At 64.7% G+C, this 56,988-nt stretch carries 53 protein-coding genes and 1 tRNA gene (1 of these 54 only partly in view); 23 read left to right on the forward strand and 31 right to left on the reverse strand.

Going from position 1 to position 56,988, the window contains the following annotated elements:
* Nucleotides 1-436 precede the first annotated feature (436 nt).
* The gene (locus ACO41U_RS01675; protein ID WP_485941223.1) at nt 437-706 is read left to right on the forward strand and encodes a helix-turn-helix domain-containing protein; all 270 of its coding nucleotides are present in this window, start codon (nt 437-439) and stop codon (nt 704-706) included.
* A gap of 3 nt (nt 707-709) precedes the next feature.
* On the forward strand, nt 710-907 hold the full coding sequence (locus ACO41U_RS01680; RefSeq protein ID WP_485941224.1) for a type II toxin-antitoxin system HicB family antitoxin: 198 nt from the start codon (nt 710-712) through the stop codon (nt 905-907).
* Between the two features lie 190 nt (nt 908-1,097).
* On the opposite strand, the gene ACO41U_RS01685 is transcribed toward ACO41U_RS01680, so the two are convergent.
* The 8 genes from ACO41U_RS01685 to ACO41U_RS01720 all read right to left on the reverse strand — a co-directional run bounded on the left by ACO41U_RS01685 (nt 1,098) and on the right by ACO41U_RS01720 (nt 7,074).
* Nucleotides 1,098-1,544 (reverse strand): hypothetical protein, encoded by a 447-nt coding sequence (locus tag ACO41U_RS01685; RefSeq protein ID WP_485941225.1) that lies wholly within the window; start codon nt 1,542-1,544, stop codon nt 1,098-1,100.
* 417 nt (nt 1,545-1,961) lie between these two features.
* Complete coding sequence (locus tag ACO41U_RS01690; RefSeq protein ID WP_485941226.1) at nt 1,962-2,240, reverse strand: helix-turn-helix domain-containing protein; 279 nt, start codon at nt 2,238-2,240, stop codon at nt 1,962-1,964.
* Complete coding sequence (locus tag ACO41U_RS01695; protein ID WP_485941227.1) at nt 2,237-2,587, reverse strand: hypothetical protein; 351 nt, start codon at nt 2,585-2,587, stop codon at nt 2,237-2,239. The genes ACO41U_RS01690 and ACO41U_RS01695 overlap by 4 nt, the downstream gene beginning before the upstream one ends.
* Before the next feature lie 5 nt (nt 2,588-2,592).
* Nucleotides 2,593-4,584, reverse strand: a complete 1,992-nt coding sequence (locus ACO41U_RS01700) for a hypothetical protein (RefSeq protein ID WP_485941228.1) — start codon at nt 4,582-4,584, stop codon at nt 2,593-2,595.
* Nucleotides 4,581-5,666, reverse strand: coding sequence for a phage NrS-1 polymerase family protein (locus ACO41U_RS01705; protein ID WP_485941229.1), 1,086 nt, complete (start codon nt 5,664-5,666; stop codon nt 4,581-4,583). Before ACO41U_RS01705 ends, ACO41U_RS01700 begins: the two co-directional genes overlap by 4 nt.
* Entirely contained in the window at nt 5,663-6,526 is an 864-nt protein-coding gene (locus ACO41U_RS01710; RefSeq protein ID WP_485941230.1) for a hypothetical protein, read from the reverse strand. The genes ACO41U_RS01705 and ACO41U_RS01710 overlap by 4 nt, the downstream gene beginning before the upstream one ends.
* Before the next feature lie 50 nt (nt 6,527-6,576).
* Nucleotides 6,577-6,777: a helix-turn-helix domain-containing protein gene (locus tag ACO41U_RS01715; protein ID WP_347713246.1), complete on the reverse strand. Its 201-nt coding sequence runs from the start codon at nt 6,775-6,777 to the stop codon at nt 6,577-6,579.
* A gap of 221 nt (nt 6,778-6,998) precedes the next feature.
* Nucleotides 6,999-7,074, reverse strand: a tRNA-Arg gene (locus ACO41U_RS01720).
* A gap of 74 nt (nt 7,075-7,148) precedes the next feature.
* Between ACO41U_RS01720 and ACO41U_RS01725 the strand changes: the two genes are divergently transcribed.
* From ACO41U_RS01725 to ACO41U_RS01735, 3 genes are all read left to right on the forward strand, one after another.
* A complete protein-coding gene (locus tag ACO41U_RS01725; protein ID WP_485941231.1) occupies nt 7,149-7,973 on the forward strand; it encodes an alpha/beta fold hydrolase in 825 nt (274 codons plus the stop codon).
* 187 nt (nt 7,974-8,160) lie between these two features.
* A complete protein-coding gene (gene glmS, locus ACO41U_RS01730) occupies nt 8,161-9,999 on the forward strand; it encodes a glutamine--fructose-6-phosphate transaminase (isomerizing) (RefSeq protein ID WP_485941232.1) in 1,839 nt (612 codons plus the stop codon).
* A gap of 1 nt (nt 10,000) precedes the next feature.
* On the forward strand, nt 10,001-10,906 hold the full coding sequence (locus tag ACO41U_RS01735; RefSeq protein WP_485941271.1) for a Cof-type HAD-IIB family hydrolase: 906 nt from the start codon (nt 10,001-10,003) through the stop codon (nt 10,904-10,906).
* 92 nt (nt 10,907-10,998) lie between these two features.
* Here the strand turns inward: ACO41U_RS01735 and ACO41U_RS01740 are convergent, their stop codons facing one another.
* A complete protein-coding gene (locus tag ACO41U_RS01740) occupies nt 10,999-14,202 on the reverse strand; it encodes an AAA family ATPase (RefSeq protein ID WP_485941233.1) in 3,204 nt (1,067 codons plus the stop codon).
* A gap of 1 nt (nt 14,203) precedes the next feature.
* Nucleotides 14,204-15,403, reverse strand: coding sequence for an exonuclease SbcCD subunit D (locus ACO41U_RS01745; protein ID WP_485941234.1), 1,200 nt, complete (start codon nt 15,401-15,403; stop codon nt 14,204-14,206).
* 316 nt (nt 15,404-15,719) lie between these two features.
* On the opposite strand from ACO41U_RS01745, the gene ACO41U_RS01750 reads away from it, so the two are divergent.
* The 4 genes from ACO41U_RS01750 (at nt 15,720) to ACO41U_RS01765 (ending at nt 18,827) form a co-directional block, all read left to right on the forward strand.
* Nucleotides 15,720-16,313 carry a hypothetical protein gene (locus ACO41U_RS01750; protein WP_485941235.1) on the forward strand — a complete coding sequence of 198 codons (594 nt, stop codon included), beginning with the start codon at nt 15,720-15,722 and terminating at the stop codon, nt 16,311-16,313.
* 179 nt (nt 16,314-16,492) lie between these two features.
* Nucleotides 16,493-17,122, forward strand: a complete 630-nt coding sequence (locus tag ACO41U_RS01755; RefSeq protein WP_298779896.1) for a cupin domain-containing protein — start codon at nt 16,493-16,495, stop codon at nt 17,120-17,122.
* 41 nt (nt 17,123-17,163) lie between these two features.
* Complete coding sequence (locus tag ACO41U_RS01760) at nt 17,164-17,901, forward strand: ATP-binding cassette domain-containing protein (protein ID WP_485941236.1); 738 nt, start codon at nt 17,164-17,166, stop codon at nt 17,899-17,901.
* The gene (locus tag ACO41U_RS01765) at nt 17,901-18,827 is read left to right on the forward strand and encodes a SufB/SufD family protein (protein ID WP_485941237.1); all 927 of its coding nucleotides are present in this window, start codon (nt 17,901-17,903) and stop codon (nt 18,825-18,827) included. Before ACO41U_RS01760 ends, ACO41U_RS01765 begins: the two co-directional genes overlap by 1 nt.
* Before the next feature lie 96 nt (nt 18,828-18,923).
* On the opposite strand, the gene ACO41U_RS01770 is transcribed toward ACO41U_RS01765, so the two are convergent.
* From ACO41U_RS01770 to ACO41U_RS01850, 17 genes are all read right to left on the reverse strand, one after another.
* Nucleotides 18,924-19,880 carry a 2-hydroxyacid dehydrogenase gene (locus ACO41U_RS01770; protein ID WP_485941238.1) on the reverse strand — a complete coding sequence of 319 codons (957 nt, stop codon included), beginning with the start codon at nt 19,878-19,880 and terminating at the stop codon, nt 18,924-18,926.
* A 30-nt stretch (nt 19,881-19,910) separates the two neighbouring features.
* A complete protein-coding gene (locus tag ACO41U_RS01775; protein WP_485941239.1) occupies nt 19,911-20,489 on the reverse strand; it encodes a peptidylprolyl isomerase in 579 nt (192 codons plus the stop codon).
* A 70-nt stretch (nt 20,490-20,559) separates the two neighbouring features.
* Nucleotides 20,560-21,426, reverse strand: a complete 867-nt coding sequence (secF, locus tag ACO41U_RS01780; RefSeq protein ID WP_298779548.1) for a protein translocase subunit SecF — start codon at nt 21,424-21,426, stop codon at nt 20,560-20,562.
* Between the two features lie 13 nt (nt 21,427-21,439).
* Nucleotides 21,440-22,843, reverse strand: a complete 1,404-nt coding sequence (secD, locus tag ACO41U_RS01785) for a protein translocase subunit SecD (protein WP_485941240.1) — start codon at nt 22,841-22,843, stop codon at nt 21,440-21,442.
* Between the two features lie 100 nt (nt 22,844-22,943).
* A complete protein-coding gene (gene yajC, locus ACO41U_RS01790; RefSeq protein WP_298779541.1) occupies nt 22,944-23,366 on the reverse strand; it encodes a preprotein translocase subunit YajC in 423 nt (140 codons plus the stop codon).
* 140 nt (nt 23,367-23,506) lie between these two features.
* The gene (locus tag ACO41U_RS01795) at nt 23,507-23,884 is read right to left on the reverse strand and encodes a RidA family protein (RefSeq protein ID WP_485941241.1); all 378 of its coding nucleotides are present in this window, start codon (nt 23,882-23,884) and stop codon (nt 23,507-23,509) included.
* Nucleotides 23,885-24,004: 120 nt separating this feature from the next.
* Nucleotides 24,005-24,286 carry a S4 domain-containing protein gene (locus ACO41U_RS01800; protein ID WP_015556365.1) on the reverse strand — a complete coding sequence of 94 codons (282 nt, stop codon included), beginning with the start codon at nt 24,284-24,286 and terminating at the stop codon, nt 24,005-24,007.
* Nucleotides 24,287-24,299: 13 nt separating this feature from the next.
* Nucleotides 24,300-25,922, reverse strand: coding sequence for a phosphoglucomutase (alpha-D-glucose-1,6-bisphosphate-dependent) (pgm, locus tag ACO41U_RS01805; RefSeq protein WP_485941242.1), 1,623 nt, complete (start codon nt 25,920-25,922; stop codon nt 24,300-24,302).
* Between the two features lie 94 nt (nt 25,923-26,016).
* On the reverse strand, nt 26,017-26,820 hold the full coding sequence (lpxA, locus tag ACO41U_RS01810) for an acyl-ACP--UDP-N-acetylglucosamine O-acyltransferase (protein WP_485941243.1): 804 nt from the start codon (nt 26,818-26,820) through the stop codon (nt 26,017-26,019).
* Nucleotides 26,817-27,272 (reverse strand): 3-hydroxyacyl-ACP dehydratase FabZ, encoded by a 456-nt coding sequence (fabZ, locus tag ACO41U_RS01815; protein ID WP_485941244.1) that lies wholly within the window; start codon nt 27,270-27,272, stop codon nt 26,817-26,819. The genes lpxA and fabZ overlap by 4 nt, the downstream gene beginning before the upstream one ends.
* A 38-nt stretch (nt 27,273-27,310) precedes the next feature.
* Nucleotides 27,311-28,159, reverse strand: a complete 849-nt coding sequence (locus ACO41U_RS01820) for a UDP-3-O-acyl-N-acetylglucosamine deacetylase (RefSeq protein ID WP_485941245.1) — start codon at nt 28,157-28,159, stop codon at nt 27,311-27,313.
* Complete coding sequence (lpxD, locus tag ACO41U_RS01825) at nt 28,156-29,202, reverse strand: UDP-3-O-(3-hydroxymyristoyl)glucosamine N-acyltransferase (RefSeq protein WP_485941246.1); 1,047 nt, start codon at nt 29,200-29,202, stop codon at nt 28,156-28,158. The genes ACO41U_RS01820 and lpxD overlap by 4 nt, the downstream gene beginning before the upstream one ends.
* Nucleotides 29,203-29,225: 23 nt before the next feature.
* The gene (locus ACO41U_RS01830) at nt 29,226-30,461 is read right to left on the reverse strand and encodes a hypothetical protein (RefSeq protein WP_298779523.1); all 1,236 of its coding nucleotides are present in this window, start codon (nt 30,459-30,461) and stop codon (nt 29,226-29,228) included.
* Nucleotides 30,462-30,501: 40 nt separating this feature from the next.
* Nucleotides 30,502-32,283: a BamA/OMP85 family outer membrane protein gene (locus tag ACO41U_RS01835; RefSeq protein ID WP_298779521.1), complete on the reverse strand. Its 1,782-nt coding sequence runs from the start codon at nt 32,281-32,283 to the stop codon at nt 30,502-30,504.
* Nucleotides 32,284-32,390: 107 nt separating this feature from the next.
* A complete protein-coding gene (locus ACO41U_RS01840) occupies nt 32,391-32,981 on the reverse strand; it encodes a hypothetical protein (protein WP_298779519.1) in 591 nt (196 codons plus the stop codon).
* 37 nt (nt 32,982-33,018) lie between these two features.
* Nucleotides 33,019-33,633 (reverse strand): sigma-70 family RNA polymerase sigma factor, encoded by a 615-nt coding sequence (locus ACO41U_RS01845; RefSeq protein WP_485941247.1) that lies wholly within the window; start codon nt 33,631-33,633, stop codon nt 33,019-33,021.
* A 14-nt stretch (nt 33,634-33,647) separates the two neighbouring features.
* Nucleotides 33,648-34,322: a histidine phosphatase family protein gene (locus tag ACO41U_RS01850; RefSeq protein ID WP_485941248.1), complete on the reverse strand. Its 675-nt coding sequence runs from the start codon at nt 34,320-34,322 to the stop codon at nt 33,648-33,650.
* Nucleotides 34,323-34,585: 263 nt separating this feature from the next.
* Here ACO41U_RS01850 and ACO41U_RS01855 point away from each other — a divergent pair, with 263 nt between their 5' ends.
* From ACO41U_RS01855 to der, 4 genes are read left to right on the forward strand one after another with little or no spacing between them, the layout of a single operon-like run.
* Nucleotides 34,586-36,259, forward strand: a complete 1,674-nt coding sequence (locus tag ACO41U_RS01855) for a tetratricopeptide repeat protein (protein WP_485941249.1) — start codon at nt 34,586-34,588, stop codon at nt 36,257-36,259.
* Between the two features lie 30 nt (nt 36,260-36,289).
* Nucleotides 36,290-36,937 carry a lactate utilization protein gene (locus ACO41U_RS01860; RefSeq protein ID WP_485941250.1) on the forward strand — a complete coding sequence of 216 codons (648 nt, stop codon included), beginning with the start codon at nt 36,290-36,292 and terminating at the stop codon, nt 36,935-36,937.
* Nucleotides 36,938-36,975: 38 nt separating this feature from the next.
* Nucleotides 36,976-37,995: an asparaginase domain-containing protein gene (locus ACO41U_RS01865; RefSeq protein WP_485941251.1), complete on the forward strand. Its 1,020-nt coding sequence runs from the start codon at nt 36,976-36,978 to the stop codon at nt 37,993-37,995.
* Nucleotide 37,996: 1 nt separating this feature from the next.
* Nucleotides 37,997-39,307 carry a ribosome biogenesis GTPase Der gene (der, locus tag ACO41U_RS01870; RefSeq protein ID WP_485941252.1) on the forward strand — a complete coding sequence of 437 codons (1,311 nt, stop codon included), beginning with the start codon at nt 37,997-37,999 and terminating at the stop codon, nt 39,305-39,307.
* A 19-nt stretch (nt 39,308-39,326) separates the two neighbouring features.
* On the opposite strand, the gene ACO41U_RS01875 is transcribed toward der, so the two are convergent.
* Nucleotides 39,327-40,787, reverse strand: coding sequence for an MATE family efflux transporter (locus ACO41U_RS01875; protein ID WP_485941253.1), 1,461 nt, complete (start codon nt 40,785-40,787; stop codon nt 39,327-39,329).
* Nucleotides 40,788-40,932: 145 nt separating this feature from the next.
* On the opposite strand from ACO41U_RS01875, the gene ACO41U_RS01880 reads away from it, so the two are divergent.
* On the forward strand, nt 40,933-41,712 hold the full coding sequence (locus ACO41U_RS01880) for a sulfite exporter TauE/SafE family protein (RefSeq protein WP_485941254.1): 780 nt from the start codon (nt 40,933-40,935) through the stop codon (nt 41,710-41,712).
* Between the two features lie 189 nt (nt 41,713-41,901).
* The gene (locus ACO41U_RS01885; RefSeq protein WP_485941255.1) at nt 41,902-43,161 is read left to right on the forward strand and encodes a dicarboxylate/amino acid:cation symporter; all 1,260 of its coding nucleotides are present in this window, start codon (nt 41,902-41,904) and stop codon (nt 43,159-43,161) included.
* A gap of 61 nt (nt 43,162-43,222) precedes the next feature.
* Here the strand turns inward: ACO41U_RS01885 and ACO41U_RS01890 are convergent, their stop codons facing one another.
* Nucleotides 43,223-43,453: a DUF1858 domain-containing protein gene (locus ACO41U_RS01890; RefSeq protein ID WP_298782025.1), complete on the reverse strand. Its 231-nt coding sequence runs from the start codon at nt 43,451-43,453 to the stop codon at nt 43,223-43,225.
* Between the two features lie 253 nt (nt 43,454-43,706).
* On the opposite strand from ACO41U_RS01890, the gene ACO41U_RS01895 reads away from it, so the two are divergent.
* The 8 genes from ACO41U_RS01895 to ACO41U_RS01930 all read left to right on the forward strand — a co-directional run bounded on the left by ACO41U_RS01895 (nt 43,707) and on the right by ACO41U_RS01930 (nt 54,685).
* The gene (locus tag ACO41U_RS01895) at nt 43,707-45,089 is read left to right on the forward strand and encodes a sodium-dependent transporter (protein ID WP_485941256.1); all 1,383 of its coding nucleotides are present in this window, start codon (nt 43,707-43,709) and stop codon (nt 45,087-45,089) included.
* Nucleotides 45,090-45,126: 37 nt separating this feature from the next.
* Entirely contained in the window at nt 45,127-46,503 is a 1,377-nt protein-coding gene (locus ACO41U_RS01900; protein WP_485941257.1) for a sodium-dependent transporter, read from the forward strand.
* 128 nt (nt 46,504-46,631) lie between these two features.
* Nucleotides 46,632-48,050 (forward strand): 23S rRNA (uracil(1939)-C(5))-methyltransferase RlmD, encoded by a 1,419-nt coding sequence (gene rlmD, locus ACO41U_RS01905; protein ID WP_485941258.1) that lies wholly within the window; start codon nt 46,632-46,634, stop codon nt 48,048-48,050.
* 230 nt (nt 48,051-48,280) lie between these two features.
* On the forward strand, nt 48,281-48,814 hold the full coding sequence (locus ACO41U_RS01910) for a lecithin retinol acyltransferase family protein (RefSeq protein ID WP_485941259.1): 534 nt from the start codon (nt 48,281-48,283) through the stop codon (nt 48,812-48,814).
* A gap of 296 nt (nt 48,815-49,110) precedes the next feature.
* Nucleotides 49,111-50,736 carry a Na+/H+ antiporter NhaC family protein gene (locus tag ACO41U_RS01915; protein WP_485941260.1) on the forward strand — a complete coding sequence of 542 codons (1,626 nt, stop codon included), beginning with the start codon at nt 49,111-49,113 and terminating at the stop codon, nt 50,734-50,736.
* Between the two features lie 14 nt (nt 50,737-50,750).
* Nucleotides 50,751-51,746, forward strand: coding sequence for a dimethylarginine dimethylaminohydrolase family protein (locus ACO41U_RS01920; RefSeq protein ID WP_485941261.1), 996 nt, complete (start codon nt 50,751-50,753; stop codon nt 51,744-51,746).
* A gap of 71 nt (nt 51,747-51,817) precedes the next feature.
* Nucleotides 51,818-53,203: an argininosuccinate lyase gene (gene argH / locus ACO41U_RS01925; protein ID WP_485941262.1), complete on the forward strand. Its 1,386-nt coding sequence runs from the start codon at nt 51,818-51,820 to the stop codon at nt 53,201-53,203.
* A 129-nt stretch (nt 53,204-53,332) separates the two neighbouring features.
* Nucleotides 53,333-54,685 (forward strand): sodium-dependent transporter, encoded by a 1,353-nt coding sequence (locus tag ACO41U_RS01930; protein WP_485941263.1) that lies wholly within the window; start codon nt 53,333-53,335, stop codon nt 54,683-54,685.
* An 88-nt stretch (nt 54,686-54,773) separates the two neighbouring features.
* Here ACO41U_RS01930 and ACO41U_RS01935 read toward each other — a convergent pair whose 3' ends face one another.
* Nucleotides 54,774-55,940 (reverse strand): iron-containing alcohol dehydrogenase, encoded by a 1,167-nt coding sequence (locus ACO41U_RS01935; protein ID WP_485941264.1) that lies wholly within the window; start codon nt 55,938-55,940, stop codon nt 54,774-54,776.
* Nucleotides 55,941-56,038: 98 nt separating this feature from the next.
* Nucleotides 56,039-56,988 carry the 3' portion of an MATE family efflux transporter gene (locus ACO41U_RS01940; protein ID WP_298780483.1) on the reverse strand. The gene runs 445 nt beyond the window's last position, so only the last 950 of its 1,395 coding nucleotides appear in the window; its start codon lies beyond the right edge, outside the window; the stop codon is at nt 56,039-56,041.

A 56,988-nucleotide genomic window follows, 5' to 3' on the forward strand; every position in this document is an offset into this window, starting at 1 on the left:
CGGCGTAGAGCCAATATGGCCCTTCGTCCTCCTGGATACGGAACCCGTACCCCATCACCTCAAAGTACCTCTTAAGGCACTCCGCCGCCGTCCCCCGAATAACCCCGTCGAAATCTCCCGTCCTTGACACCAGCACAAATCGCTTTTCCATCTTGCTCATCTCCTTTGATTTTGTCCCGCTCGGCCTTGGTCTCGCCTCTGCCTTGCCTCCCCCGGCTCCCCGCGTTCTCCGCCCCTCGTCGCGCCTGACGCTCCTGGCTCCCGCTCCCCGGTAGGGGCGACCTCCCTGCCCGTCGCCTGGGCCTCGCCTTGTCAATGTGCCGTTCCCCTTGCTTGATGGGTATATATTACAGCTATCTGTAATCAAATCTATCGGTAGTATTACTTAATAATTACAGACGCCTGTATTTTATAATGTTGCTGAGAGGTGATTACCATGTTGCGCGAGGAGTATCTAACAACAGCGGAAGCTGCAACATTGACAGGGAAAGGGGCAAACATGATTGCAAAACTCTGTCAAGCTGGCCGTCTGCCTGGGGCTGAGAAGATGGGGAATAGCTGGGTCATCCCCAGGGAATCGGTCCTGAATTATCAGCCCGCCAAGCGTGGCGTGAAGTCCCGATCGGAGCGGGTGAAGGCGGAGCAAACCGCCTTGCGTGAGGAAATCGCGGCGGCGATCTCTGCGGCCAAGGGGGAGGAGGGGTAAGGAATGGCGACCTATACGGCTTGCTACACGAAGATAGAGGCGGGCTATATGGGGCAGCTCCTCGAATGGCCGGAGGTCATCACGGAGGGAGGCACCTTGGAGGAGTGCCGGGCCATGCTGATAGACGCCGCCCAGGAGATGACGAGGGCCTACTTGGAGACAGGGCAGACTCCCTCCCCTGTGGCTGCGCGCGTGGTATAATATCCGTGCATTCACATGTTCTCCCTTTCTCGTAGGGCTGCAGCGCCTCTACCGGGAAAGGGAACATTTTTTATCTGCGCCCCTCTCCTTCCGTAACCACAGGGAGGGAGGGGCTAAAAACTCCAGCCGGGCTTCGACCGTTCAGCGGACGCGGGTCTTCTATAGCCCTGCCTGAATAAAACCCGATTCGCTATAGCCCCAGATACCGGGCCGCCATCTCGACGAGCTCCTTCTTGCGGCGGAAGAACGTCGTCCGTCCCAGGTTCAGCTCGTCCGCCGTCCTGTCCCAGGTGTTGCCACCCAGGTAGCGCAGTTTCAGGATCGCCAAGAGGTCCCGCTTAACCGAGCCCTCCAGAACGAAGGGGCTCCCCAGGTCCTCCATGAGGCGCTCTATCGGGCGCGTCCAACGCTCCAGGTACAAGATATCCGCCTCCACCCTCTCAATCCGCTCCAGGCGAGCGGAGACGGGATCGGCGATCCCCTCCCCTGACAGCGCGTCGTACCGCTGCGCCCCGACCGAGGACATGGCATCGAGGCGCTTCAGCTCGGAGCGCAAAGCCTCCAGCCGGGCGACGTTCTCCCTGTAGCCGTACAAATACCCCTCGGCATGCCGAAAGACCGGGTCGTCCTTGAGCATCGAACCCCCTCCAATGAAGGCGCTTCACCTTGATAAAGTTCGCGGCTGAAACTTCAGCCCTGAAAAATCAGGAACGAAATGCCGTCCCCTCAAAGTTGAGGCGTCGCCCCTGAGCTCAGAATTTCTGAGGTCAGCTCCTTGGCCGGGCCTCACCGTAACCACAGGAGAGGGGCCGGGGATGAGGTAAACGAACCTTACCCCATCCCCAGGCAACCCGGCTCAAAGCGGGCCATGTTCTCCTTGGCCAAGAGGGAATAGTCAGATCGACTTCCCCCGGCCAAGGGTGTAACCGATCCTTACTCCCCTGGCCAAGGGGACCGTCAACGTAACTTTTCGCTGCCCCATGGACTTGCGAATGTTAACTTTTGTCTACCATCTGCGCTTGCAAATTCAAGTTTCCCCTAGCGGGTCAACTTGCTAAATATGCTCCTTGGCCCACTCCAGAGTCTCAATCAGGCGTCGGTCTTCCTGTGCCGCCCGCTCCATGACCTCCGCCACATCAAGCTCCAGGACCTTGGCCAGGCCGTAGAGGGTACCGGCCTTGCAGAGAGAGGGGCAGGTCTTCCCGCACTCGATGAGCCGCAGCGCCTCGCCCCCGATAGAGGCACGCCCCGCACATCGGTACCGCCCCAGCCCGAGCTCCCGCCTCCGGGCCTTGAGCCAGCGCCCAAAATCTCCTGGCTTCAGATTGGTCATCCTTCGTTCACCTCCTTATCCTCAGGCCATTCCGGCCCCACCATGCCCAAGGCAGCATCGAGAGCCCCATCCGCCAACCCGTCGGCCCCCAAGATCGCCTCCCGCTCCTCCAAGAGCGCGGCAAGGGCAGGGTCGCCCTTCGCCAGCTCCACCAATACCCCCGCCTCCAGCTCCGGAGACGCCCGCAGTATCCCCCGTGCCCGCTCGATGGCAAGCGAAGGGCCGGACAGGACGATGCGCCCCCAGGCGTTCGCCCTCACCTTCACACCTCCGCGGCCACAGGAGAGAAGGAAGCCCTCCGGAGAAACACCCCGAACAATTCCTCCAAGCTCAACCTGAACCTCCACCCTCATCACCCTCCCGGCTCATCCAAAAAGCTGAAGTAAAACTGAGCATCCCTATCAAACTTTTTAGCCGCGGCCACAGGAGGCTCAGGACCAAAGCACTTTAACTCTTTAATTGGCTCCTGTACATCCTGTACATTGGGGGTGCAATGTACAGGACGATGTACAGGACTTAAACCCTTATCATCAGAGGCCCCGCTAAAATTCCTGTACATCCTGTACATTGAATCCTGATTTCTATCGAATTCTTGAAAACACCCTTCGGATACCCCGGATAGGTTAGAATCCGAGGTATCCGCACCCTCTTTTCTGGTTTCGCCAAGTTTCAAAAAAGATGTACAGGATGTACAGGATTGAGAAAGAACGCTTCCAGCACAAGGGTTTTGCTCCTGTACATTGGGGTTTTCAATGTACAGGCAATGTACAGGATGTTCAGGAGCGCTGTAAAGCGCTAAAGTGTTTGATTCGCCCTCCCCTGTGGCTACGTTTTCCCCTGTCTTGGAGAGCCTGACCCAATAGCCAAACTCCCGCCGGACCTCCTCCCGAACGACCGTCACCCCCAGGCCCCGGAGCATGGGGGTCAATCGGGTAAGCGCGGCTCCGAAGCCCCATACGCTCTTCGGCAGGGTCATGCGTTCCTCATCGTCTGTACGGGACTTCACCTGATCGAAGAGGGCATTGACGTACCCCTCCCACGCCCCCTCGCCCGCCAGTTCCATCAGAGCGCGGCCTATGGGATTGCTCGTGACGGCCTCGGCCTGCTTATCCCGCTCCTTTGCCATCAGCACGCGCTCGAACGTGCCCGGAGCCCAAGGCAGAGCTCCGCCCTTTTCCGCCCGCATGACGAACGCGGCGGCGTCGATCATCCGGACCGCAGGGGCGGGGTCGTAGTCCCGCTCCCTCAGCGCGGTCGACACGGCGGTCAGGAGAGCGCCCAGGATGCCCGGACGTACCTTCTCGAAGGCGGCCTGAAGCTCCATGTCCCGCCTCCTCCCTGTGGTCAGGGGCAGAAGTGAGATCGGAAAGCACCGGTCCAGGAGATCGGCCCGATCCGGGGCGAAGGCGATACCGTTCAGGATCAAGGGCCGCCGGAAATAGCTCTCGTAGGTTTCGCCGTCGGTGTAGAGCTTGCGCCGGACGATCCCCATCCCCGTAGCGACCCGGCAAAGGGAGTCGCTGTCCTCTCCCGATATCCTGCTGAGGTTGTCCACCGCCACGACATGGCGCGAGGACGCGGCGGCACAGAGCGCGTCCGCATCCTTGAATGGAGCGATGCCCCCGGTCCCGTCGGGGTCGATCAGCGACTTGAGGAGGTTTGTCAACGTGGTCTTGCCGCTCCCATGCTCGGAGGAGAGCGCCAGAATCGGGTAGGCGATATCCGGGGCCAGGGAGGCCAGCAGCCAGCCGACCAGCAGGACAAAATTCTCGTCCGAGGCGTTGGCAAACTCCCGGAGGTCCATCAGGGAGCCTCCAGGCTGAGGCACCGGAAGTGCCTTCATCGAGCCCCGCAGGAACCACAGGGAGGGCTCGTCCACGACCCGCCACCCGTCCGCGTCGATCTCCACCGCCTGGCGTTCTTCGTTGCAGAGGTCGAGGTAAATCTTTCCGCCTACGGTCCCGATGCGGATATGAAGTTTCCTCGGCGGCGAAAACTCCGCCGTCGCTCCCAGAAGGAGCAAGGCCCCCTCGATGTCCGCCTGCTTCGGCTCCACCTGCATGGCGTCGAAATACTTCGCGGCCAGCCAGGCCTTGAACCGGGAGGATCGGAGCCCGTCAATCTCATGGCGTCCCCTCACCGGATAGCGCACGTACAGGCCTCCGATATCCTCCGCACGGAAGGGGATGACCCCCAGGTCGAGGCACATCTGCCGCAGGGTGCCCGCAACCGTAACGGGCTGCACGGACCGTTCCTTGGCCTCCTCCGCTTGCCCATCCTTGGGGGCAAGGCACGCCTGCAAGGCCCCCAGCGAGAGCAGGGCGTCGTCGTCCCAAACGTTCATGCCGTCGCCCCCTTCCGCCGGAGGAACTCGAAGCATCTGCGCCGGTAGTCCGCCCGCTCTGTCCACTTCGGGCGGCACAGGCCGCTTTGCTCGAAGAGCAGCCGCGCTCGGTCCTCGTCCCCATCCGTCCAATAAAGCAACATGGCCAACAGCGCAAGGTCGGCCTCGGAGGGCGAGGGGTAGTCCGAGGTATCGCCCGCCCAGAGGCGGGAGAACTTCGCCCCGTTCGTGGCACACTTGGCCTTCTCGATCAGCTCGGGGTTGGGCAGGTAGCGACGCCCTCCCACTGTGGCTACGGCTCCCCTGGCCTTCTCAGGACGAATAGCCCGGACCAGCCCATCGACCGCCGCCTGATTGGCCCGGAGTTCGGACCGCTCGTCGTGAAGGCTCCCGGTCATGGTGAAGAATCTACCGTGAGGATAGACCTCGATCGGCCCGCTGCGGTGCCCCTTCTCCAGCTCGGCTCGGACGATGACGTGAAGCCCTTTGCCCGAGACGGAATACTCCGTGTAGCTGCCGAGCGCCTCCACGATGGCCTCCGCCTTGGGGGCGACCGTCCCGTCCTCCCCGACGCAACCGTCCAAGTCCACGCCTACCAGCCCGCCGCCCGAGGCGAACATGAACCCGATGCCGTCCGCTTCGCCCGCCTCGTAGGCCTCCAGTACATTCTCGAAGCTCGTCCAGGTCCAGGGGTCGTTTGCCTTGGCCGCTCGTCCGTCGATCTGATAGGGTGGCTTGGTCGTCTTACCGTTGCGCTCCACGCCACGCCAGACGACCCACTGAGGCAAAGCCTTGAGCTCATCGGGGATGTTCTCCGCAGCCACAGGGAGGAAGCGGCTTGCCCGCCTGGGCTCCTCCCCCAGGGAGTACCGGGCGACGCGCGCTCCGTTCTCTCCGACGGGGATCATCTCGGTCAGGACGTTCCAGCCCTCGCGCCGGAGTTCGTCGATCCGGGAGGCCAGGCGCATGATGCCGAACTGCTCCCGCGCCTCGTCCTGGGTGATGCTGTGCCCCGTCTGGAGGAGCTCCAGCACGGCCAGCTTCTGGGAGTTCCAGGTCTCGCGGTCCCGTGCCGTCGTCATACCGACCGCCCCCTCTCCATGCGACAACAGCCGAGGCCAAGCCACGGATGAGAAGGTCTTCGATTGGGATTAGAGTTCGATGGGGGGACTACAGAGATACGGAAAGGATAAGGTGCGGGTGGATCTCCTGAGTCTGGGTCTCCTGAAGAGTCTCCTCCGCCTGGACTGGCTGCGGCCATGGAGAAGGACGTCCTGCGCGCTGAGCGGGGGGCGCGGGAGCGGGCGCACCGGAAAGAAGGCACGTAGACCTTGAGGCGGAAGATCGCGGGCCTTCGCGCCTTGAGGGCCATGAGATGGAGTTTTCTTTCGAGTCTCCGCTTCTCGGCGATAACGGCCTTTTCAAGCGCATCGCCTAAAACATCGAGCCCCGAATCAAGACTGCTTACAAGATCGGCCAACTCTTCGGATGCATCTTCCCCGTTTTTGATTGCTTCCCGCGCATTAAAGGAGTGTTCCAGATATCCGTTGAACCGCTCAAGCTGAATATCCAGCTCTTTATTTTCTTCCTTTGTTCTGGATTGCAGCCAATGCAGCTCTTCTTCGTGCAAGTCCAAAGAACCATGGTCCGATTCATACTCCTCCAGTGAAACGCCTAAATATCCCGCCAACATCTCGCGTCTTTCCCGGCAGGTCGTTGCCTTGGCGTCGACCTGAGCGTCAAACTCAGCATCCGCTACTATTTGTTTCACTAAATCCAAATTTCGGACGTTATCGCGCCAGGCGTCACCGCACCATATCCGACAAGTCTCTTCCAGCTCCTCATCCGAAGTACCAAGCCCTCTTGCAGTACGAAACCTCTGGGCAAGCTCAAGGAGTTCCCATTGCCCCCGTTCTGCGGTATAATCTTTACAAACGCTCATTTTTCATCTCCTTCCCGCCGTCCATGCCCCGGACGGCTTTTTTCTTGGCCTTACACCGCAAGGCCCTTGTCGTCAAACGCCTCCCGCAGGGGAATGCCGAGAAACGTACTCAGCCCCTCCCGCACCCGCTCGCTCGCCGGGGCCTTGCGCCGCTCCACCAGGGAGAGAATCGAGGGATGTATCCGCACCTCATAACTCAGCCCCGCCATCGTCAACCCCTTGGCCTGCCGCAGTTCTCGTATACGCGTCACGTGCTTCACCTCCTTACAGCGTTCATTATACATGTTTTTTCATTGTATAATGAGATTCGGGACACAAAAAAGAGCTGCCCCCGCCAAGGTTAGCAGCTCTTTCATGAAAGGAGGACAAGCCCCCATTTCCGGCTACGAGAAAAGGATACCACAGAACGAGGCCGTCGCTCCTGGCGACGCCTTTCAAGGAGTAGGGTCGACAAACCCCTGCAATTCCTCTATGGCGAGCTTGGGCAGATTCGAACTGCCGACCTACGGCTTAGGAGGCCGTCGCTCTATCCACTGAGCTACAAGCCCGCAAAGGAACTATGTTAATATAACATAAAAAGCCGTACTGTCAAATACAATTTCGATCGGGAGGCTGAGGGGCAATGCATGAGGCGTTGATACGATCCTTCGACGGGACGGAGCTCTATCGCTGCACGGACGAAACCTCAGGGGCAGCGCTGGGGAGCGTCCTCCTCCTCCACGGGCTGGGGGGGCACTGCCGGCGGTTCGACGCCGCGGCGGCCGCGATGGCCGACGCAGGGTGGCGCGTGACGCGCTTCGACCTGCGGGGACACGGCCGCTCCGGCGGAGCGCGGGCCGACGTCCAGGACTACCGGCTGTTGGTAAAGGACGTGCGCCTCATGGCGGATGCTGCCCTGGCGGAAGGACCCGGCCCGCTCTTCACCGTCGGCTACAGCATGGGGGGGCTTCTCTCCCTCCTGCTCGGCGTTCACCTTCCCGAAGGGCTCTCCGGGCAGGTTCTGGTCGGAGCGCCCACACTGGAAACTGGGCGCTATCGAAACTTCCGGCGTCCTCAGATAGAGCGCCTGCTGATGCGCTGCTCCCCATCCGTCGGGGAGGAGTTCCTGACCCTGGACGAGGCGGCGCGGCGCGAGTACGAAAAAGACCCCTGGGTGCTCCGTGCTTTCGTCAACCGACTGCTCGTCGAGGTCTTCGTGAAGGGCATGGACGACCTCACGGCTTCGCTCCCCACCCACCGGCTGCCCTTCCTGGCCCTCCACGGCTCGGAGGACCGCATCGTGCCGCCCGCGTCCGCGGAGAACCTCCGGGCTCGCTCCGCCTCGCCGGACGGGACTCTGGTCATCCTGGAGGGCGCGTGGCACGACCTCCTCCACGGACCGGAGCGGGACAGGGCGACGGAGCTCATCCTGGGCTGGCTAAAAGCCCACGCAGCAGCAGAGGCGTGACCCCCTTCTCTCCCTCAAAATCGAGGCCGCTCTTTGGAGTAGGCCTGAGAATTTTTCTCCTGTTTCAGGGACAATTTGGATATAATGAGAGAACGCGCCGGGGCAACAGGGCGCGGCACACAAACGGCTGGACTCGATTTAGCGCCATAGGGCGCCGATCTTTTTAGATGGACTGGGGGCAATTCTTATGTGCGGCATTCTAGGTTACAGCGGGAGCAGACAGGCCTCCCCCGTTCTGTTGGATGGACTGGCGAAACTTGAATACCGGGGCTACGACTCCGCCGGGCTGGCCGTCCGCGACGGCACGGACGTGAAGGCCGTCAAGGCGAAGGGGCGGCTGAAGGCCCTGGCGGAGCGGATCAACTCCGGCAAGGCGCTCTCCGGCACCTGCGGCATCGGTCACACGCGCTGGGCAACTCACGGCGTCCCTTCGGAGGAGAATGCCCACCCCCACTGGAGCGACGACATGACCGTCGTGGCGGTCCACAACGGCATCGTCGAGAACTACCAGGAGCTGAAGGAAGAGCTGCTCAGGAACGGGTACACGTTCTACTCCCAGACCGACACGGAGGTGGCCGTCAAGCTCATCGACCTTTACTATAAAAAAAGCGGCAACAATCCCGTTGCCGCCCTCACGAAGGTGATGAAGCGCATCCGTGGCTCCTACTGCTTCGTCCTTATGTTCAGGGAGTTTCCTGACGCCGTGTGGGGCGTGCGCAAGGACAACCCCCTCATCGTGGGCAAAGGCGACGGCGAGTCCTTTCTGGCCTCCGACGTTTCCGCCATCCTTCAGTACACCCGGACGGTGTACTACATTGGCAACATGGAGATCGTCGAGATCTGCAAGGGGGACATCCGCTTCTACGACAAGGACGGCAGGCCCTTGGACAAGGCGTCCACAGAAATCAAGTGGGATGCTCAGGCTGCGGAGAAGGGCGGCTTCGAGCACTTCATGATGAAGGAGATCCACGAGCAGGGCCGCGCCGTGAGGGACACCCTCCGCTCCGTGCTGAAGGAGGGCAGCGTGCTGGACATGAGCGCCACGGGCCTGACGAACGACGAGATCAGGAACTTCAGCCAGATCTACATACTGGCCTGCGGCTCCGCCTACCACGCTGGCGTCGCGGCCCAGTACGTCCTCGAGGACCTGGTGAATATCCCCGTGCGCGTGGAGCTGGCCTCCGAGTTTCGCTACCGCAAAATCCCGCTGGACCCCTCCGCTCTGGCCATCGTCATCAGCCAATCCGGCGAAACGGCGGACACCTTGGCCGCCATGCGCCTGGCCCAGGAGAACGGGATCAGGACGCTGGCCATCGTCAACGTGCTGGGCAGCACCATCGCACGGGAGGCCGCCAGCGTGTTCTACACGCTGGCGGGGCCAGAGATCGCCGTGGCGACGACCAAGGCCTACAGCGCCCAGTTGATCGCCTGCTACCTCCTGGCCATCCACTTCGCGAGCGTCCGAGGCACGGCTTCCGCCATCCGCTGCCGTGACCTGCTGCGCGAGCTGGAAACCCTGCCGGAGAAGATCGATGCTGTGCTGGACGAGAAAGAGCGCATCAAGGACGTGGCAGAGCGCTTCAAGGACGCACGCGACGCCTTCTTTTTGGGGCGCGGGCTGGACTACGCGCTGGCCATGGAGGGCAGCCTCAAGATGAAGGAGATCAGCTACATCCACTCCGAGGCCTGCGCCGCCGGCGAGATGAAGCACGGCCCCATCAGCCTGATCGAGCCGGGCGTCCTGGTGGTCGGGCTCATGACGCAGGGGGGGCTCTACAAGAAGACCGCCAGCAACCTCATGGAGGTCAAGAGCCGCGGCGCGTGGCTCCTGGGCGTCACCAACCGCGGGAACGACGCCCTGAAGGACGACGCGGACCTCGTCTTCCCCCTGCCCCAGACGGACGAGCACTTCACATCGAGCCTCGCCGTGATCCCGCTGCAGCTCCTGGGCTATTACCTGGCCTGCGCGCGGGGGCTGGATGTCGATAAGCCCAGGAACCTGGCCAAGAGCGTTACCGTTGAATAGGGTGAACGGGGCACGGAGGGGGCGCAGCCCGGCGCCCTCTCTCCTGTCCGATCGCGAGGAGCCCCTGCCCGCCATCAGGCTGATCGCCCTCGACCTCGACGGGACGCTGTTCAACGAGGAGGGCGAGATATCGCGCGAGGACGCCGCGGCCATCCGCGAGGCCTCGGATCGGGGCGTCACGGTCGTCATCTCGACGGGGCGCCCCTACTGCGGCGTGCCCGTCGAGGAGGTAGCGCCCCTCGGAGTGCACTGCGCGCTCACGGTCAACGGCGCCGCCGTCTACACGCTGCCGGACCGAAAGCTCCTCTTCGACGACTGCATGGACGCCCGGACCGCGCTGGGCGTCCTGCGCGACCTGGAACCCCTGAACCTCTACTACGACGTCTTCATCGACGGAGATGCCTACTCCCGTGAGGATCGCCGGGCCCTCCTGGAGCAAACCGTTCTGCCCGAAAGCGCCAAGGCCTACATCAGGCGCACGCGCATCTACGAAAGTGACCTTCTGGGACGCATCGAGCGCGAGGCGCTTCGCGTCCAGAAGGTCACCATCAACTTCTGCCGGCAGGACGGCGCCCTTACAGGGCGGGAGGAGGCGGAGCGCATCCTGGCCGCCCACCCGGAGATCACCTACGTCTGCGGCGGCAACCACAACTGGGAGTTCAACCGAGCGGGCGTCGATAAGGGTCGCGGACTCTCGCGCCTCATGGAGCTCCTGGGCATCCCTCTGTCGGCAAGCATGGCCTGCGGCGACTCCGGAAACGACCTGCCTCTGTTCAGGACGGCGGGCGTCAGCGTTGCCATGGCCAACGCCCCGGAGGAGGTCAAGCGCGCAGCGGACTTCATCACGAGGTCCAACCAGGAGGGCGGCGTCGCCCTCGCGATTCAACACTGCATTCGGGGAGCATAGGCCCCACCCGCGAGGAGCCTGAGCCACCCCGGCCCCCCTCGCGGCGGCGGCCCCGCATCGCGCACACAAGGCTGAAGCCTCCCGGCGGCCCGTCAGCTGATCTGCCAACGGACCCGGCTGCCCTCCGAGTCCTTGCTGACGATCAGTTGGTCCTCGATCTCCTGCTTCAGCTCCGTCACGTGGGAGATAATGCCGATGAGGCGGCCGCCCGCTATCCGCTGCAGCACCTTGACCGCCTGGTTTCGCGTTCGGTCGTCCAGGGAGCCGAAGCCCTCGTCGATGAAGATCATATCCAGGCTGATCGACGAGGCGCTCTCCTGGATCAGGTCCGCCATCCCCAGAGCCAGCGAGAGGGCCGCCACGAAGGACTCTCCTCCGGATAGCGTCCAGACCTTCCGTTCCCTGCCGGTGACCGAAGAATAGACCACGAGGTCCAGCCCCTGATTCCTCCCCTCCCCCGCCTGCTCCTCCTGCACCAGGCGGAGCTCGAACTGCCCCGCAGTCATGTCCTGAAAGCGGGTATTCGCCGCGTACAGGATTCGCTGCAGGTAGTGCCGCTGCACGAAGGTTTCGATGTCCATGCGGGCGCCCGACTCCTTGCCCCCCAGCCCCCGGTGCAGCCCGTTGAACCGGGCGTACTCCCGAGCAACCTGCTTTCGTTCTTCCATCCTCGGCGACAGGGCAGAGAGGACGGCGTCGTCCGCCTCAAAGGCCCTGTCGAGCCGCGCCCAGGCGGACTGAGCCTTCTCCAGTTCCTCTTCCGCCTCGTCCCTGGCCCTTTCCAGGTCTTCCATGACGGGCTTCTCGCGCCCGTTTACGGCCTTCAGAGCCGCGTCGCGCGCGCCCTCCGCAGCCGCCTTTTTCTTGCGGTGCGCCTCCACCTCATCCAGCAGCGCCCCCACGTCCTCCCGGCCGTGCCGGCGAACGGTTTCCATCCAATCCGCCTCGGATAGCTTCTTCTCGTCCATGAGCGCCTCGTAGGCCTGTCTGCGTTGCTCTGCCTCCTCCCTCTGAAGGGGCAGTTCCTCCGCGAGCCGGGCGATCGCGGCCTCCGCGTTCTCCAGCGAGCTCCGCGCGGACTGCGCCGCCTCACGAGCGGCCTCGAAGGCCGAGTCCGCCTCGCGCTTCGCAGTCCTGGCCCCGCTGAGGGCCGACTGTGCGTCCGCCACGGTCGCGTAGTCCCGCTGCCCTTCGAAGCCCTTGAGCTCCGCCTCGGCTGCAGCGAGGGCGCTCTCCGCCTGATGCGCCGTCTGAACCGCCTTATCGGCGGCGATCGTCAGCGCCTGCCGCTGTTCGTCCACGCTCTTAAGGGACTCCTTGATGCGGCTCAGAGCCTGCGCGCCCTCCCGAAGCGCAACCCCCTCCGCCCGGATTCCGCCTCTCCAGCTTTCCAACAATGACCGCACCTGTTCCAGGCTCAGCGCCTCCGACGCTTCCGGGACGCTTCTTGCCAGGCGCTCATACAGGCGCGTCAAGGTCCCTTTTAGGGTTCTCTCCTTCTCCTCCAGGAGGCTCAGGGCGGACCCCGACGCCGTAGAGCGCTTCGTCAGGTCCTGCTGCAGACTTGCGACCTCCTCGGCCAGCGCATCGACGACCTCTCGAGTCAAATCCCGGCTGCCCTCCGGCAACAGGCAGGGGCGCGGGTGATCCGTGGAGCCGCACACGGGGCAGGGCTCGCCAGGCCTCAGCTTTTCCCAGGCGATAAAGCCGGCCTGGGCGTCCAGAAACTCCCCCTGTTTTCGGACGTACTCGTCCCTTTTGCTGTTGTACTCCTCCCTGACGGAGGCGTACTCCCCCTGCAACCTCTCCGTTTCCGACCTCTGCTGTCTGGCGTCCCGTCCGGCGTCCTCCGCCAGGGACACCTCCACCATGAGGTCTTCCGCTTCCCTGCGTCTGGCCTCCCACTCCGCCAGGCGCAGGTCCGCGCCCTCCAACTCCTTCTCTCGCGCCCGCCACGCCGCTTCCTTGGCCTCAAAGTTCATCAGAGCGTCCTTGGCCTGGAGCGAGATCACCTCCGCAGAGCTGAGCGCAGCACGCCACTCCTCAAACGTTTCCGTCGCGATACGGATCCGCTCCAAAACTTGAAGCGCCCTGCTCACGCGCTCGGACACCCGAGTGAACTCCTCGATCCCCGCCGCCTGGACGGACCGGGCCTCCACCTCGGAGGCCTCCGCCCGTTGACGACCCAGGGTGAGGTCCGGAAGGGCCCCCTTCAAATCCACCAGTTTCCTCTCCGTCTCCGCCACGGCCTTCTCCGCGTCATCCATCCTCTGATGCAGGGGCTGAATCTCGTAGGCCGCGTTGATTCGGACCATCAAGCGGCCTGCCTCCCGAATTCGCTCCTCTTCGGCCTCACATTCGACAAGCGCCCCCTCCGCCCTCTCCAGCTCCTCAAAGGCCCGCGCGAGGTCCTGGGCCCCGGTGTAGGCGTCGCGCGCCGCGTCCCGCCGTCTGCCCTTTTCGTCCCGCTCCGCCGCAGCGAGGGCAGTTCCTTCCTCAAGCCTGCCGCAAAGGGCTTTGAGCTCCTCCAGAAGGGCCTCCATGTCCATGACCGTCCCCCCCTCGGAGGCCAGGAGGCGAGAACGGCTCTCCTCCAGCCGCTCCATGCCCTCAAACTCCTCCGGGATCACGACGTGTCCCGCCTCGGCCTGAAAGGCGCTGCGGATCTCCGTCACCCGTCTGGCGGCGTCGTCCAGGCGGCGCTTCAGCTCATCCACGATGTCCTGATAGAGCCGGGTACGGAAGAGCTTTCGAAAGATGTCCTTCTTCTTGTCCGCCCCGGCGCCGAGCAGCTCCATGAACTCCCCCTGAGCGATCATGGCCACCTGCATGAACTGTTCCTTCGTCAGCCCGACGATCTCTTTAATCTTTCGGTCCGTTTCCGACAGGTTCCCTGAGTACGTCAGGCCGTCCGGCATCGAGAGAGAAACGGTTTCCCCCCTGGGCCTGGAGCCGGCCTTCTGCTCCTGCGAACCGCGATAGCGGGGGGTGCGGGTTACGGTGTAGAGCCTCTCCTCCCCGCCCTGCACCTCCGAGAAGGTCAGAGTCACGAAGGGCTTGGTATCCAGGTTTGCGAACTGGCTCTGCAGGTCCTCGCCCTGCCGCTTGCCTCCGCTCCTGCCGCTTGCGCTCGTTTCCCCGTAAAGGGCGAAGACGATGGCGTCGAAGATCGTGGTCTTGCCCGCGCCGGTGTCCCCGGTGATGAGGAAGAGCTTTTGGTTCGGCCGGGTGAAGTCCACCGTCGTTTCCTTGTTGTAGGAGCCAAACGCCCTCATGGTGAGTGTCAGCGGTCTCATCTCAGTGCGCCTCCTGAACGCTGTTGATCACATCCTGAAGGAGCGAGCGCTCCTCCTCATCCAGCTCCCGGCCGCCCCACTGCTCCCTCAGGAAGGAGCCGCAAAGCTCAAAGGGGCTCATCTCTGCCTCTTCCGCCCCGTGCCCGGCGCGGTCGCCCGCCCGGCGCGGAAGCTCCCGCCGGATCTCGAGGAGGTTCGGGAAGCAAGTGCGAAGGCGATCCTGCATGTCGAGGACGTCCAGATCCTCCTTATCCATCAAAACCACCGTCACGTAGTCCTCGCACCCCTGGCTCAGGACCTCGGAAAAGGCGCCGGTAATGACGCGGACCTCGCGGAGCGGGATCAGGGGCAGGACGGAGGTCTTCACGCATCCCTTCTCCCCCAACTCCACCACGATGATGCCCTTTTGCTGTCCCGCCTCGCTTACGGAACAGGCCAGGGGCGTCCCGCAGTAGCGATAGCGCTCATTGCCGACCTCCATCGACTTATGCATGTGGCCCAACGCCGCGTAGTCAAATCGCTCCAGGACGTCCGACCTCACTCCATCGATATCGCCGACGGTGCGCACCTCGGAGTCCATGCGCTCTATTCCAGACGCCTCTCTCCCGGAGGGAAGGTAGAACTGGTGGCTCACCAGGACGTTCCGCTGCTCCGGGTCGATCGTTTCCCGATCGATCAGCCGGTGCAGCGCCTCATCGTAGGAAAGGCCCCGCAGCGTTACGTCATCATCCTCGTCGCCCGATGCCTCTGCGCCCGCATCCAGGACAGGCCGCACCATGGAGGGCTTCACGAAGGGGAGCAGGTAGAAGTTCACGGGGCCGAATTCGTCCCACAACACCACCTTCTCGATGAAATCTTCCGGGGTCCGGGGCGGGAGGCCCACCATGTGGATTCCCCGCCGCTGCAGCACGCTCCGAAAGAGGTTGACCCGCGGTCCGCTGTCGTGGTTGCCGCTGATCATCATGATCTCCGCCGTGGGGACCGCTCCCGCAAGTTTCGAAACGAAGCGGTCGAAGAGCTCCACCGATTCGCCGGAGGGGTTCACCTTATCATAGATATCGCCGGCGACGACGACGGCGTCGGGGCTCGCCTCCTCGGCAGCCCTCACGATCTGGTCGAGGACGTACTCCTGATCCTCCAGAAGGTCCCGGTTGATGAGCTTCAGGCCGATGTGCAGGTCCGATAGATGAAAGAACTTCATGCACGCACTTCCTTTTACGCTGGATTTGCACCTCAACACGGCGCCCCGGCGCGAGGGCCATCAGGGCCTCGCAGGATCGCGCCTGAAACGAGGGGGCGGAGCGCCTCTCCATGCTATCACATATATCTTACCGCTAAATTTCATTTTAGAGGGCAAAAAACACGACCGATTCCAGCTATCGAACGCTGTGTTAGGTCGTGCAGCCCCGCCAGAAACGACGATCAAGATATTGACAAAGTGGCGCTGTGCCGTTAAGTTTAAGCCGTGACGGCTTTTTGCCGGCGACATCGACTTTGAGTTCAGGAGGCGTTATGCTATGAAGAGTTCGTTTCTGAAAAAGTGTGCGCTGTCGATGGCAGCCATGTTCTGCCTGGTCCTCGCCGCATCCCAAGGGGTTGCCGCGGAGCACTGGACGGAAGTGTTCTTCAACCGATGCCTCGCCCTGGAAAAACAGGCCATCGCCCTCGCGGAGAGGATGATCCGGGACGACAAGCCCACCGCGAAGCCATCCCGGTACTGCCCCCTGGAGGAGAGGAATATCGACGACCTGTGGTTCCTGGAGTGGAAGAAGAACGGGACGACCGTTTCGGGGGCCTCTCAGCAGAAGAACGGAGAGTACCATCTCTATGGGATTGAGATAAGAGATCCCGACATCGTCTTCCCCGGCGGGATCCGCGTGGGGGCCAGCACCGATGTTTTGAAAAGCTACTTCGACGGCTGCCTGAACCGCTCCGACTACCCTGAGGACTTCGACCCGGGCGACCTGGAGTACGAGAACGAGCTGCCCCCCTCCGGAACCGGCTCGATCGGCTACCTGGAGCAAAACTCCGCCGTGCTCATCGAGTGCGAAGGCGGCAAGATCACCTCGATAGCCTACGGGATGCCGATCGACATGCTGCGCCTGTATTAGGGCCACCCGAAACGCCGGGCAGCGCGGCGCCTTTTGCTGCTCAACCCGTTCCTGCCCCACGACCCTTTCGCTGCGGAGCCAGCCTTTTTCCCGATACTGAATCCGTATCTTGGGCATAGCAAGCTATCTCTTTTGTATTATAATAAAAAAAGTCAATAATCCAAAAGGGAGGCGTTTGCATGAAGATTGGCCCCTTTACCCTTGCAGCGGAGAACCCTGCCGTCCCTGGCTGCACCCTGTCCGGCAAGGTCATCCAGGACACGTTCGTCTTCTCCATGGCGGAGGGGACGGACATCAGCCCCGAAAGCTATCCGGACCACAAGCTCTGGCTCGCCGTCCACGGCAGCATGCGCGTCGTGACGGAAAGGGAAATTCCCCTCGGCGCCGGCCAGGGCTACGTGACGCCCGTCGGGGTGCCCGTGGGGATCAAGGCCGAATCGGACAGCGTGTATGTCGAGGTTTTGTTAAGAAAGGAGACCGTGATGAACCCTGTTTTGAAGGACAAGGAAGTCTTTGAGCTGAAGGACCTGATCCCCTACCAGGACGGCAAGATCGTGAACCTGGACCTCCTGAGCTCCCCGAAGATGAAGTTCGTGGTGATGAGCTTTGACGAGGGCACCGGCTTGTCCGAGCACTCCGCGCCCGGCGAAGCGTTGGTCTTCGCCCTGGACGGCAAGGCGATCATCGGGTACGAGGGGAAGGAGTACCCCCTTCGCGCCGGAGAGAATTTTCGCTTCCAAAAGAACGGACTGCACTACGTCAAGGCGGACGGCCGCTTCAAGATGGCCTTGCTGTTGGTCCTGGAATGAACCGGTGAGATAACCAAAGACTATCGCGGGGGGGCGAGGTCATGTTGGAATTACGGAACCTGTCCTTCTCCGTCGACAATGACGGGGTCAGGAAAGAGATCATTCACGACTTGAACCTTATCGTGGGTGACAACAAATTTGTCGCGATCACCGGCCCGAACGGAAGCGGGAAATCTACGCTCGCCAAACTGATCGTCGGGATCGAAAAGCCGACCGAAGGTCAAATCCTCCTGGACGGCATCGACATCACGAACATGGGAATAACGGAGCGCGCAAGGAAGGGAATGGGCTTTGCCTTCCAGCAGCCCGTGCGCTTCAAGGGCATCACGGTCCACGCGTTGCTGCGGCTGGCTTCCGGCAAGGACCTCTCGGTTTCGGACGCCTGCGACTACCTCTCGGAGGTTGGGCTGTGCGCCCACGACTACATCCGCAGGGAGGTCAACGCATCCCTGTCCGGCGGGGAACTCAAGCGCATCGAGATCGCCACCGTCCTCGCCAAGCACTCCCGGCTGACGGTGTTCGACGAGCCAGAGGCGGGGATCGACCTGTGGAGCTTTCAAAACCTCATCCGCATCTTCGAGTCCATGCGGAAGGGGATCAAGGACAGCTCCATCATCATCATCTCCCACCAGGAGCGCATCCTGAACATCGCGGACGAGATCGCGGTCCTCACTGACGGGAGGATAGAACGGCACGGCACGAAAGCCGAGGTCTTTCCGGACTTGGTGGGGACGGAAGCTGCACAGGGCACGTGCAACAGATTGAGGAGGGGCGTGTGATGGAAAAACTGACGGAGGTACAGAAGCGCCTGCTTCGCGAAGTGGCGGACCTCCATGACGTCCCGATGGGAGCCTACAACTTTCGCGCCAACGGAGGGCTCGCCGGCAGGAACAACACGGCGAACATCGACATCGTTTCAAAGGAGGACGGCAGCGGGATCGACATCCACATCAAGCCCGGAACCCGGCGCGAGAGCGTCCACATCCCGGTGGTCCTCTCCCAGAGCGGGCTGAAGGAAACGGTGTACAACGACTTTTTTATCGGCGAGGGCAGCGACGTCACCATCGTCGCTGGGTGCGGCATCGACAACTGCGGCGTTCAGGATTCAGAGCACGATGGCATTCACCGGTTTTATGTCGGTAAAAATGCGAAGGTCAAGTACGTCGAGAAGCACTACGGCTCCGGGGACGGCACGGGCAAGCGCATCCTGAACCCGGTCACGGAGGTGTACATGGAGGAGGGCAGCTTCGTGGAGATGGAAATGGCGCAGATCAAGGGCGTCGATTCCACCAACCGAACCACCCTCGCCGAGCTGAAGAAGGACGCGCGGTTGGTCGTGCGCGAACGCCTGATGACCCACGGAGAGCAACACGCGGTCAGCACCTACAAAGTGACCCTTCAGGAGGAAGGCGGCAGCGCCGATGTCGTTTCGCGTTCCATCGCCAGGGACAGGTCCTATCAGCGATTTGACGCCTGCATCATCGGGAACGCCCCATGCAAGGGCCATACGGAGTGCGACTCCATCATCATGGACGAGGGGACGATCCTCGCCGTGCCCTCCCTTGAGGCGCACCACGTGGACGCATCGCTGGTCCACGAGGCGGCGATAGGGAAGATCGCGGGCGAGCAACTGATCAAGCTGATGACGCTGGGACTGACCGAACAGCAGGCGGAAGAGGAGATCATCAACGGCTTTTTGGCATGAGGGGCCGACGGGCCTCCCCTCATCCTTCCGCACAAGCGACCGCCGATACGAAGTCCATATTGAGAGGGGACGGGGCTAGCCCCCTCCCCTCTCAGTTTACGCCCTCACCAGGTTGGGCGGCTCCTGCCCGGCCAGGGCGGCGGCCACGTTACGCACCACCATGAAGCCCATCTCCGTCCGGGTCCCCACCGTCGCGGTGCCGACGTGGGGCGTCAGGACCACGTTGTCCAGCTCCTTGAGCCCCGGCTCCACCTCAGGCTCGTTCTCGTAGACGTCCAGCCCCGCCGCCAGAATCCTGCGCTCACGAAGCGCGCGCACCAGCGCCTTCTCGTCCACCACGGGGCCGCGCGAGGCGTTGATGAGGATGGCCGTCGGCTTCATCATCCCAAGCTCCAACTCACCGATCAGGTGGCGCGTTTCGGGCGTCAGCGTCACGTGCAGCGAAATGAAGTCCGCCGTCCGCAGGAGCTCCTCCTTCGTGACGAAGGTCCCTCCCGTTTCCGCCTCGAACTCGGAGGAGCGGTGGCGCCCCGCGTAGATCACCTTCATGTCAAAGCCACGGGCCTTCCGGGCGAAGTTCAGCCCGATGCGCCCCGCGCCGATCACCCCCAGGGTACGGCCCGTGATGTCGGCCCCCAGCATGAACTCCGGCGCCCAGTTGAAGCTCCCGTGGCGCACGAGGCGGTCCCCCTCCGGGACGCGCCGGGCCGCCGCAAAGAGCAGCGCCCAGGCCAGGTCGGCCGTAGCGTCCGTCAGGACGCCCGGCGTGTTGGTGACGGCGATCCCCAGCCTCCGGGCTTCCGCCAGGTCGATGTTGTTGTAGCCGGCGGCATAGTTGGCCACGATGCGGCACTGCGGCCCCGCCGCCCGCATGACCTCGGCGTCGATGGCGTCGTTCAGCATGCTGATGACGCCGTCACAACCCTTCACCCCGCTCAGGAGCTCCGCGCGCGAAACCGGACGGTCCGCTTCGTTCACCGCGTACTCACACACCCTGCCCAGCTCCTCCATCACGGGGCGCGGCAGCATGCGCGTGACGTAAACCTTCGGCATTGAAATCCCTCCCGAAGCGCCTCGCAGGCGCTACTCCTTCGGTTCCTCGACGACGACGGACTGCATCACGACGTCCTTCACGGGGCGATCTCCCTGGGCGGTCTCCACGTGCCCGATGGCCTCGACGACGTCCATCCCCTCGACGATCCGGCCGAAGATCGCGTGCTTGCCGTCCAGCCACGGAGTGGGGACCAGCGTGATGAAGAACTGTGAGCCCCCCGTGTTGGGGCCCGCGTTGGCCATCGAGAGGACTCCGGGGGCGTCATGGGCAAGGCCCGGCCCGAACTCGTCCTTGATCTTGTACCCAGGGCCGCCCGTTCCCGTGCCGGTGGGGTCGCCGCCCTGGATCATGAAACGGTCGATCACGCGGTGGAAGATCACGCCGTTGTAGAAGCCACGCCGGGCCAAGTCGATGAAGTTGCCGGCGGTGACGGGCGCCAGGTCCGTGTAGAGCTCCGCCTGAAACTGCCCCATGTTGGTGTTGAACACCGCCACGGGGCGGCGGGGCGTTTCCCCCTCCGCCGCGCAGGCTGCGCGGGGAAGGAGCAGCGGAAGGCACACCGCCGCCGCGGCGCAGAGAAGCTCAAGGAAAATTCTCATCGTCTTCATTTAAAAGATCTCCTCTCAAAAAAATCGGGGCCCGCCGACGCGGGTCCCGAAGTCTTTCGTCAACGCGCCCCTACCGCGACTCGGGACGGGCCCTGTACCACTCGATGAGGGCGCCCGTCGCCACGAACATGGAGCTGTAGGTGCCCGCGATGATGCCCACGAGCATGGCGTAGCTGAAGGCCTGCAGCACGGGTCCGCCCCACACGCACAGGGCGATGACCGGGAAGAGCGTCGTCAGCGTCGTGTTGATCGTACGCGCCAGGGTCTGGTTGACGGAGTCGTTCACCAGCTTTTCGATGCCGTCGCGGCCCAGGTCGCGCCAGTTCTCACGGATGCGGTCCAGGATGATGATCGTGTTGTTCAGGGAGTAGCCGACGATCGTCAGGATGGCCGCGATGAAGGAGGAGGAAACCTCCATCTGCGTGAGGCTGAAGAACCCCAGGGCGATGAGGACGTCGTGCACCAGGGGCACCACGCTCACCACCGCGAAGCGGAAGCGGAAGCGCACCGTGATGTAGATCAGGATGGCAACCAGCGCGATGGAAACGCCGATGACCGCCTGACGGCGGAGCTCGCCTCCCACGACGGGCCCCACCTTCTCGTAGCCCGATACCTTCATGTCGGGGAAGGCCTTCTGAAGGACGGAGATCACCTGCTCGCGGCTCTCCTCGGTGTCCTCGTTCGTGCGAATGATGACGCCCTTCTCGCCGAACTTCTGGATCATGGCCTCCTGGGCCACGACGCCGGAAACGACCTTGCGGACCTCCGCCACCTCAGGCAGGTTGTCGAACTCCAGCTGGATCACGTTGCCCCCCGTGAAGTCGATGCCGAGGTTCAAGCCCCTGGTAAAGAGGAAGGCCAGGCTTGCCAGGACCAGGACGGCGCTCAGCAACAGAGCGGGCCTGCGAAGCGCCATAAAGTTATAGTTTCTGTTCATCGCAATCCACTCCTTAGCTGCGCTTCAGCGCGTTCTGCCGGCGGCTGACGAAGAGCTGCAGCAGGGCCCGGGTCACGACGACGTTGGCGAACACGCTGGCCACGAGGCCGATGGAGAGCGTCACGCCGAAGCCGCGGACGGACCCCGATCCGAAGTGGAACAGGACCAGCGCCGCGATGAGCGTCGTGATGTTCGAGTCCAGGATCGTCACCAGCGCCTTGCGGAAGCCGGCGTCCAGGGCTGCGATGGGCGTCTTTCCCGAGCGGACCTCCTCGCGGATGCGCTCGTAGATCAGGACGTTGCCGTCCACGGCCATGCCCAGCGTCAGGATGATGCCCGCGATGCCGGGGAGGGTCAGCGTGGCGTGGAACGCGATCAGCCCGGTGAAGATCAGGAGGATCGTTACCACCAGCGCCACGTCGGCGGCCAGCCCCTGGAACCTGTAGTAGATGAGCATGAACACCAGCACCATGGCCGCGCCGAAGAGGCCGGCCTGCATCCCCTGCCGCACCGAGTCCGCGCCCAGGCTGGGACCGACGGAGCGGTTCTCCGCGATCTCCACCGCCACGGGCAGCGCACCGGCCTTCAGCATGATGGCCAGCCGCGAGGCCTCGTCGGCCGTGAAGCGCCCCGTGATCTGGGCCTCACCGCCCGAAATGCGGTCCTGGACCACGGGAGCCGAGATCACGACGTCGTCCAGCACGATGGCGATCTGTTTTCCCACGAGGCGGCCCGTGGCCTCCTCAAAGAGCTTCGCCCCCTCGGGACTGAAGGAGAGCGACACGCCCATGCGCCCCAGCCTGTCCGGGTTGATGGAGGCCGTCTCCAGGTCCTTCCCCGACAGAAGGCTCTTCCCCAGCAGGTAGAAGCGGGACGCCTCCCCCTCCTCCTCCTCGCTCGGGGCCACGATGGCGCCCTCGATGTCCTTTGCCCGCGCGGCGAGGTCCGCGCTGGAGTTGCTCTGAGCCTCCACAGCGGCACGCCAGCGCTCCTGGGCCTGGCTGAACTGAAGGTCGCTGTCATAGTTCTTCCGCTGAGGCGCGGGAAGGGTCGAGGCGGTGACGTCCAGCACCTCCCGGAAGTCCATCTGCGCCGTCTTGCCGATCAGCTCAAGGGCCGCCTTGGGGTCCTGGATCCCCGGCAGGTCGATGATGATCCTGTCCTCGCCGCTCTTCTGGATGATGGGCTCCGCCACTCCGTACTGGTCCACGCGGTTCCGCAGCACGGCCAGAAGGCGGTCGATGCTGTCCGGCCCCACCGGGTTCTCCGGCGTGTCCTTCGCCTGAAGGACGATGTGGGCCCCGCCCCTCAGGTCAAGCCCCTGGTTGATCCGCCCCTTTATCGGCCACGAGTAGGCCAGAGCGGCAACGATCACGATCAACACGACCCAAAGCCGCAGTCGATCCCTACGATTCATGCTTATCCCCCTGCATCAAAAAAGCCAGCCGCCGCGCCGCCCCGCGGGCGGGCTCGGCGTTCCGGGGACGGCCGCGAAGCCGCCCCATGCCAACGCTCTCCTAGTCCTTCTTCTCCTCGGCTGCGGGCTGCCCCTGGGCCGGCGTGCGCTTCGTCTGGACCGCGGACCTCAGGATGCGGACGCGGACGCCCTCTCCCATCTCGATGAGGAAGGTGTCGTCCCGAACCTCCTTCACCGTGCCCAGGAAGCCCCCGATCGTGACGATCTGATCCCCCCGTCCGATGCCGGAGATCAGGGAGTCGTGCTCCTTCTGGCGCTTCCTCTGCGGGCGGATGATGAAGAAGTAGAAAATGACCACGAAGATGACCAGCGGAAAGAGCATCCCCATCAGGCTGGCCTGCTGCTGGGGGGCGGCGCCTCCCTCTCCCGACGGCGCCGACGCGCCGCCCCCGAAGAGCGACCCGCAGGGCGAAACCGCCGTCGTCTGCTGCGCCGCCTCCGGCGCTGCTGCTGTGTCTGCCATGAAAATACCTCCCCTGAATTTTTAAAACAGCACCTCCCGGCGGGCAACGATCTTCCGCCGAGAGGCAGAACCTCAAGCCTCAGGAGGCTCGCGAACGAGGTTTGATTATAACAGATTTCGAGGGCGCGGAGGGCCTGGAGCTACTTCTTCCAGGCCACCACCTCGATCTCCACCAGGACCTCCTTCGGGAGGGCCTTGACGGCCACGAAGGAGCGGGCGGGGGCCTCCGTGTCAAAGTACTTGGCGTAGACGCCGTTCACGGCAGCAAAGTTTGCCATGTCCGTCGCGAAGACCGTCGTCTTCACCACGTCCTTCAGGCCGTAGCCGACGCTCTCAAGGATGGCCTTGACGTTCTCCAGGGACTGCTTCGCCTGCTCCTCGACGCCACCCTGGACGACCTCGCCTTTGGCGTTGGCCGGAATCTGGCCGGACACGTAGAGGAACTCTCCGGCCTGGATGGCCTGGCTGTAGGGGCCGATCGCCGCAGGGGCCTTGTCGCAACTGATGATCTTCTTCATGAAACGCATACCTCCAGATGATTTAAGATAAAGGCGACCGCACGGACCCGAAGCCCGCACGTTTCAGGAACGCCGCCCTATTCTACAACGTTTGCGGCCTTTCGGACGCGCCCCGCGGGCTCACTCCCCCCAGGGGTTCTCGTCCGGAGAAACCGGGCGCTCCTCGACCTGCTCCCAGCTCACCGTCCCAGGGCGCTTCAGGAGCGCCTCCTCCGCGCACAGCACGCGCGCCTTCAGCACCCGATTCATGTAGGCCACCTCCAGGACGCTGCCCTCGCGCACCTCGGAGGCGGGCTTGCAGGGCCGCCCGTCGATGCGCACCGCCCCCAGCTCCGCCATCTCCTGAGCTGCGCTGCGGCGCTTGACCAGGCGGGCCATCTTCAGGAACTTGTCAACTCGCATCGCGCACCCCGCCTCAGGCGACCGACGCCACGATCTCCTGAGCCTCCTGCTGGATGCGCTTCAGGTGATCCGGCCCTTTAAAGCTCTCCGCGTAGATCTTGCAGAGGTCCTCCGTCCCCGATGGGCGCGCGGCGAACCAGCCGCCCTCCGCGACGACCTTGAGCCCGCCGATGGGGGCGCCGTTGCCCGGAGCCTTCGTGAGCCGCGCCGAGATGGGGTCCCCCGCCAGCGAGTCGGCCCGCACCGCCTCGGGGGAGAGCTTCGCCAGCGCGGCCTTCCGCTCCGGCGAGGCCGGCGCATCGATGCGGGCGTAGCAGGACTCCCCGTACCGCTCCGTGATCTCCTTGTAGTGCTGCGCCGGGTCCTTTCCCGTCACGGCCGCGATCTCCACGGCCAGCAGGTCCATGATGATGCCGTCCTTGTCCGTCGTCCACACCGAGCCGTCGCGGCAGAGGAAGGACGCCCCGGCGCTCTCCTCGCCGCCGAACCCCATGGAGCCGTCCAGGAGCCCATCGACGAACCACTTGAACCCGACGGGGACCTCGCAGAGCCTGCGGCCCATCCCCTCCGCCACCCGGTCGATGATGGAACTCGACACCACCGTCTTGCCCACCGCGGCGTCCGCCCGCCAGCCCTCGCGCGTCCCGAACAGGTGGCGCACCGCCACGGCGAGGTAGGCGTTGGGGTTCATCAGCCCCGCGGGCGTCACGATGCCGTGTCGGTCGTAGTCCGTGTCGTTGCCGAAGGCCACGTCGAATCGGTCCTTCATCTTCAGCAGGTTCGCCATCGCCCAGGGCGAGGAACAGTCCATGCGCACCTTGCCGTCGTGGTCCAGGGGCATGAAGGAAAAGGTGGGGTCGATCGTCCGGTTGACGACCTCCAGGTTCTTGATGCCGTAGACCTCGACGATAGGGTCCCAGTACTCGATCCCCGCCCCGCCGAGGGGGTCCACGCCGACGTGCAGGCCGGAGCGTGCGATGGCCTCCATGTCCAGGACGGAGGCGAGAGCCCGAACGTAGGGCATGACGTAGTCCTCGAAGTGCGTCGTCTCCAGCTTCACCGCGCGCTCGAAGGGAACCCTCTCGATGGAGCGGACTCCCCCGCGGATCAATTCGTTGGCGTGCCGCTGGATCTGCGACGTGATCTCCGGGGACGCGGGACCCCCGCTCGGCGGGTCGTACTTGATGCCGCCGTCCTCCGGAGGGTTGTGGGACGGCGTGATCACCAGGCCATCCGCCACGGCTGCCCCAACCTCGCGATTGTGCGCCAGGATGGCGCGCGAGACGACGGGCGTCGGCGTCGGGGCAAACCCCTCCTGCAGCACGACGTCCACGCCGTTCGCCGCCAGGACCTCCACGCAGGTGCGCAGCGCGGGCTCCGACAGGGCATGGGTGTCCGCCCCGATGTAGAGCGGCCCCAGGATGCCCGCCTCCCTGCGGTGCTCCGCCACGGCCTGGGCGATGGCCAGGATGTGGGCCTCGTTGAAGCTGCGAAGCCTGGAGGAGCCGCGATGGCCCGACGTGCCGAACGCCACCTGCTGGGACCGGGCCTCCGGGTCCGGCTCCAGGGTGTAGTAATCGCTGATGAGGGCTGGAAGATTCACCGGTTTGCGCGCGGCCTCAGTGACCTTTTCCATGATTGCAAAAACCTCCTCATTGGGAACTCTATCCAAAGTCCATGCCCTGGCACCCGCCTGAGGCTTCAGGAGAGCGCGTCCTGCGCACGACGGCTCAGTCCGACTCCGAGCCGTGTCCCCAGAACGTGACGCCGCGGCGGCTCCCCTCGTAGAAGTCGATGACGTTTTGGACCTCCGGGATGAAGGCGTCCCGCCTTCTCCTCAACTCCTCCAGGGAATCCGTGAATCGGCGGTCCCTGCGGTAAAGCTCTCGATAGAAGGCCCGGATGGCCTTCCGCGTCTCGGCGGAGAACCCGGCCCGCTTCAGCCCCACCGAGTTCAGCCCCTCGATGCGCAGGGGCTCGCCCGCCGCCAGCGTGTAGGGGGGGATGTCCTTCGCCACGCGGTAGAGCCCCCCCACCATGCAGTAGCAGCCGATGCGGACGAATTGATGAACGCCGGCCATGCCGCCGAACACCGTGTGGTCCCCCACCTGGACGAAGCCGGAGAGCCCAACCTTGTTGGCGATGGTGACGGCGTTTCCGACGTGGACGTTGTGCGCCAGGTGCACGCCCTCCATGATGAGGCACCCGTTCCCCACCACCGTCTCGTTGCCCTCGCCCGTCGCCCGGTTGACGGTGACGTTCTCGCGGATGACGTTGTCATCGCCGATGCGCACCCGGGACGCCTCTCCCCTGTAGCTGTGGTCCTGGGGATCGCCGCCCAGGGCGGTGTACTCGTAGACGTGGCAGTTTCGGCCGACGGTCACGCCGTCGTGGACCGTGACGAAGGCGTTCAGCACCGTCCCCTCCCCGATGACGACGCGGGAGTCGATGCAGCAGTACGGGCCGACGCGGACGCCATCCCCCAGTTCCGCCCCCCGCGCGACGATGGCCGAGGGATGGACGCTGACGCTCACTTCTCACCCTCCTCGCGCTTGTTCAGGGTCGACCCCACCATGAAGATGAACTCGCCCTCCGCCACCACCTCGTCGTCCACGTAGCCCGTGACCTTCGCCCTGCCGGCGACGCCCCTGAGCCGCGTCAGCTCCGCCTTTGTGACCAGCCGGTCCCCCGGGCGCACGGGCTTGCGGAAGCGGGCCTTGTCCACCCCCGCGAGGAAGGCGATCTTCCCCGTCTGTTCCTTCCCCAGCCGGACGGCCACCAGCACGGAGGCCACCTGCCCCATGGCCTCCAGGATCAGCACGCCGGGCATCGTCGGGTCCCCGGGGAAGTGGCCCTGAAAGAAGGGCTCGTTGATCGTGACGTTCTTGTAGCCCGTGACGTGCGACTCGTCGTACTCCGTGATGCGGTCCACCATCAGAAAGGGATAGCGGTGCCGCAGCATGTTCATGATCTCGATGATGTCCAAAACCCCATACCTCCTCGCAGGGCCCATCCCACGGGGGATCACGCCTGTCTCTTCACCAGCGCCCGAAGGCGCTCCGCCATCTGCAGGTGCAACTCATGCCCCGCCTTCACGGCCACCAGGTGGGCACAGAGCGGACGCCCCAGCGCCGCCAAGTCGCCGATGAGGTCCAGCGTCTTGTGCCGGACGAACTCGTCCGGCCAGTGCAACCCTCCCGACGCCCGCGCCGAGGCCCCCTCCACCAGGATAGCGTTGTCCAGCGTCCCCCCCAGGGCCAGCCCCTGCGCCCGCAGCGCCTCGATCTCCCGCGCCATGGCGAAGGTCCGGGCACGGGCGACCTGCTCCAGGAAGCCTTCCGCGCTCCAGGAAAACTCCAGCATCTGCACACCGATCACGGGCGCATCGTAGCGGACGACGCAGGTGACGTGAAGCCCCTCCGCAGGAAACGCCGCGACGAATCGGGACTCGTCCCCCACCCGAAGGGAGGCGGAGAGGCTCAGGGGGGCCGGGGCCTCCCCGCAGGGCTCAGAGTTCTCCATAACGGCCGCGCCGACGCGGGCCGCACAGCCGTCCAGCGCCGGCATCTCCCCGCCGTCCACCTCAAGCCGGGCCCCCCAAACTCCGAGGCCCGTCAAGGCGGCCAGGACGTGCTCGCAGGTCCGGACCCTGCGGCCGTCCGGAAAGAGGTAGTCCGACCCGCGTCCGCTTCCGGACAGGGCCAGCGCCTCGATGGGGGCCTCCTGTCCCTCCGAGGCCAGGACGATGCCCCCCTCGGTCGGCAGGATGCGCAGACTACACTCAAGTCCCGAATGCAGGCCCGTGCCGCTGAAGGAGAGGGGGCGGACCAGACGGCGATACCGCCCCGCGCCCGCTGCGTCCAGGGGGCTCACCTTTTTTCCTCCTCCAAACTCTCCCGCTCTTCCGAACGGGCCTCGAGGCGACGCTCCAGGCTCCGAAGCCGCTTGAACAGGGCGGGAAGGTCCGCAGCCAACACCAGGGCACGCTTGGCCTCCTGGTGAGGCCGCGCGGGGAAGCCGGACAGCACGGCCCCGGCGGGAACGTCGTTTGTGACGCCCGTCCGGGCCGCCAGCACGGCACCCCGGCCAATCGTGACGTGGTCCGTGATCCCTGCCTGCACGGAGAGCGTCACCCCGTCCTCCAGGACGGAGCTGCCCGCGATGCCCGACATGGAGCAGAGGATGCAGCCGCGCCCCACGCGCACGTTGTGCCCCACCTGGACGTGGTTGTCGATCTTCGTCCCGTCGCCGATGACCGTGTCCTCCATCGTGCCGCGGTCCACGGTGGAGCAGGCCCCGATCTCCACGCGGTCGCCGATCTCCACCCCGCCGATCTGGGGGATCTTCACGGGACCGTCCGGCGAGGGCAAAAAGCCGAAGCCGTCACAGCCCAGGACGCAGCCGGAGTGCAGGATGCAGTCCCGCCCCACGCACACCCCGTCCAGCAGCACGGCTCCGGGCTCCAGGATCGTCCTCGCCCCAACGCGGCACCGCGCGCCGACGAAGGCCCCCGCGCCGACCTCCGCCCCGCCCTCGACCACCGTTTTCGGTCCCACCACGGCATGAGGCCCCACCCAGGCGTCGGGGTCCAGGGAGGCCTCCGGGTCCACCACCGCCGTGGGGTGCACGCCGCGGCGAGCGGGGCGCTCCGGCGCGAAGAACGCGAGGAGCTTCGGCAGCGCCTCCCGCGGACGATCGGAGACGATCCCGTCCCGTCCCGGCTCGAACAGGGCGAGGGGGGCCAGGATGGGCACGTCCTTCCCTACCAGCGGCAGAGCCCGCTCCTCCCACACCGGGCAGATCGTCCTCTCGTTCGCCGTGCCGGGTGCCGCGACCAAGGACACCGTCCTCTCCCCCCTGCCGATGACCTTCAAGCCAAGCTCCTGGGCCAGGGCGTTCAGGGTGACCTCCTTCATCGTACTTCCTCCTTCTGCGCGGATCACAGGGACCACAGCCCCCTCAGCCCCACCCGATCGTCGTTCGTCCCGTCGTAGTAGATCTCGATGGAGATGTGCTCGTCGACGCGGTAGCCCAGCGCGCCCTCCTGCCCCAGCTCCGGGCTCCAGCGCCACCAGAGGTACGGCCGACGCATCCGGGAGGGGCCCCACTGCAGGCGGCCAAACCACTCCTCCTCCGGCCATTGCACCTCCGCGCCGGCCCAGAGGTCCCCAAAGAGGCGCAGGCGCAGGCCCAGGCGGCGCGTCAGCTCAAAGGCCTCCAGCTCGACGACGGCTTCTCCGTAGAGCTCGAGGTCCACCCCGGTGAGGTTCGCCGTGTTCCATCCAAAGAAGGCCCCCGCCTCCGGGTAGCGGTCCTCCAGTCCGGCGTAGGCCGACACCCAGACCTGAAAGAGAAACCGATCACTGTCCACCCTGGCGTCCAGCTTCGCCACGGGCGCGGCGACGAACGTCGCCTCAGCCTGCGCCCGCATGTTCTCCACGGAGTGACGCTCCTCCAGAAACTCCTGCGCCATCCTCTCCGCGTCCGCCCTGTGGTGCGCCACCCAGGACACCGGGAGCCCGACCAGCGGGGAAAAGGCCGTCACCAGCTTGGCCTGAAGGTCGGACTGAAGCATCACGGGGATGGTCCGCGAGTAGATGGAGGGGGTCACCGCCAGCACGAGGGGCGTCCCTGGACGAAAGGAGATCGTCAGCGTCCCGCCTGTCGGCGAGAAGGCAACCTGAAGGGAGAAGTCCCAGCCCGGCGTCCTGGCCTCCAGGGCCTCCGCGATCCGCGCCCTCAGGGCCTCGTCCGCCCACGTGAGCGCCGCCTCCGGCAGCGGGCGCAGCAGGGCCGCGATCTCCTCCACAAGCCCATCCACGTCCGCACGAAACCAGTCGGAGAGCGTTCCGCGAAACTCAGGCAGTCTCAACTCCACGTCCCACGACGTCCGAGCCTCCGGGACGAAGCGAACGGCAGGTCCATTTTCCCCCCGGCGCACCTCGACGTCGTAGCCCACGAAGAGCCGCCCCGCTACCGTGGAGAGGGTTCCCTCCCGGTCCACGCCGAGGTCCTTCGGAATCTCGTTCCAGACGGCGTCGAGGCTGCGGCGGACCGCGGGCTCAAGCCAGGTCGGAAGCCCGGAAACGCTCAGGTCCGCCCACGCGGGGGCAGGGACGAGCAACGCGAACAGGGAAAGGAGCGCGGCCGGAAGGAGCGCCGTTGCTGTCCACAAGGGCCTCCGGCGTCGAGCGCCGCACCCTGGCCCGGAACGGCTAGAACATATCGCCGAAGCCAAAGTACGTCTTGTTCTCGTCCTCGCCGTGCGCGTAGTCCACGCGCAGGTTGCCGAAGGGGGTCTTCACCCGGACGCCGACGCCGTAGTTGTCGTGGAGGTCACCCCAGTCCATGGAGTTGCTGGCGTTTCCGACGTCAAAGAACCCCACCAGCGTGAAGTTGTCGTGCACGGGGAGCCGAAGCTCAAAGTTGCCCAGGAGGACGTTGCTGCCCTCGAAGGAGCGGCTGCTGTACCCGCGAAGCGTGTTCATCCCGCCGAGGGAATAGCGGGCGAAGGCGGGCAGCTCATCGTTCGTGGCCGACCCGACGCGAAGCCGCGCGGCCAGGATGATGGGGTTCTCATCGGTCCACGTCCCCTCGACGTCCACGACCCCCTCCACCAGCTTGTTCAGGGGCGTGTACCACCGCAGCTGGGTCCAGTACTTCATGTAGTCGAACTCGCCGCCCAGCCCCTCGAAGGCCTTCTCCAGGGTCGTCTCCCACACGAGGCCCTTCGGATAGGGCAGGTAGGGGTCGCGCTTGTCCAGCGTGAACTGAAGCTCGACCGTCTGATTGGTGCCCTCCCACATCGTGAGGTCGTCGATGTAGCCCGGAATCGTGTTGTGGACGTCGTCGTAGCTGGTGTCCTCGTGGCGAAGCGTCGCGAACCAGCTCCAGTCTTCGTTCTTGAACTTCTTGCCGATCCCCGCGTAGAACTGGGTGTTCTTCTCGTCGAACTCGAACTGACGCTCCCCCTGGCGATAGTAATAGCGATCGTCGTAGGTGCGGTAGCGCGCTCCCACGCGCCACGCCCAGGTTTCGGAGTCCATATAGGGGCTGGACAGCGACAGCCAGTAGCTGGCCTCGTCGCCCTCGTCGAAGCCGATCTCGAAGTTGAGCCCCTTGCCGAACAGGTTCGTGTCCCCGTAGGTCAGGCCGCCGCTCAACCCGCTCTCGCTGCCGTAGGCCAGGTTCACCCCCACGGAGGCCGTGCGCTTCTCCTTCACGGTCAGGATGAGGTCCACCACGTCGTCCTGGTTATCCGGGCTGTCGAAGGCGACGTTGACGTCCTCGAAGTAGCCCAGTCCCTGCAGCTTCCCCAGCTGGTAGCGGAAGCGCGTGACGTTGAAGAGGTCCCCCTCCTTCAGCTTGATCTCCCTCCGGATCACCTGCGTCTTCGTCCGGGTGTTGCCCTGGATGATGACGTTCCCCACCCTGGGCTCCAGTATCTTGACGCGGATGTCACCGCCCTGCACCTGCACGTCCGACACCCGCACCATGACGTAGCCGTCCGTGTGGTAGCGGTTTTGGATCCGATCCAGGTCGTTGCGGAAGAAGACGCGGTTGAAGACCGTCCCGACCTGGGAGAAGACCTCCTTCATCAGCTGCTCGCTCGTGTAGACGGTGTTGCCCTCGAAGACGATGGACTCCACGATTGGGTTCTCCCTGACGGAGAACGTCACGGCAACCCCGTCCTGCTCCGGCGTGAGGTCCGCGTCCACAAAGGAGAAAAAGCCCTGGTTGTAGATCGCCTCAATGTCCTTCTGAAGCACGTCCCGATCCAGCGTCTGCCCTACCTTCGTCGAAACGACGCCCAGGATGTAGTTCGAGGTGACCTGGCTGTTCCCCGAAACGCTCACCCTCGCGACGGGCACGGCCTCCGCTCCAGCCTCGGCCGCCACGGGCAGGCACAGGAGCACCATCGCCAGAGCCCCCGCCAGGAAGCTCCATACCGATCCAAGACGCCCTCCCGCGGAGCCCCTTAACAAAGTGCAGCTCAAAGGTCTTCCACTTCCTTTCAAATTTCCTCAAAAACCTTTCAAGTTTTGAAACGTTCCTAAAATAACGATGTTATCAAAAAAACTGGCGCGTTCACCTTCAGCGGGCCTCATTGCACCCTGTCGATTCGGATCGCCGGCCCCTCGTTCCTCAGCGCCCTGGCTCCCGTCTGAAGCAGCAGGAACATCTTGTCGTCGGGCACCGTGCCCCTTTCCTGGGGGGCCGGGCGCACCGCGGTCACCCGCTGCAGCCTCGGCGCTGGTGCGGCCGCCCGCGTCCTCCTGTCGGAGGGGGGCCGCCTCTCGGCCTTGACTGAGCGGGGAGGCACAGGAGCGGATTCCGCCGGGGCCGGAAGTGGCGTTTCAACCCTTCGCTCAGGCTCCTGAGCCACGGCGCGGGCCTCGTGGCGAAGGGGCAACCCCGCTAACCCTTCCTCCCGCGACAGGGGGGACGGAACGGCCAGCACGGCGAGGAGCACCAGCGAGGCCAGCCAGGTGACGACCGCGCGGCGGACGCGGCGGGGCGTCCGAGCCGCTCCCACGCTCCGCCACACGTCGGACCGCAGGTCCTCCAGGTCCGCCCTGGCGCACTCCGCGTCCATCAAGGCACTCTCGATGGCCCCGGAACGATAGGAGCTCTGAAACCGTTCCAGCCATCGAATGATGCCGGCTATGCGCCTGTCCATACCACCCTGGACCATCCCGCACCTCCCCGCGAACTCCCGTCAAAGGCCGCTGTTATCTTATCCCGTCCCCCGCCTCTTTTATGGCATGGCCGTCCAGCCCAAGCCACGCCCGAATCTTCGCCACCGCCGTCCGGCGCAGGCGATAGACGTGGCTGATGTCCATCCGCTGTTCCGCCGCGACGTCGCGGGGCTCCTTGCCGTCGAAGAAGAGCGCGGACACCACCGCCGCCTCGCGCCCCTGGAGCCGGGCGATGCTGTCCGCGACATCCAGCCAGTCCTGCCGGTCGTCGTCCTCCTCCGGTTGGGCCGTCGTGAGCCACTCGTCCGGCACGGGGATGGGGGCGCGCCGCTCCGAGCGCTCCAGCAGGTTGACCATCTGGCCGTGAATCCGGTGGTAGGCGTAGGTGGAGAACCGCAGCTCCCGGTCCGGGTCGAAGCGGTCCGCCGCGCGGATCAGGGCCAGCATCCCCTCCTGGACGAGGTCCTGCTTGAGGGACGGAGCCGCCCGGAGCCGCCCCGCGATCCAGAAGACCAGCGGGCGGTAGGCGACGATCAACTCCTCCCGCGCCGCCGCATCCCCCTCGCGACAGAGGCACCACAGCTCCCGCTCCCTCTCAGGGGACAGGGCCCTCGCGTTCTTTTCAGTCGCTTCGGTCTTCTTCATCATTCACACCAGATCGCTCACACCAAGCTGCCGGCCTCGTCCCACACCGGCAGGGTCCGGCCCGCGCGGCCGCCCCGAACGTGCAGGTCGTCGTTGGCAAAGCGGATGCAGGCCCTCCCGTTCCGAAGCTCCACGCCGGTCATGGCACAGTTCGTCACGTCCATGTTCCACACCCGGTGCGGGTCGAAGCCAACCAGCACCGCGTAGAGCGCCCGCATCACCCCGCCGTGGGACACGATGACGATCCGCGTTTCCGGTCCGTCCAGTATCTTGCCCACGGCTCGCTCAAGCCGGAGGCGTATGTCCTCCCACCCCTCCGCGCCGGGCGGTGGGTTGAAGAAGGGGTCCGCCCGCCAGCGGGCGAAATCCTCCCGGCGCTCCTCCTTCAGGCCGGGGATCGAAAGCCCCTCCCACCCCGCGAAGTCCACCTCGTGAAGCTCCTCCAGCACCACCGGGACAAGCCCATGGCGTTCCGCCACGGCCCGGGCGGTATCGAGGGCCCGGGAGAGGGGGCTCGAGTAGACGGCCTCCGCACGCCAGGAGGAGAGGCGCTCCGCCAAGGCCTGAGCCTGCCGGCGGCCGACGTCGCTCAACGATATGTCCGTCTTGCCCTGGAAGCGCCGCGCCTCGTTCCACTCCGTCTGCCCATGGCGCACCAGCACGACGCGCCGAAAAATCGATGACTCCGCCACACGTCTTCCCTCCCCGGCGCCCCGTCTTCCAATCCTCAGACCGGTCGCCGCCCATACGGCCTGTTGGACCCATTTAACTTGAAATTATAACACGCTGCCTGCCTTCCTCCCTACATAGAAAGGCCTGAAGTGCAGGGCGCCGCAGGTGCAGGACGGACCGTGGAGCGTGGGCGGAGGGACCGTGACGCCATAGGGGCTTAAAGCGGGCAGAGGCGTTGCCAACTCGCAAAAATGCTGATAAACTGACCTGAGAGGTGAGCGCGGTGAAACAGGATCTGACGGATTGGCTGAACGGCACGAACGCATTGAATAACGCGGCCTCCGACGAGGGGGCGCAGGAGTTCCTTTTGGCCCCCCCTGCGACGGGGGGCGGTGGGGAGCCCAGCACGGTGCGCCCGGAGCCCGACCTCCTCGAACGACCTGCTGACCCCGCGCCTCAGGCGGAGGATGTGGGGGGTTCAAACCCCGAAGCGCCCTCCGAGCGGCAGCGGGCACCCCTCCGGTGGCCGGCGCCCCCCTCGCGGCGCCCCGCAACGGGCGCACCGGACCAGGAGGGGAGCGTCCCCCTGGCGGAAAGGTCCCCCCTGGGCACGACGCCCATGGAGCTGGAGTCCGACGCCGCGCTGAATCTAAACGCCGTCCAGGCTGCGGAGCCCCTGGAGCCGGACGAGCCGTCCGAAGGGGAGTCCCTCCCCGCTCCCCAGGAGGTTCTCGATCCCTCCGAACCGGAGGAGAGTACCGAACCCCAGGACGCCCCGCAGGAGGAGAGCACCCCCGCTCTCCAAGAGGTTCCCGCGTTCTCCGAGCCAGAGGAGGAAACCGACCCCCAGGACGCCCTGCAGGAGGAGAGCGCCCCCGCGCCTCAGGCATCCTACGAGGAGGAAACGGAGGTCCCGGCCCACGCGATCTCCCGCCCCGCCGACTGGGACCCCGATGAAGAGGAGCCGTCGGACGAGGAACTGGAGCGCGACCTGCTCTTCTCCAAAAGGCTGCACCAGGTCATCCAGATGCGGCGGGACCGCGCGGAGGAGCTCCGCGGGCAGGAGAGCGGGCGCAGACGGAGCACGAGGCGCCGGGCCGTCTTCTGCACCGCGATCCTGCTGGTCGCGCTCATCGCCTACGGGGCCGTCCGATACGTCCAAAGCACCTCCTACGACTGGCTGAGCGACAGGGCGGAGCGGCTCTACCGCGAGGAGCGGTACGAGGCGGCCATCGACGCCTACGAGGACGCCCACCTGAAGTTCCCCGACTCCCCCGCCCTCCTGATGGGCCTCGCGCGGTCCGCCATAGGGGCCGGACGCTTTCAGACGGCGGACCTGGCCCTGGAGCGCTGCCTTCAGGTCCTCTCCCAGGACGACGCGGCGGGGCGGGCGCGGGCACTCTACGAGAAAGCGGCCGTCCGCGCGGCCCTGGACGACGCGGAGGGCGCTGTGGCGCACCTGCTGCAATCGACCCGGTACGCCCCGAACGACTACGACGTCTACATCCTTCTGGGACAGCTCCTGGAGAGACAGGGGAAGGCCCAGGACGCCCTCCGCGCCTACCGCGTCGCCCTGGACCTCCGCCCTTCCTCGGAGGAGGCGGACACGGCGATGCGGCGTATGCTGGAGGCCGTCAAGGCGTCCACGGAGTCGAAGCAGGACCTTCGCCCCGCCTACGAGAAGCGCATCGAGGTGGGGACGGTGGCCCTGAACCTGAAGCGCTACGATGAGGCCGTTTCCTATTTCTCTCAGGCCCTTGAGATCCGGAGCGACGACCCGCGGCCGTGGCTGGGGCTGGCGGACGCATGGAGGAACAGGGGGGAGCCGGACAAGGCCCTCAAGGTCCTGGACGACGCCCGGAAGACGTGTCCGGGGGACCCGACCATCGAAACTCTGCGCGGCGAGGTCGAGGAACAGCTCGGCCCACGCAGGCCGGGGGCGGGAGGACGCTCTTAGGCTCCCACGAAGCACTCAGGAGGGACTGCTATGGAGGACGCATTTTCTGCGGCGCTGGCGCGCGCCGGTTCGGCGGTCGGCGGGGCCGTCGTTGAGGAACTCCGAAAAAGGGGCTTCGACGCCCTCTACGCCGCGACGAAGGAGCATGCGCTGGCAGCCGTTCTGGACCTGATCCCCGCCGGAGCCAGCGTCGGGGTTCCCGGCTCCGTGACCGTTCGGGAGGTCGGCGCCATGGAGGCGCTTCGGGCACGAGGCTGCCGGGTGATCCAGCACTGGGGCGACATGTCCTCTCAGGATCGCGCTCAGGCGCGGCTGGACGAGAACGCCGCGGACTTCTTCCTCACGAGCGCCAACGCGCTCACGCAGGCCGGAGAGATCATCAGCATCGACGGCATGGGCAACCGGGTGGCTGCGATGGCCTGGGGGCAAGGGAAACTGATCTTCGTCATCGGCCTCAACAAGCTGGCTTCCACCCTGGAGGACGGCATCCACCGGGCGCGGTCCGCCGTGATCCCCAACGCCCTGCGGCTGGGGGAGGAAACGCCCTGCACCAAAGCAGGGCGCTGCGTCGACTGTCGCGCCCCCTCGCGGGCCTGCCGCGCCATGCTGATCCTGGAGGCGCCACCCCGCGGACGCGCCGTTCACGTCATTATCGCAGGGGAGGGCCTGGGGTACTAACGCCGGGGCCTCCCAGAGAACAGGAAGGGTATCGTTATATGGAGAACAGAGATAAGATCGTCGTGCTCCTTGCCGGGGGCAGGATCGTTCACCGTCCTGAGGCGGAGAAGGACACGGAGCAGCGGCAGGAAACGCTCCTCTCGAACGCGGAGTTGGCGGCCCTCCTGCCCGACGACCTGAAGGACCTCACGTCGTTTCAGGCGTGGAGCTCCCAGCCCATATCCAACTGCAGCCTGCGGATGTGCAGCGACATCATGCACATGGCGGCGGGCTACGTCAACGACGAGGGCGCGAAGGGGGTCGTCGTCACCTGCGACGTCCAGGGCATGGCGGAACTGGCCTACTTCGCGGACCTCGTGTGGGGGGTCAACCCGCCCCTGATCTTCACGGGCTCCATCTTCCACGCCGGCACGCCGAACAGCGAAACGTCCCTGCGCCTGGGCCAGGCCGTCCGCGCCGCCCTGTCCGGCTTCTGCGCCGGCAAGGGCGCACTGATCTGCCTGGGGGACGCCGTCTACGCCCCGGCCGACGTCGTCAGCATCTCGAACTCGCGCAGCGTGGGCGTCCTGGCCTTTCCAGAGACCCCGTTGGGCGTCTTCCTGCAGCCCTCCGGGCGGCTCCTCCCCCTTCGCGCGCCCCGCGCCCGTCAGGCGAAGGGCATCGACACCGTCCCGGCCCGCAACGTCGCCATCGTCAGCGCGTCGCTGGGCGACGGCGACCTCATCCTGAAGGCCATCCTGGACAAGCGCATCGAGGAACTGGACGGGCTCGTCATCGCCGCCTTCGGCGACGGGGACGTTCCCTCCTCCTGGCCCCCCCTTCTGCGCAAGATCCTGCGCGAAGGGGTGCCCGTCGTGCTAGCCACGCGCTGCCCCATGGGATACGTCCAGCCGCTGGACAGCTTCGAGGGCAGTGCGTCGCAGCTCCTGGAGATGGGGCTCTTCAGCGCCCGGGGGCTCACCCCGCTTCAGGCCCGAATCCGCCTGGCCATCGGCCTGGGGGACGGCTTGAAGGGCGACGAGCTGCGTCAGTACATGGACTGGCAGGGCGAGAAGTAGTATGGCCATCGCAGCGATCGTCGGCAGGCCCAACGTCGGCAAGTCTTCGCTGTTCAACCGCTTGATCGGGCGGCGGGAGTCCATCGTGGACGACGCGCCGGGCGTGACGCGGGACCGCATCTACGGCGAAGCGGAGTGGCGCGACCGGTCGTTCTACGTCATCGACACGGGGGGGATTCTGGGAGAGGAGTCCGCCTTCAGCGCAGGCATCCGCGCCCACGTGGAGGCGGCCATCGAGGAATGCGACGCCATCGTCATGGTGCTGGACGGCCAGGCGGGGGTCACCGCGGCGGACGAGGAGGTGGCCCACCTCCTGAGGCGCAGCCGCAAGCCCGTCATCGTAGCCGCCAACAAGCTGGACGACATCAAGCACGACGACAGCGCAAACGAGGCCTACGAACTGGGCTTTGAGCACGTCGTGCCCATCAGCGCGCTGCACAAGCGCAACCTTGAGGACCTGCTGGACCTGCTGACGGAGCTGCTTCCCGATGAAAAGCTGCAGGAGGAGGCCACGGACGAGGTTCGCCTCGCCATCGTGGGCAAGCCCAACGTGGGCAAGTCCTCCATGCTGAACGGCCTGGCCGGCGCCGAGCGCTCGCTGGTCAGCCCGGTGGCGGGGACCACGCGGGACCCGGTGGACACCGCCGTCACCCTGGAGGGGCAGCGTTTCCGCATCGTGGACACCGCGGGCCTTCGCCGGCGCGGCCGCATGGACTCCGCCCTGGAGTACTACTCCTTCGTCCGCACCCTGGCCGCCGTGGACCGCTGCGACGTGGCGCTGCTCCTGATGGACGCGCAGGACCCCTGCACGGACCAGGACAAGAAGATCGCCGCTCACGTCGTGGAAAAGGGTAAGGGACTGGTCCTCATCCTGAACAAGTGGGACCTGGTCACGGGAGAGCGGCCCGGCGACAATCTGACGAAGCGCATCCGGGACGACATGCCCTTCCTGAGCTGGGCGCCCATCCTCTTCACCTCCGCCAAGAGCGGCCGCGGGCTGCAGCGAATCGCCCAGACGGTCCTCGCCGTGCGGGAGGCCCGCCGCCGCCGCATCCCCACCAACGTCCTGAACCGCCTGATGCGCGACGTGCTGGCCTTCGACCGCCTGCCCTCGAACCGCAAGGGCCGCTCCCTCCGCATCTACTACTGCTCCCAGGCCGACACGGAGCCGCCGACCTTCATCTTCTTCGTCAACGAGCCGGACATCGTGAACACGGCCTTTGAAAACCACGTCCGCAACGAGCTGCGTCGGCTTGAGGACTTCACCGGCACGCCGCTGCGCGTCTTCTGGCGCGGGAAGGAGAAGGAGTAGGGAGCCTGCGGGCGAACCGTCAGTCCCGCGCCCCCCCACTCCCCTCACTCCCTGCGGTCGCTGTGGCGAGGCCCCGCCTCTGCCAGCGCGAGCCGGTCAGCCGCGCCAGGAAGATCGCTCCCCGCCCACAGAGCTCGATGCACATGGCCAGCCACACCCCGCGAAGGCCCCTGCGGGGAGCCAGGAACGCCGCCAGAGGAAGGCGCACGCCCCACATGCTGGCGAGGGTCATCAGGCTGGAAAAGAGGGTGTCCCCCGCCCCGCGAAAGACACCCGCAGCGACGATGTGCGCCCCATACAGCGGCTCCGCCAACAGCTCGACGCGCAGCACCTCCACGCTCAGGGACAGGATCTCCGGGTCGGCCGTCATCGTGCCGATCACCAGCGGGGCCAGGAGGTAGAGCAGGGCGCCGCCGAGGGTCATGACGGCCATCCCCAGCAGGACGACCATCCAACCCAGCCGCCTGGCCAGCTCCCCCCGTCCGGCCCCCAGAGCCTGCCCCACCAGCGTCGCAGCGGCGAGTTCAATGCCGTAGCCCGGCATGTAGCATAAGCCCTCCGCCGTGACGGCAAAGGTGTTCGCCGCAATGGCGGCCGTGCCCAGCGGCGCCACGATCGCGGTGCAGGCGACGTAGGCGCTCCCCATCGCGACCCCATCGAGGGCCAGAGGAAGGCCGATCTTAAGCGCCCGGACGAGGTCCTCCCTCAGCCGGCCCGCCGGAGGCTCCCGCCGCAGCCGCAGCGCCGGCGAGCGCACCAGGAGGAAGAACAGCATCAGAGCAGCGCTGACGACCTCGGCAAGGAGCGTCCCCAGCGCCGCCCCCGTCACGCCCAGGCCCGCGCCCGGAAGCCGGACGCCCACGCCCCACAGCGGCACGACCCTCGAGGGAAAGATCAGGAGCGCGTTGAAGACCACGTTCAGGACGCACATGAGGGCGTTTATCGTGCTCGGCAGGCGCGCGTTGCCGCTGCTCTGCAGCATGTCGCCCGCGATGTAGTTCATCTGAAGGGCGGGCAGGCCCAGGGCGTAGATGAAGAAGTAGGAGGCTGCATCCCCAGAGATATCCTCCTCCCCGCCAAGCCATCGGGGCAGGGAGCCGCTCAACGCCGCCCCGACGGCGGACAGGAGGAGGCTGAAGGCCAACGCCGTCGCCAGGCCGCGGCGCACCACGCCCCGCGCCTCCGCTTCGCGCCCTCCGCCCACGCGGTGCGCCACCTGCACCGAGAAGCCCGCGCTGACCGCCCCGCAAAGGCCGATGATCAACCACGTGCTGGAGGACACGAGCCCCACGGCGGCCGCCCCGCGGGCCCCCAGGCTCCCCACCATCGCGGCATCGATGTACTCCATCACGATGGTCGCGAGGTACGACAGCATGGCGGGCACGCTGAGCCGCATCGTCAGCAGGAGCTCCTCCCGAAGGTTCAGGGCCTCCCCTCCGCGCAGTTTTTCCAGCAGGTCCATCCGTTCGATCCCGTCCACTCCCCCTCAAGGCGCGCTCTCCGCACGACAGCCACTTTGAAGCCCATCATAGCACATCGAGCAGCGACCCCGCGGGGAGGTGAATGACCGAAGGTTAAGGGGTAAAATAGGGCACAAAATTCGCTTTTAGGGAGGTTATCTCTTCATGGGACCGGAACTGTACCAGGCGCTGCCCTTCTGGCATCAGGCAGCGATCGTCTGCCCGCTGATCTTTCTGGGAGGCCTCGTGGACGCCATAACGGGCGGGGGCGGGCTGATCACCCTTCCCGCCTACCTGTTCGCGGGGCTGCCCGTCCACTTCGCGCTCGGGACGAACAAGTTGAGCTCCTGCATCGGCACCGCCCTGACGACGGCGCGGTACGCCCGCGCCGGCTTCATCCCATGGAAGCTCGCCTGCCTCTGCGTAGCGGCCTCGCTGATGGGCTCGAACCTGGGGGCGCACCTGGCGCTCTTTCTCGACGACCGCATCTTCAAGTTCCTGATGCTATTCCTGCTGCCGGTCACGGCCCTCTACGTGCTGAAGGGACGTGCGCTGGTGCGCCAGCGCCCTCCCCTGCCCCAGACGCGGACCGTCCTGACCAGCGCGGCCATCGCCTTCGCCCTGGGGGCCTACGACGGCTTCTACGGCCCCGGAGCGGGCACGTTCATGCTGCTCCTGCTCGCGGCGGCAGCCCATCTTAGCCTCAACACGGCCAACGGCGTCGCGAAGTCCATCAACATGGCGAGCAACCTCGCAGCCCTCACCGTCTTCCTGATCAACGGGCGGGTGCTCTTTCCCCTCGGCCTGCTCGCCGCGTGTTTCGGCCTCGCCGGAAACTACCTTGGGGCCCGCTCCTTCGAGCACGGCGGGGCCAGGACGGTCAAGCCCATCATGCTCACCGTGCTGGCCATCTTCTTCGTCAGCCTGATTCGCGACCTGTTTTGAAGCGGTGACTCCCGCCGCCGGAGCAAACGGGCCTTCGCACGGACATTCAGGGCGTCGGATTTCTATAAGATAATGTGGTAACATGGAGCAGTATTTTTCCTGACGGCCGAAGCCCCTTCGGCACCCCCGCTAAAGGCCCGCGTCCATTTGGGAATTCAAAAAATCTAAAGGGAAAAGGAGATCGTCATCATGTCGAAAAGGGAATCCGTCTTTCAGAACTACGCGCTCTTAATCGCCATGCTGGGCGCCATCGCGGCCGGGTGCGCCGTCGGCTGGGCCTGGCCCGGCGCCACGGCGCTTGAGCCCTTGGGGACCATCTTCATCAACCTGCTGTTCTGCATCGTCGTGCCGCTCGTGTTCTGCTCCGTCGCGGGCGCCATCGCCAACATGAAAAGCCGCGCGCGGGCCGGAAAGATCATGGGCGTCACCATCGCCACCTTCGTCATCACGGGGGCCATCGCCTCCGTCATCATGATCGTCCTCATGAAGCTCTACCCGCCCGTGCCGGTCCCCTGGACGGAGCTCAAGGCCGCCGACGTGGGCGAACAGGCGGGCCTCGCCACGCTCGTCGTCAACTTCTTCACCGTCCCGGACTTCTCCGCCCTCCTCAGCCGCCGGGCTATGCTGCCCCTCATCGTCTTCTCCATCCTCTTCGGCTTCGGGGTCAGCATGGCGGGCGGCCCCGCGACCCTCACGGCGAGGGCCCTGGCCGACATGACGGAGTGCATGCTGAAGGTCATCAAGCTCCTGACCTACTACGCGCCCATCGCCTTCTTCGGGTTCTTCGCCTCCCTCGTGGCGACCTACGGGCCGCAGCTCATCGGCGACTACAGCCGGGCGCTCGTCGTCTACTACCCACTGTGCTTCGTCTACATCCTGACGGCCTTTCCCCTCATGGCCTGGATCGGCGGCGGGGCGGCAGGGCCGGGGGTGATGTTCCGCCACATCCTGAAGCCCGCCGTCACGTCGCTCGGCACCTGCTCCTCCATCGCCACGATCCCCGCCAACATGGAGGCCGCGGACGACAGCGGCATCTCCCGCGACATCACCGAGATGGTCCTGCCCCTGGGAGCCACCATGCACATGGACGGTTCCTGCTTCTCCTGCACCCTGAAGATCGCCTTCCTGTTCGGCGTCTTCGGCATGGAGTTCAGCGGCGTGGACACGTTCCTCCGGGTCATCCTGGTGTCCGTGGTCTCCTCCGTCGCCATGTCCGGCATCCCCGGAGGCGGCTACATCGGCGAGTTCGTCCTGTGCTCCCTCTTCTTCCCGGACCATCTGGCCCTGGCCTACCCCATCGCGATCACCATCGGCAACCTGGTGGACCCCCCCGCCACGATGATCAACTCGTCGGGGGACTACGTAGCGTGCTTCATCGTTTCTCGCTTCGTCGACGGCCGGGACTGGCTGAAGAACGCCCTCGCCCGGAAGGCATCCGAAGGCGCGTAGAAGCGCTCACATAAAGCGAGGGGCAGCCCCACGGCTGCCCCTTTTGCTTTACATCCCCCGGCTACCGGCCCGCGAGGTACTCCTTGATAGCGGCCAGGACCTGATCCGCGTCGAGGCCGTGAACCGCGCAGGCGTCCTCAAGGGACTCCCCTATCGACGAAGGGCACCCCACGCAGTGCATCCCGCTCCGCATCAGGACCTGAGCAATGCCCATGTCGTGCTCCAGCATCTCCCCCATCGTCGTCGCCTTCGTCACCTCAAAGGGCTCCGCCGCCTTAACTGCCTCCGCCATTGAGATCCCCTCCCAACAAAATATAGAAAAAATATCGGGTATTATACCCTCCTCTTGAGCGTTGCATCATCCTCCAAAATACCGACCTGTTGTATAATAGGGAAATTAAATTTTTGTTAGGGGGGAGTCCCCGGCGCGGATCCCGAAAGCCTCCCGATTTCGAGGGCGTTCGGTCCTTACAGCGCAGGCTCAAAAAGACGGCGGCAGCCGCGATTTACCCCTTAACGCCAGACTTGAGAGGAAGGTATTCGTCATGGAGAACGTCAAGAAACGGGAAACTCTGGGGAGCCGGCTGGGCTTCATCTTCCTGTCGGCGGGGTGCGCCATCGGCCTCGGCAACGTGTGGCGCTTCCCCTTCATCACGGGGCAGTACGGCGGGGCGGCCTTCGTCCTGATGTACGTTGCCTTTCTGCTGCTCCTCGGCATTCCCGTCATGGTGATGGAGTTCGCCGTGGGGCGCGCCTCGCAAAAGAGCTCCACCCGGTCCTTCAAGGTCCTGTGCCCGCAGCATCGCGTCTGGGGCCTCTGGGGCTATGGGGCCTGGATCGGCAGCGTCATGCTCATGATGTTCTACACCGTGGTGACGGGCTGGATGCTGGCCTACGTCTGGTACTCCGCATCGAGCAGGTTCGCGGGCGCCACGCCGGAGGCCGTGAACGATGCCTTCGGCGCGCTGCTGTCGGACCCGAAGGAGCTCATCGGCTGGACGGCGCTCACGGTGCTCATCGGCGTCGCCGTCTGCTGGACCGGCCTGCGCCAAAGCGTGGAGCGCGTGACCAAGGTCATGATGTGCGGCCTCCTCGCCATCATGATCGCGCTGGCCCTTCGCTCCGTCACCCTGCCGGGGGCGGATCGCGGCCTCGAGTTCTACCTGAAGCCCAACTTCGCGAACCTCACGGCCAACGGCCTCTGGACCAGCGTCTACGCTGCGCTGGGACAGGCCTTCTTCACCCTGGGCCTCGGCGTCGGCAGCATGGCCATCTTCGGCAGCTACATCGGCAAGGACCGCTCCCTGATGGGCGAGGCCCTCCTGATCTCGACGCTGGACACGGCCGTGGCCCTCTGCGCGGGGCTCATCATCTTCCCCGCCTGCTTCGCCTACGGCATCGAGCCGGGCGCGGGCCCTGGCCTGATCTTCGTCACACTGCCCAACATGTTCAACCAGATGCCCAGCGGGCAGCTCTGGGGCACCCTCTTCTTCCTCTTCATGAGCTTCGCCGCCCTCTCCACCGTCATCGCCGTCTTCGAGAACATCATCGCGGGCCTGATGGACCGCCTGGGCTGGAAGCGGCAGTCCGCCGCGCTCTTCACCGGCGTCGCCATCCTCATCCTCTCCATCCCCTGTGCCCTGGGCTTCAACCGGTGGTCCGGCTTCCAGCCCCTGGGCGCCGGGTCCGGGGTGCTGGACCTCGAGGACTTCATCGTCAGCAACAACATGCTGCCCCTGGGCTCCCTCGTCTACCTGTTCTTCTGCGTTTCCCGCTACGGTTGGGGCTGGGACGGCTTCATCCAGGAGGCGGACGCCGGACGCGGCATCAAGTTCCCGGCCTTCCTCCGCCCCTACTTCACCTGGGTGGTGCCCCTTCTCGTGCTGTCCATCTTTGCGGCGGGCTACTGGGAAAAGTTCGTGAAGTAGCCGGCCCCTTCGCTTCAGGAATCAAGGTTATCGTGCCATGGAAAAGAAACGGGAAACTCTGGGAAGCCGGCTGGGCTTCATCTTTCTTTCGGCGGGGTGCGCCATCGGCCTCGGCAACGTGTGGCGCTTCCCCTTCATCACGGGGCAGTACGGTGGGGCGGCCTTCGTCCTGATCTACGTCGTCTGCCTGCTGGCCCTGGCGCTGCCGCTCCTCGTGATGGAGTTCGCCGTAGGGCGCGCGTCCCAGCGCAGCGTCGTGACCTCCTTTGCCGCCCTCTGCCCCCAGCACCGGGCCTGGTCCGTCTGGGGCTACGCCGGATGGATCGGCTGCACGCTCCTCATGATGTTCTACACCGTGGTGACGGGCTGGATGCTGGCCTACACGTACTACTCCGCAAAAGGAGACCTGGCGGGACTCACCCCGGACCAGGTTGGAGGCGCTTTCGCCAGCCTCCTCGCGGACCCGGAGTCCATGGTGCGCTGGCTGGCCCTGGCGGTAGGCGTTAGCGCCGCCGTCTGCTGCTCCGGCCTCAGGCGGGGCGTCGAGCGCGCGGCGAAGGCCATCATGGCCTGCCTCCTCGTCATCATGGTCGCGCTGGCCGTTCGTTCCGTCACCCTGCCAGGGGCGGAGCGCGGCCTCGAGTTCTACCTGAAGCCCAACTTCGCGAACCTCACGGCCAACGGCCTCTGGACCAGCGTCTACGCTGCGCTGGGACAGGCCTTCTTCACCCTGGGCCTCGGCGTCGGCAGCATGGCCATCTTCGGCAGCTACATCGGCAAGGACCGCTCCCTGATGGGCGAGGCCCTCCTGATCTCGACGCTGGACACGGCCGTGGCCCTCTGCGCGGGGCTCATCATCTTCCCCGCCTGCTTCGCCTACGGCATCGAGCCGGGCGCGGGCCCTGGCCTGATCTTCGTCACACTGCCCAACATGTTCAACCAGATGCCCAGCGGGCAGCTCTGGGGCACCCTCTTCTTCCTCTTCATGAGCTTCGCCGCCCTCTCCACCGTCATCGCCGTCTTCGAGAACATCCTGGCCTGCTTCATGGACAAGCTCGGCTGGAGCCGGCCCCTCGCCGCCCTCGTCACGGGCTGCGGGCTCTTCGTGCTGGCCCTGCCCTGCGCCCTGGGCTTCAACCGGTGGTCCGGCTTTCAACCCCTCGGTGCCGGCTCCGGGGTGCTGGACCTGGAAGACTTTCTCCTCAGCTACAACCTGCTGCCCATCGGGGCCATCGTGTACGTGACGTTCTGCGTCTCGCGCTATGGTTGGGGCTGGGACGGCTTCATCAAGGAGGTCAACACGGGCCAGGGCATGAAGTTCCCGACGTTCCTGCGCGGCTACCTGACCTACGTGGCCCCCGTCATCGTCCTCCTCATCTTCCTGGCCGGCTACTGGGAGAAGTTCTTCAAGTAACCCACGTCATCTCACAGAAAGCGCCGGACCCCAACCGGGGACTCCGGCGCTTTTCTTCGCTTTTTCAGGGCGTCCAGCGCCTTTTTGTTGTATCATTACATCATCTAATGCCATGGGGGGCGGTCTTCATGCGGGACGGGCGGAACGGCAGCGGAGGCGCTGAGGGAGGGCACGGTCGGAGCGCGGAGGCCGGACGGCGGACGCGAGGCGAAAGAGGGCCTATGGTGTGCCTTGAGGTCAGCGCGCTGTCCAGCGACGGCGCGGGCATCGCGCGCACGGCAAACGGCGTGGTCTTCGTCGCAGGCGCCCTGCCGGGAGAGTCGGTGACGGCGGAGATCACGAGCCGCCATAGGGACTTCTCCACGGCGCGGACGCTGTCGGTAGAGCGTCCCGCGGAGGGCCGCACCGAGCCGCGCTGTCCCCACTATGGGCGCTGCGGCGGGTGTCAGCTTCAGCACGCGGCCTATCCCCTGCAGTTGAAGCTGAAGGCCGATCTGGTCCGCGACGCCATGACGCGCATCGGCGGCTTTTCCCCCGACCTCCTGGATGGCCTGGAGTGCGTGCCCTCGCCCCAGAGCTGGGGCTACCGCAACAAGGCCTCCTTTCCCGTGCAGTCCATCCGCGGACAGATCGTCGCGGGCTTCTACCGTGCGGGCACCCACCGGCTGGAGCGGCTGCAGGAGTGCCCCGTCAACGCCGCGCCCCTGAACGCCCTCTACCGTACCGTGCTGGGCGGCCTGAAGGACCTGCCCTTCGACGGCTACGACGAGCGAACGCAGGAGGGCAAGCTGCGCCACATCGTGATGCGCGCTGGCCTCAACACGGGCCAGACCCTCCTGTCCTTCGTCCTGAACGGACGCCTCGCCGCGCGGGGCATCAAGGCGCTGGCCGTCCTGGGCGCCAGAGCCCGCCCCACGACGCTGACGCTGAACCACAACTCGCGCCCCGGCAACGTCATCCTGGGCCCCCACACGGAGGCCCTGTCGGGGGACGGCCGCATTGCAGAAAAGCTGGGCCCATGGACCCTGGCCTTCGACACCACCTCCTTCTTTCAGGTGAACACGGCTCAGGCGGAACGCCTCTTCCGCTACGCCGTCCAGCAGGCGGAGGACGCGGGGGAGCTCCTGGAGCTCTACAGCGGCGTCGGCTCCATGACCTGTTACCTAACGGAGCGCGGCGCCGTCACCAGCGTGGAGGAATGGCGCAGCGCCGTTCAGATGGCGGAGCGCAATCTGAAGGCCAACGGCCTGAACGTTCGGACGCTCTGCGGCCGTGCGGAGGACGTGGTGGAGGAGCTTCACGGAGGCTATGGCGCCGTGGTGATGGACCCGCCGCGCGACGGCTGCGCCCGCCCGGTGCTGGAGGCCGTGGCCCGCTTCGGGGCGCCGCGGGTGGTCTACGTGTCCTGCAACCCCGCGACGCTGGCCCGCGACTGCAAGATTCTCTCCGGGCACGGCTACCGGCTTCAAACCGTCCGCGCCTTCGACATGTTCCCTCAGACGGCCCACGTGGAAACGGTCGTGCTGATGTCGCGGGGCAAGAATTGACAGGTCGTGCCGTATCGCGGGGCTTTTTGGGAAGGCAACCTCAGCGCTGTGGGCAAATTTTGACTTGGTTCAGCCTGACCTTTACCCTTGCGTGCAAATCAGTTCCTCACCTTGCCCGTGCTTTGCGTTCCTGTGGATTTGGGATTTCGCACAGAGGACATAGTAAACAAGAAGTTGAGAAAGATAAAAACTATGCAGTACAATGAACTACACAAAAAGGAGATGAATTTATGCCATTTTTTATTTTTAACAGAAGGAATAAGTCATCGTCGGAGACGCTTAAAAACGGGGATGTTATCAAGGTCGATCGGAAATTTTATTATCATTACGGAGTCTATGTTAACAAAGGCAAGGGCAAGGTTATTCACTATACTGGAGCTGAAGGCCCGAACGATTTCAAGGGCAAGTTGCGAGAGACATCTCTCAAGGAGTTTTTGAATGGGGCGTGTAAAGTGAAGGTTTGCCTTTTTCCAAAGGAATTGGACAACGTTGATCAACTTGGTCGTCTCCCCACAACTGAAGTACCCATTCCCTGCTCTCAAAGTGTTGCGCCAAACTTGGATTCATTCGAGAGAAATTCACTAAAAAGGTTGCTACGGTCCCTGTGGGAATGGTCAAAGAAAAAGAGAGCGTCAGGTTATCATCTCTACTCCGGCGAGGAGACCGTCAGACGGGCCAGAGGTGAATTGGGCAAGGAGGAATATAACCTTGTCACCAATAACTGCGAACACTTTGCAATATGGTGCAAGACGGGCCTAAAGTAATCTTCACAAATCAATAGTATTGATAGATATTATATTGACTGAAGATGCTAGATTGTAAATCTGAAGGCGGAGATAGACGAACGATCCGTTTTTAAAAATTTCTCCTGCCCGAAGATTATTTCACTCGCGTTTCACATCCCAGCAAACGCAAGATATTCCTATCGCCTTGAGGAATTGACGTTATGGCCCTATAATGATGCGAAGGTCAAAAGCGCCCCGCCCTTTGTCGGGACGTCGGTCCGCTGCATGGCCCCAAGAAGGGAGGAAACATCTTCAAAGGCAGCGTTTCCGGACCTGTGCTCTTGTTCGTCGGCTTTCGTCATCCGGGGGAGATCATCGCCCCGGCATTCTTCAAGGAGGTGCTGTACGTGGACTATGGCTTTTTGTCGCTGGTTCCGCCGGTGCTCGCCATCGCGCTGGCGGTGCTCACGAAGAACATCATCGTTTCCCTTTTCGTCGCCGTGTTCGTCAGCTCCGTGATCCTGGCGGACTGGAACCCCTTTCTCGGACTCACCCGCATGATCCACGATTACATGTTCAACGCCGTCGCAGAGGACATCAACATGCAGGCGCTTTTCATGATGGTGGTCATCGGTGGATTCGTCGCGCTCTTGACGAAGTCCGGCGGCGCCAGCGCTTTCACCTCGGCGGTCACGCGGCGCATCGACACCCGGGCCAAGTGCGAGACCGGCATCTGGCTCGGCGGGCTTGCCATCTGGTTTACCGATAACGGAAACTCCCTCATCGTCGGCCCCATCTTCGAGGCTCTGGCGGAGAAGCTTCGGGTGTCCAGGGAAAAGTTCTCCTACATCCTGGACTGCACCACCTCCCCCATCTGCGCCCTGATCCCCATCATCGGTTGGGGCGTCTACACCATGTCCCTGATTCAGCCGGAGCTGGACAAGGCAGGGATCACAACCTCGACGGACCTCAGCGTGTTCATGGCCGCCATTCCCCTGAGCTTCTACGCCGTCCTGACGCTCTTCATGGCCGGACTGATGGCCGTCACGCAGTGGGACTACGGCCCCATGCTCAGGGCGCAGAACAGGGCGATGAAAGCGGGCGAAACCATTCGTGCCGGCGGTACCCCCATGCGGGCGGAGGCCCAGGCCGACGACCTGCCCGCAGGCGTGACCCCGAAGATCTACACCATGGTGGTTCCCCTCATCGTGCTCCTGACCGTCATGTTCTCGTACCTGACCTATAAAGGGCTCTGGCACACCAGGGTGCCTGGGACCGACATCCGCACGGGAGTCGCAGCAGGATTTATGGTCGGGACCATCGTCCTGATCGTCATCTGCGTCCTGGAAAAGATCTTCAGCTTCAACCGCTGCCTCAGCATCATCAGCGGCGGCTGGGCCAACATGATGTTCATGTGCGTGGTGCTGGTCCTGTCCTGGTCCCTGTCCGGCGTCTCCAGCGCGATGGGCACGGCGGGCTACCTCCTCCGCGTCACCGAGGGCTGGCTCAACCCCTCCATCCTGCCCCTTCTCCTCTTCCTCATCGGCGCCATCATGTCCTTCGCCACCGGGACCTCCTGGGGCACCATGGCCGTTCTGTTCCCCATCGGGCTTCCCATGGCCATCAGCCTGAACGTGTCCATTCCCCTGACGTCGGCAGCCATCATCAGCGGTGGCCTGTACGGCGACCACTGCTCGCCCATCTCCGACACCACCATCCTGGCGTCCATCGGCGCGGCGTCCGACCACATCGACCACTTTGAAACCCAGATGCCCTACGGGACCACCTGCGCGGCGATCAGCGGCGTCCTGTTCCTCGTCGCCGGATGGTTCCCCAGCGCGATCATGCTCGTCCTCGGCGCAGTGGCACTGACCGCAACGATCTACGTCCTGCACAAGGCGTCCGTCCGTAAATACGGTCAGGTCAGAGTGCCCGGCGGCGAAGCGGAAGAAACCCTCTGAAGAGACAACGCAAGATGCCAAACATAGCAAAGACCATGATCGACCTGGACGCTCAACTGGAGCGGGGCGAGGCCCTGACCAACATCCGGGCCATTCCCGGCGAGCGATGGTTCCCCCTGGAAACCTGCATCGAGGAGGACTTCAAGGAGTACTGGGGAGGCGATTGGGGTTGCTCCTCGGAGTACTCCAGGCTGAGGTCCGTCCTGCTCCACAGGCCGGGCAAGGAGGTCGAGGGCTTTGACCCGGGGGCGGTTCGCTTCCGAGAGGCAGTGGACACCGAAAAATTCCGCAGCCAGCACGACGCTCTGGCGCAGTACTACAGGGACCACGGCATCCAGGTGTTCTACACCCCCGGCGTCCGTGAGGACCGGCCCAACGCCGTGTTCTGCAGGGACAAACTCTTCATGACGCCGGAGGGCGCCATCGTCTGCCGGCTGGGCATGGCGGAACGCCGCGGCGAGGAGCGCTACGTGGCGCAGGCCTGCGCCGACCTCGGCATCCCCATCGTCAAGACCATCGCCGGAGATGGGCTCTTCGAGGGGGCCAACGCCATGTGGGTGGACCGCCGCTGCGTCATCCTCTCCCTGTCGGTACGGGCCAACCGCAGCGGCTATGACCAGATGGCGTCGGAGCTGACCCGACAGGGGGTGACCGACATCATCCCCATGCAGATACCGTACGGGCACTGCCACATCGACGGTCTTCTGAACATCGCGAGCGAGGACACCGTGCTGCTCCATGCCATGCAGGTCCCCTACGAGGTGGTGGACCGCCTGAAGAAGAAGGGCTTCAATGTCCTGGAAACACCCTCCCTGACCGAAACGAAATACGGGTACGCCACGAACTTCGTAGCCATCGACAACGGTCACGTCGTCACCAGCAACCAGGCACCCCAGGCCGTGGAGCTTTTGGAGAGAAACGGCATCCAGGTCGACGTGCTCGACCTTTCGGAGCTGAACAAGGGCCGAGGGAGCGTCCACTGTATGACGGCATTCCTCAAGAGGGACTGACGCCGGCTCTTAGGCCGAACGGTGCAGGTGATTCTGAAAATCGTGTGATAGTGATTGAAGGAGGACGCTCAATGGCTTTATGGGCTGGAAGGTTTGAGAAGGACATGGACCAACTCGTCAAGGAGTTCAACGCCTCCATCGGGTTCGACGTGAGGGCGTATCGCGAGAACATCGAGGGGAGCATCGCCCATGTCACCATGCTGGCGAAGCAGGGCATCGTGACGGAGGCCGATCGAGATGCGATCGTCGCCGGGCTCGAGAGGATTCGGGAAGGGCTGGATGCCGGAACGATCCGCTTCACCGTGGAGGACGAGGACATCGCCATGGGCGTGGAGGCTCGCCTCATCAAGGATACGGGAGACGTCGGCAAAAAGCTCCACACCGCCAGAAGCCGGAACGACCAAAGCCTGCTGGACACGACGATGCTCCTGCGCCGGGAGATGCGCGAGATCGAGGGGGCGTTGGCAGACCTGATGAAGGTCATCCTGGACAGGGCGGAGGCGGGCACGGACGTCCTGATGCCGGGCTTCACCCACATGCAGCACGCCCAGCCCATCACCGTCGGGTTCTGGTTCATGGCGTACTTTCAGATGTTTCGGCGGGACTTGGACCGTCTTCAGGACTGCCGTGCGCGCACCGACTTCTGTCCCCTTGGGGCCTGCGCCCTGGCGGGCACCACCCTGCCCATCGACCGGCAGGCCACCGCAGAGGCCCTCGGCTTCTCCGCCCCAACGGAGAACGCCATGGACACGGTGAGCGACCGCGACTTCATGATCGAGTTCCTCAGCGCGGCCTCCATCTCCATGATGCACCTGTCGCGATGGGCCGAGGAGTTCGTCTGGTACAACAGCACCGAGTTCTCCTACCTCACCCTCGACGACAGCTTCTGCACGGGGAGCAGCATCATGCCACAGAAGAAGAACCCGGACATCGCCGAGCTCCTTCGTGGGAAGGTCGGCCGGGTCTACGGCGACCTGATGGGGCTGCTCACCGTGCTCAAGGGGACCCCACTGGCGTTCAACAAAGATTTCCAAGAGGACAAAGAAAAGGTCTACGACGCCATCGACACGTGGAAGGCGAGCATCCGTATCCTCGAAAAGATGATCGGAGCCGCTTCGTTCCGGCCGGACGTGCTGAACGCACAGCTGGAGAAGGGGTTCCTCAACGCCACGGACGCGGCGGAGCACCTGGTCGTAAAGGGCATCCCCTTCCGCGAGGCGCACGAGATCGTGGGGCACATGGTGAGAGCCTGCGAGAAAAAATGCTGCCGGCTTGAAGACCTCACCGACGCGGACCTGCCCCTCATCGACCCTCGCCTGTCCAAATCCATGGTGGGCGACATCGGCATCAGGGCCTGCGTGAACGCCAGGAGGTCCTACGGAGGCACGGCTCCCGGGGAGGTGCGGCGGCAGATCGCAGCTGGCAGAGAATGGCTCGAGAGGACGATGCACGGTTAAGCCGCCGCGCCACGCTCCACCTCAAGAAAACTGCGTCCGTTTCTCGCGTTTCCCACCGGGATTCATGTTAAACTGATAGTTTATGAACTCTCCTGCATTGACAGGTGAAAATTCACGGGCATGGGAAGGATGGACGTCATGAGCGATGGGCGCAACGAGAGGGAGAACTGGGGGAGCCGGATCGGCTTCATCCTGGCGGCGTCGGGGTCGGCGATCGGGCTGGGAAACATCTGGCGCTTCCCCTACATGGTGGGGATGAATGGCGGGGCTGCGTTTCTGGTCGTCTACCTGCTGCTGGTGGCCACCGTCGGGGCGACGGTCATGCTGGGCGAGTTTGCGTTGGGACGGCGTATGCGCAAGGCGCCGGTCCCGGCCTTCTGGCAGGCGTCGGGGACCCACACCTGGACCCTCGTGGGCTGGATGGGAACGATAGGGGGGAGCTTCATCATCCTGTCCTACTACGCGGTCATCGGGGGCTGGACGCTGAAGTACATCGTGGCAAGCCTTCAGGACCTGATGCCGCAGGCTGTGGAGGGCCGGTCCGGCGACGTCTTCAATCATTTCGTCGGCAGCCCCACGGAGGTGATCGCCTACTTCCTGGCTTTCATGGCCATGACGGTGGGCATCGTGCTGGGAGGCATCGGCAAGGGCATTGAGCGCGCCTGCAAGGTCATGATGCCGCTGCTCTTCCTCATCATGCTCGTGCTCATCGCGCGGGCCGTCACCCTGCCGGGGGCCCTGCAGGGCCTCGACTTCTACCTGCGGCCCGACTTCAGCAAGCTGACCTGGCCGGCTCTGCTGGACGCTCTAAGCCAGGGCTTCTTCTCCCTCTCTCTGGGGATGGGCATCATGATCACCTACGCCAGCTACATCAGGGACGGGGAACACCTGCCCTCCAGCGTCGCCTACGTGGTCTTCTACGACTCGCTGGCGGCCTTCCTGGCGGGGCTCGTCATCTTCCCGGCGGTGTTCTCCATGGGGCTTGAGCCCACTCAGGGCGTGGGGTTGACGTTCATCGTCCTGCCGGGGGTCTTCGCCAGGATGCCTCACGGCGAAATCTTTTCCGCCCTGTTCTTCGTCCTGCTCTTCTTCGCGGCCATCACCTCCTCCATGTCGCTCTTCGAGGTGGCCGTGGCCCACGGCATGGACGACCTGAAGTGGTCCCGCAGAAAGTCCTCCCTCATCATGGGGGTCATCATCACGCTGCTGGGCCTGCCCTCGGCCGCGTCCCTGAGCGGCTCCCCCAAGCTTTGGGGCATGGACTTCCTGAGCGCCATGGACTTCCTGTCCAACCACATTATGCTTCCGCTCTGCGCCATCCTGACCTGTATCTTCGTCGGCTGGCGGTTCCTCGACAGGGCGGAGAACGAGATATCAAACCACGGGACCTATCGTTTCAAACTGCTGAGCATCTGGGCGTGGATCATCCGCATCGTGGCGCCCGTCGCCATCGGCATCGTGTTCTACAAGGGGCTCTTTTAGACGGCGACGAGGGCTTGCGTCTCTGCTTTCAAGAGCGCGAAAGGGGGCTTCGGCCCCCTTTCGTCGTCCTGCGAACCGCGCAAAAAACTCAGTACGCCAGCTTGTAGATTTCGAGGACGTCCTCCTCGTTCAGGCGCTTCAGCTTGCCGAAGCTGCCGTGGGACGAGGCGTTCTCCGCCAGGCGGCGGACGTCCTCCTCCCGGATGTTCAGCTCACGCAGCGTCGTCGGCGCGCCGATGGAGCTGAAGAAGTCCTCCAGTGACTCGATGCCCTCAAGCGCCTTGTCCTCGTCCGTCCCGTCGTAGATGTCGAAGACGTTCTCCGCCAGCCGGGCGAAGGGCACGGGGTACTCCTCGTGCAGGTAGCGCGCCCAGGCGGGCATCATGACCGAGAGCGACGCACCGTGGGGCACGTCGAACAGCAGGCTGAGGGCATGCCCCAGCTTGTGGGAGGCGAAGTCCCCGCGGCCGTTTCGCCCGCAGGACAAAAAGCCGCTGTGGGCGATGGAAGCCGCCCAGGCGTACTCCGCCCGCGCGTCGTAGTCCCGCGGGTCCTCGATCAGGTCCGGGATCAGGCGCATCATGCTGCGCAGGAGGGCGTACCCCTGCTCGTCCATCAGCTCCGCCCCCTCGTCGCCGTCGAGCACGCGCTCCAGCACGTGAGCCATGATGTCCACACCGCCGTTGACCGTCTGCCGTTCCGGGAGCGTGAACTGCAGCGTCGGGTCGATGACGGACACCTTCGGGAAGAGCAGCGGGCTCGATATGGAGGTCTTGAACTCGCTCTCCGGGTTGGACACCACAGCGATGTCGTTCACTTCGCTCGAGGTGGCCGACGCCGTCAAGACACCGAAGATCGGCAGGGCCTTCTGCACCTCAGCCTTCTTTTCAAAGAAGTCCCACACGTCGCCGTCGTAGCACGCTCCCGCGGCCACGGCCTTCGCCGAGTCGAAGACGCTGCCGCCGCCGATGGGGACGATGGCGTCAACCGGCACGGCCTTGATCCGCGCTATCGCCTCGCGCACCTTGTCCACCCGCGGGTTCGGCAGGACACCCCCAACCTCTGGAAACTCGATGCCGGCCTGCGTCAGCGTCTCCGTCACCTGCGCGTAGGCCCCGTTCTTGAAGATCGCCCTGCCGCCGTAGAGCAGGAGCACGCTCCTGGCGTGGATCGCGGAGAGCTGCTCCGCCAGCTTGGGGATCGTCCCCTCGCCAAAGAAGACGATCGTCGGATTCCACCACGTAAAGTTATGCAATACAAGCGCCTCCATTCACAGAAAAAATTCATGAAATACAGATCAGCATCGCTCGGCGGGCCCTCGCGGTCCCTTTTTATCGTTTTAAGTGAGGCCCTTCAGAGCCCCTCCCCGGCCCTCCTCAGCCTGGCGAGGCGCAGGCGCCTGGCCTCGCACCGCAGGAGGCCCAGCCTGCGGCACTGGCCCCAGAGGAGCAGGATGGACAGCGCGCCGCCCCCCGCGTCCAAAGCGGGGAAGGCGCCCCAGACGCCGATGGCGCCCCAGATGCGAGGCATGATGAGGAGCGCCGGAATGAGGAAGACGAACTGGCGGCAGAGGGAGAGGAAGAGGGAGAGTCCGGACAGGCCGATCCCCTGAAAGAAGCTGTTCGTGACCATGGCGACGCCGGTGAAGATGACGCCCGCATAGGCAACGCGCCCTCCCTCGACGGCGATGGTCAGGAGTTCGGGGTCGGTGGAGAACAGGCGCATCATGTCCCACAGGAAGAAGTGCACCACGACGACGCTGCCCATGAAGTACCCCGTGCCGAGGATGAGGGCCAGCTTCAGCGCCTCCAGCACGCGCAGGGGGCGCCGCGCGCCCCAGTTGAAACCGAAGATGGCCTGCACTCCGTCGCATATCCCCACGACGGGTAGGAAGAGCAGGGAGTCCCAGCCCATGAAGGCCCCCAGGGCGGAAACGGCGAGGGGGCCGCTGTACTTCGCCAGGGACTGGTTGAACAACACGTAAAACAAGGAAAACGAAACCTCCGTCAAGGCGGAGGGGAAACCCAGAGCCATGAGGCGACCGAGGATCCTCGGCTTCAGGCGACAGTACTTCAAGCGAAGGCGCAGGTGTCCCGACCGGCGCCAGTAGAAGGAGGCGACCCACAGCAGGCTGGTCAGCTGCGCCAACGCCGTGCCCCACGCCGCCCCCGCGACGCCCCACTTCAGGCCCCAGACGAACAGCGCGTCCAGAACGATGTTTGCGACGGCACCCAACATCTGCGTGGCCATGGCGAAGTTGGGGCGTCCCTCCGCGCGGATGGCGAAGTTCATGACGAAGGAGA

It is taken from the genome of Fretibacterium sp., assembly GCF_057312375.1.

Coding starts and splice junctions, on each gene's coding strand:
- ACO41U_RS01675 (WP_485941223.1), top strand. CDS start 437: ATGTTGCGCGAGGAGTATCTAACAACAGCGGAAGCTGCAACATTGACA.
- ACO41U_RS01680 (WP_485941224.1), top strand. CDS start 710: ATGGCGACCTATACGGCTTGCTACACGAAGATAGAGGCGGGCTATATG.
- ACO41U_RS01685 (WP_485941225.1), bottom strand. CDS start 1,544: ATGCTCAAGGACGACCCGGTCTTTCGGCATGCCGAGGGGTATTTGTAC.
- ACO41U_RS01690 (WP_485941226.1), bottom strand. CDS start 2,240: ATGACCAATCTGAAGCCAGGAGATTTTGGGCGCTGGCTCAAGGCCCGG.
- ACO41U_RS01700 (WP_485941228.1), bottom strand. CDS start 4,584: ATGAACGTTTGGGACGACGACGCCCTGCTCTCGCTGGGGGCCTTGCAG.
- ACO41U_RS01705 (WP_485941229.1), bottom strand. CDS start 5,666: ATGACGACGGCACGGGACCGCGAGACCTGGAACTCCCAGAAGCTGGCC.
- ACO41U_RS01710 (WP_485941230.1), bottom strand. CDS start 6,526: ATGAGCGTTTGTAAAGATTATACCGCAGAACGGGGGCAATGGGAACTC.
- ACO41U_RS01725 (WP_485941231.1), top strand. CDS start 7,149: ATGCATGAGGCGTTGATACGATCCTTCGACGGGACGGAGCTCTATCGC.
- glmS (WP_485941232.1), top strand. CDS start 8,161: ATGTGCGGCATTCTAGGTTACAGCGGGAGCAGACAGGCCTCCCCCGTT.
- ACO41U_RS01740 (WP_485941233.1), bottom strand. CDS start 14,202: ATGAGACCGCTGACACTCACCATGAGGGCGTTTGGCTCCTACAACAAG.
- ACO41U_RS01745 (WP_485941234.1), bottom strand. CDS start 15,403: ATGAAGTTCTTTCATCTATCGGACCTGCACATCGGCCTGAAGCTCATC.
- ACO41U_RS01750 (WP_485941235.1), top strand. CDS start 15,720: ATGAAGAGTTCGTTTCTGAAAAAGTGTGCGCTGTCGATGGCAGCCATG.
- ACO41U_RS01755 (WP_298779896.1), top strand. CDS start 16,493: ATGAAGATTGGCCCCTTTACCCTTGCAGCGGAGAACCCTGCCGTCCCT.
- ACO41U_RS01760 (WP_485941236.1), top strand. CDS start 17,164: ATGTTGGAATTACGGAACCTGTCCTTCTCCGTCGACAATGACGGGGTC.
- ACO41U_RS01765 (WP_485941237.1), top strand. CDS start 17,901: ATGGAAAAACTGACGGAGGTACAGAAGCGCCTGCTTCGCGAAGTGGCG.
- ACO41U_RS01770 (WP_485941238.1), bottom strand. CDS start 19,880: ATGCCGAAGGTTTACGTCACGCGCATGCTGCCGCGCCCCGTGATGGAG.
- ACO41U_RS01775 (WP_485941239.1), bottom strand. CDS start 20,489: ATGAAGACGATGAGAATTTTCCTTGAGCTTCTCTGCGCCGCGGCGGCG.
- secF (WP_298779548.1), bottom strand. CDS start 21,426: ATGAACAGAAACTATAACTTTATGGCGCTTCGCAGGCCCGCTCTGTTG.
- secD (WP_485941240.1), bottom strand. CDS start 22,843: ATGAATCGTAGGGATCGACTGCGGCTTTGGGTCGTGTTGATCGTGATC.
- yajC (WP_298779541.1), bottom strand. CDS start 23,366: ATGGCAGACACAGCAGCAGCGCCGGAGGCGGCGCAGCAGACGACGGCG.
- ACO41U_RS01795 (WP_485941241.1), bottom strand. CDS start 23,884: ATGAAGAAGATCATCAGTTGCGACAAGGCCCCTGCGGCGATCGGCCCC.
- ACO41U_RS01800 (WP_015556365.1), bottom strand. CDS start 24,286: ATGCGAGTTGACAAGTTCCTGAAGATGGCCCGCCTGGTCAAGCGCCGC.
- pgm (WP_485941242.1), bottom strand. CDS start 25,922: ATGGAAAAGGTCACTGAGGCCGCGCGCAAACCGGTGAATCTTCCAGCC.
- lpxD (WP_485941246.1), bottom strand. CDS start 29,202: ATGAAGGAGGTCACCCTGAACGCCCTGGCCCAGGAGCTTGGCTTGAAG.
- ACO41U_RS01840 (WP_298779519.1), bottom strand. CDS start 32,981: ATGGTCCAGGGTGGTATGGACAGGCGCATAGCCGGCATCATTCGATGG.
- ACO41U_RS01845 (WP_485941247.1), bottom strand. CDS start 33,633: ATGATGAAGAAGACCGAAGCGACTGAAAAGAACGCGAGGGCCCTGTCC.
- ACO41U_RS01860 (WP_485941250.1), top strand. CDS start 36,290: ATGGAGGACGCATTTTCTGCGGCGCTGGCGCGCGCCGGTTCGGCGGTC.
- ACO41U_RS01865 (WP_485941251.1), top strand. CDS start 36,976: ATGGAGAACAGAGATAAGATCGTCGTGCTCCTTGCCGGGGGCAGGATC.
- der (WP_485941252.1), top strand. CDS start 37,997: ATGGCCATCGCAGCGATCGTCGGCAGGCCCAACGTCGGCAAGTCTTCG.
- ACO41U_RS01880 (WP_485941254.1), top strand. CDS start 40,933: ATGGGACCGGAACTGTACCAGGCGCTGCCCTTCTGGCATCAGGCAGCG.
- ACO41U_RS01885 (WP_485941255.1), top strand. CDS start 41,902: ATGTCGAAAAGGGAATCCGTCTTTCAGAACTACGCGCTCTTAATCGCC.
- ACO41U_RS01890 (WP_298782025.1), bottom strand. CDS start 43,453: ATGGCGGAGGCAGTTAAGGCGGCGGAGCCCTTTGAGGTGACGAAGGCG.
- ACO41U_RS01895 (WP_485941256.1), top strand. CDS start 43,707: ATGGAGAACGTCAAGAAACGGGAAACTCTGGGGAGCCGGCTGGGCTTC.
- ACO41U_RS01900 (WP_485941257.1), top strand. CDS start 45,127: ATGGAAAAGAAACGGGAAACTCTGGGAAGCCGGCTGGGCTTCATCTTT.
- rlmD (WP_485941258.1), top strand. CDS start 46,632: ATGCGGGACGGGCGGAACGGCAGCGGAGGCGCTGAGGGAGGGCACGGT.
- ACO41U_RS01910 (WP_485941259.1), top strand. CDS start 48,281: ATGCCATTTTTTATTTTTAACAGAAGGAATAAGTCATCGTCGGAGACG.
- ACO41U_RS01920 (WP_485941261.1), top strand. CDS start 50,751: ATGCCAAACATAGCAAAGACCATGATCGACCTGGACGCTCAACTGGAG.
- argH (WP_485941262.1), top strand. CDS start 51,818: ATGGCTTTATGGGCTGGAAGGTTTGAGAAGGACATGGACCAACTCGTC.
- ACO41U_RS01930 (WP_485941263.1), top strand. CDS start 53,333: ATGGACGTCATGAGCGATGGGCGCAACGAGAGGGAGAACTGGGGGAGC.